The organism is Thalassospira marina, assembly GCF_002844375.1.
GTDB classification, from domain to species: domain Bacteria; phylum Pseudomonadota; class Alphaproteobacteria; order Rhodospirillales; family Thalassospiraceae; genus Thalassospira; species Thalassospira marina.
Window position 1 is genome coordinate 4271109 of sequence record NZ_CP024199.1, and the last position, 57671, is coordinate 4328779.

The window sequence follows — 57671 nt, forward strand, 5'->3', positions numbered from 1 at the left end:
GCTAGGCGCAATCTGGTATTTTAACGAATACCTGAGTTGCATGGTCGGACTTGATCTTTTTAAAAAATTGGCCCATTTAGAGACCAAAGAGAAAGACATGAGGGCTGCCGCGCATACGTCATGGCTGCGGCGCCACAATAAAAGGACTTGGTGAAGATGTTCATACAAACCGAACCGACCCCGAATCCCGCCACCCTTAAATTTCTTCCGGGTGAAGAAGTCATGGGGCGTCAGGGGACTGCCAATTTCACCAGCAACGATGAACATGTGAAATCGCCGCTGGCCCGCAAGCTGTTTGAAGTTGAAGGTATTACCGGTGTATTTCTTGGCGGTGATTTCATCACCATCACCAAGGAAGACAGCCGCGAATGGCAGACCCTGAAACCGCAAATTCTGGGCGGGATCATGGAGCATTACACCTCTGGTCAACCTATCCTCGATCAGGGCAGCGATGCCACCAAAGCAACCAGCTCAGCCTCGGAAGGGGATGACGAGCTGGTCAGCCAGATCAAGGAACTGCTTGATACCCGCGTGCGTCCGGCTGTTGCCCAGGACGGCGGCGACATCGTTTTCCACAAATTTGAAGACGGCGTTGTCTATCTGGAAATGCACGGCGCATGTTCAGGCTGCCCCAGCAGCACCGCGACCCTGAAAATGGGCATCGAAAACATGCTGCGTTACTATGTTCCCGAAGTTCAGGCTGTCGAGCCTGTCATGGCGGAATACTGAGACCAGAAAGCTTATCGCTTCACGGTCTGATCAAGATTTTTTCATAATCGCGCCGGAATCATCGGCTATCGGTTTGTCCAACGGATAAACTTGCTGGCAGGATGTCGGCGCGATTATTGCGGCCCTGCCGGCTTGCACCCGTCTCACATGATGTGATGCTGCACACAGAGACGACATACCATATGGAGTATGACAGACCTTGAAATAAGAGGTCTTCCGGCAGATATCCGGGTAAGGAAATTTGGGATTCCGACCCGGCAAAAACGGGGTGGAGACAACCACCATTAACCGATTCGTAACTTTTTTGGTCCCGCTTGCGATCTTTTTTGATCGCCAGGCGTTGCTGTTTTGATGTGCAACGCCAGCATTGGCGGGGGGTTTTTACCGTGTGTATTTTTTCGGATTGCGCCGCATTACCGGGCCGGTCATAGATATTTACGCGCGGAAAACGAACAGGTTCAATGATCCTGGAGAGAGATGTATGAGTAGCGCAAACCAGACGACATTTACAAAGGTCGCACTTGCGTCGTTAGTCGGCGCGGTGGGCCTGCAATATGCGCTGATGTTTGGCGACTTTGATATTGCCCCGAAACCCGCAGGCATGGTGATCGACGCCTCGGTCGTGGTACCGGTAAATCCGGAAAAACCGAAGGTCAAAAAGCTTTATCAGCGCGACCCGGAAGTGGTCGCGCTTGACCAGTATTTCAAAAGCATTGACTACAAGCTGGGCAATGCGGGTGACATCCCGCGCGTTTATATCAAACGCGTGCCCAAAGGCCTGCGCGATCTCAGCTCTGTTGCGGAACGCAAACAGATCTTCCTGCGCATCATTCTGCCGCTTGCCCTGCGGGTAAACGAGGAAATTGCCGCACGCCGCGATCGCCTGCTATCCATTCAAAGCAACGAATATGCCGGCGTCCCGGCCACCCCGACCCAGCAGAAATGGGTCGAGAAAATGATGAAACGTTACCGCGTAGATGGTGGGGGCATTGCCGCCCTTCTTGAACGGATTGACATCATCCCGCCCTCGCTGATCCTGGCACAATCGGCTGAAGAAAGCGGCTGGGGGACGTCGCGTTTTGTGCGCAAGGGAAATGCCCTGTTTGGCCAGTGGGCCTATAACGAGGAAGAAGGCATTGTTCCCGAAAACCGCGAAACGGGCAAAACCCACGTGATCAAGGCATTTGACACGCTGATGGATTCCGTTCGTGCCTATGCGGTCAATATCAATTCCCACCCGGCATACGAGGCCCTGCGCGAAGAACGTGCCCGCCTGCGCGCTGGCGGCGAAAGCATCACCGGCTGGGAACTGGCAAAAACGCTGCTGAAATATTCCGAACGTGGCGAAGAATATGTGCAGTCGCTTCATGCCATCATGAAAGCAAACGGGCTTGATAACCTTGATGGCCTGAAATTCGCGGTCGAGGATGTCCCCCCACCGCCGAACCTTCTGGCTTCCCTGCAGGGTTAAGCCGACCTGCCAAAACCTGATAAAAAAGGGGTGCCACCATCGGCACCCCTTTCATATTCATACCATCAAACAAGTCCGTCCTGACGGGCCTAGGGCCGGTAGATCCAGCCCTTTTCGGATTTCACCATGCGTATTTCATTGCTGATACCGCGCCTGTCGCCAACAGTGAATCCGCCTTCCTTAAGTGCCAGCATTTTCATTTTCAGAACATCCACCGCATCGCGTGCCGCGGCACCCGCCGCATCAAGGTTTTCGACCCCCCGGCTTTGCTCAACAACATCATCGGCAAAATCGGAAATGCTGCGATCAAACACCATGTCATAGCTGACCATTACGGTCACAACGCCCTCGCCTTCGGCGACACTATTGGTTTTCTGCACATTTTCCACATGGGCCACGCGGGCATAGGGATCGTTGCGAAAACGCTCGATCACGGCAGTCGTGATTTCATCGGTACTGGGCTCGGCGCTGACCTCGTCATTACAGGCTGATAAAACCGGCACTATCAGCAAAAAGGCAAAAATGGCGACAAGGCGCTGCATCAGGTTCGATCCTTCTTTCATCGGTCAGTTGGGCAATTTGCGGCACGCTACAAAAAAGATATGGCGGAAATCGGGTGTTCCGCTTCCGCCATATCCTATCAGATGAAGTTTTTACGGCCCAAATTGCAAAAATGGCAAAGTGAACCGCATCATAACCCGGCCAAGGCCGGATTAGCCGTGTTCGGCCTCGTGCGCGGCAAGGGCTGCCAGATTGACAAGGTCGTTCACGGTGGCACCCATTTGCGTAATCTGGGCCGGTTTGGCCAGGCCAATCATGACCGGACCAATCACCGTACCGCCGCCAAGTTTACCCAAAAGCTTCGATGCCGTGGTTGCAGCATGAAGGGCCGGCATCACCAGCACGTTGGCCGGGCCAGACAGACGGCAGAACGGGTAAAGCTTCAGAAGTTCGGTATCGAGCGCGACATCAACGCTCATATCGCCATCAAATTCGAAATCGATATCCGAATTTTCCAGGATCGAAACCGCTTCGCGGATACGGTCGGTATCTTCGGTCCAGGGGTTGCCAAAGGTCGAATGCGAAATCATGGCAACACGCGGTTCATGGCCAAGCTGACGGGCCTTTTTCGCCGCCTGAATGGCGATTTCGGCCAGTTGTTCGGCATCGGGCACGTCATGCACACGGGTATCGGCAATAAACACCGTACGCCCTTTGGCAATGGCAATGGACAGCCCCATCGGAATTTCGCCGTCCTTGGCATCAATCACGGTGCTGATATCGGTGAAGCTGCGGTTAAAGTTCCGCGTCAGGCCGGTAATCATGCCGTCTGCCTGCCCCATCGCAACCATGGCTGCGGCAAAGACATTGCGCTTCTGGTTCACCATGCGCTGGCAGTCACGCCACAGATAACCTTTGCGCTGCAGACGTTCATAAAGGAACTCGGCATATTTGCGGTTATCGGTGGTCAGGGCCGCATTGGTGATTTCAACGCCATCCAGGCTTTCGATCCCCAGCGATTTTGCGGTTTCCAGAATACGATCTTCACGACCCACCAGAATGGGCGTGCCATAACCGGAATTACGGAAGGCCGCTGCCGCGCGAATAACGGTTTCCTCTTCGCCTTCGGCAAAGGCGATACGCTTGGGATGGGCGCGCACATAATCGGAAATCAGCTGCAGGTGGGCTGCTGTCGGGTCAAGACGGCTGCGCAACTGGTTTTCATATTCGCCCATATCAAAAATCGGCTTGCGGGCAACGCCGCTATCCATTGCCGCCTGGGCAACGGCCTTGGGCACGGCAATGATCAGGCGCGGGTCAAACGGGGCCGGAATGATATATTCCGGGCCATATTGCAACCGGCGACCGGAATAGGCAGCAGCCACTTCATCAGGCACGTCTTCGCGAGCCAGAGCCGCCACCGCGTGGGCCGCAGCAATTTTCATTTCCTCGTTGATGGTTGATGCCTGAACATCAAGCGCACCACGGAAAATATACGGGAAACCCAAAACGTTATTGATCTGGTTCGGGTAATCCGAACGGCCGGTCGCGCAAATGGCATCGTCGCGAATTTCGGCGACTTCCTCGGGGGTAATTTCCGGGTCCGGGTTGGCCATGGCAAAAATAATCGGCTGTTTGGCCATGCTTTTGACCATCTTGGTCGTCACCGCACCTTTGACCGACAAACCAAAGAATGCATCCGCCCCAACCATTGCTTCTTCCAGGGTGCGGGCATCGGTATCGGCGGCATGGGCCGATTTCCACTGGTTCATGCCATCTTCGCGGCCCTTATAGATAACGCCACGTGAATCACACATGATGACATTATCAGGGGTTACACCCATGCTTTTGACCAGTTCGGCCACGGCAATGGCGGCTGCACCAGCACCGTTGACGACCAGTTTGATGTCTTCAAGCTTGCGACCAGTCAAATCGCAGGCATTGATCAGGCCCGATGCGGCAATAATCGCCGTGCCGTGCTGGTCATCATGGAAAACGGGAATATCCATGATCTCGCGCAGGCGGCTTTCAATGATAAAGCATTCCGGCGCCTTGATGTCTTCAAGGTTGATGCCGCCAAACGATGCGCCAAGGAAGCGAACGCAATTGACGAATTCGTCAACATCCTCGGTGGAAACTTCAAGATCAAGGCCATCAACATCGGCAAAGCGCTTGAACAGCACTGCCTTGCCTTCCATGACCGGTTTGGACGCCAGCGCGCCCAGATTGCCCAGACCCAGAACGGCAGTACCGTTGGAAATAACAGCCACCATGTTACCCTTGGAGGTGTAATCATAGGCGGTTGCCGGGTTTTTGGCGATTTCGAGACACGGCACAGCCACACCCGGCGAATAGGCCAGGGAAAGGTCGCGCTGGGTGGTCAGCGGCTTGGAGGCGGTAATTTCGATTTTTCCGGGGCGGCCGCTGGAATGGAACAGCAGCGCTTCGCGGTCACGAACCTTGATTTCTTTTTCTTCCATATGTCTTCACTGACGCTTGCATGGTGGGTGAGAAAAGCGGTTAACCCAAAGACAGATTGTGGGACTGCCAAAGGGAACCTCGTAATAAATCAGGGTTCCGCACGCCGGTCAAAGGACCAGTTGATGAAAATTGCGATTTTTCCTGCATTTTCCGTATGTTGCATCGCAACATCACAGCATGGGCACACAGAATTCGAAAACCACTCATTAAAAAAGGCACCCGGCATATTGCGGGGTGCCTTTTTGGCAATCAGTCCAAATACCTTAAATCAGGCACCGGCTGCCGGCTCGACAGGTTCATGAATATGAACATTATGCGCGTTATTCAGCGCGAAAATCTCACGGGCTTTGGCTTCTTTGGCCGGGTCTTTCGGGTCAAGGCGGACCCACAAAGCAGCCGAACCTTCCTTGATCGCCTTGGCGAATTCTTCGGTATGCGGGGTGGATGTTACCTTGTCGATAAAATCGGTCAGGGCCATCGTGCCAACCCCCGCGCCAATCGCCAGGGCAAGGGCCGCCGTTGCAGCACCGCCAAACAGGGCAATGGCACCCGATGCCACCAGCGGAACTTCGTATTTCACTTCGCCAAACATCGCGGTCAGCACGTCGGTCCATGACTGGCCTTCCTTGCCAGCAACATCGATGGATTCATGGGTACTAAGCGCGGAAAGGTCGCTATGGGCGAAACCGGCATCCGACAGGGCCTTTATCGCGGCATCAAACGATTCTTTGGTATCAAACAGGCCGACCAGTTCCGGAACCTGGGCAGTGGTGTGTTCTTCAGACATTGTTTTTTTCTCCTGGGTCACTGGTCCGATAGATTTCTATACAAGTATTTTATCATATATTGCAAAACTTTAGGGCAAAATAACGGCCCCCCTCGCCAAGTCCGGCCGGGTTTGCTATCAAGGCTGCCATGAACAAAATGCCCGGATCCCCCGAAAAAACCATGACCGCACCCGATTTTAACCGCGACGGCGCCACCCCGATGATGGTCCAGTTCCTGGAACTTAAGGAACAGTACCAGGACTGCCTGCTGTTTTACCGGATGGGCGATTTTTACGAGCTGTTCTTTGACGATGCCGTCAAAGCCGCCGAAGCCCTTGATATTGCCCTGACAAAACGTGGCAAACATCAGGGAAACGATATTCCCATGGCCGGGGTTCCGGTTCACAGCCATGAAACCTATTTGCAGCGGCTGATCCGCAAGGGGTTTCGTGTTGCCGTTTGCGAACAGATGGAAGACCCGGCAGAAGCCAAAAAACGCGGTGCCAAATCCGTCGTCAAACGCGATGTGGTGCGCCTGATTACGCCAGGCACCCTGACCGAAGACAGCCTTCTGGATGCACGCCGCCATAACTATCTGGCAGCCATTGCCGATGTGCGCGGCAAAATGGGGGTGGCCTGGCTGGATATTTCGACGGGTGATTTTTATGTGCAGCCCTGTGCCAGTGCAGGTTTAAGTGCTGCCATTGCCCGGCTTGATCCCGGCGAAATCCTGATTTCGGACCGGTTGCTGAACCGGTCCGAAATGTTTGATTTATATAACGAATATAAAAACATCATTACGCCGCAGCCTGCCGCGCGCTTTGACCCGGCCAATGCCGAACTGCGCCTGAAAAAGCTGTATGATGTTGCGGCCCTTGATGCCTTTGGCGGGTTTGAAACCGCCGAACTTTCGGCCGCTGGCGCGCTGATTGATTATGTCGAACTGACCCAGAAGGGCCAGATGCCGCGCCTGTCACCCCCCACGCGCATGGCGCAGGGGGCGGCAATGGAAATTGATGCCGCCACGCGGCGCAGCCTGGAATTGACGCAAACCCAAAGCGGAGAGCGCAAAGGGTCGCTGTTATCAGTGATTGACCGCACCCGCACCGGGGCCGGAGCACGTTTGCTGGCCGCCCGCCTTTCTGCCCCGCTGACTGATGCCGGATCGATCAACCGGCGGCTTGATCTGGTCAGCTATTTTCATGACCACAATGATTTGCGCGTTGATTTGCGCAATGCCCTGTCGGAATGCCCCGATATTGAACGGGCGTTATCGCGCCTGTCGATTGGCCGTGGCGGCCCGCGTGATCTGGCAGCCCTTCGCGATGGCCTTGCCTGCGCCTTTGCCATTCGCACCCTTCTGGACCACCCAGCCGATAACAGCCTGGATAGCCTGCCCGGTGCCCTGAGCGACCATTTAACCGAAATGGGCCATCATGGTGACCTGGTGGACCTGCTGCGCCGCGCCCTTTCCGAAAGCCTGCCTTTGATGGCGCGTGATGGCGGTTTTATTGCCACGGGGTATCACCCGCCGCTTGATGAATTGCGCATGCTTTCAAGTGAAAGCAAAAAGCTGATTGCCAATTTGCAGGCGCGCTATACCGAACAGACGGCGATTTCCAGCCTGAAGGTCAAACATAACAACGTTCTGGGCTATTTCATCGAGGTTCCGGCCAAACAGGCCGACAAGATGATGGAGGTGGATGAATTCATTCATCGCCAGACCATGGCCAATGCCGTGCGTTTTACGACCGTGGCCCTTTCGGAACTGGAAAGCAAAGTCTCCAAGGCCGGTGACCAGGCCATGGCGCTGGAGCTGGAACTATTTGCCGATCTGGTCAATTCGGTGCTGGTCCATGCCGACCCGATTGCCCGCTGCGCACAGGCCCTTGCGGGGCTGGATGTGTCATCTTCGCTGGCCGAACTGGCACGCGAACAGGGCTGCATTCGCCCGATCATTGATAACAGCCTGTCCTTTGACATTCGCGGTGGCCGCCACCCGGTGGTCGAGGCTGCCCTGCAAAATGCCGGGGAATCGCCCTTTGTTGCCAATGACTGCCGCCTGGAAGACGAACAGAAACTCTGGCTGATTACCGGCCCCAACATGGCGGGTAAATCGACCTTCCTGCGCCAGAATGCCCTGATTGCCGTGCTGGCCCAGATCGGTGCATTTGTTCCGGCGCAATCAGCCCATATTGGCGCAATTGACCGGCTGTTTTCCCGTGTTGGTGCGGCCGATGATCTGGCGCGTGGCCGGTCGACCTTTATGGTCGAAATGGTCGAAACCGCAGCGATCATTAATCAGGCAACCGACCGGTCGCTGGTTATTCTCGATGAAATCGGGCGCGGCACGGCAACATTTGATGGCCTGTCGATTGCCTGGGCCGTGGTGGAAAACCTGCATGAAATCAATAAATGCCGTGGGCTTTTTGCCACCCATTACCACGAACTGACGGCCCTTGCCGCCAAGCTGGCGCATCTTTCCTGCCATACCATGCTGATCAAGGAATGGCAGGGCGAAGTGGTGTTCCTGCACGAGGTTGGCCCGGGCAGTGCAGACCGGTCCTATGGTATCCATGTTGCCCAGCTTGCCGGTTTGCCCAAGGCGGTCATCAAACGGGCCGAACAGGTGCTTAAAACCCTGGAAAAGGGCCAGCAGGGCGGTGCCGTTTCCAAACTGGCCGATGATTTGCCGCTTTTTGCTGCGGCCATGGCCCAGGTGGAAAAGGAAGAACAGGCCGCTGCCCCAGCATTAAGCACAGAACAGCAATCCCTGTTAGATGCGGTTGCGGCCCTGGAACCTGATGACATGTCCCCGCGCGAGGCACTTGATGCGCTGTATCGTTTGCGCGATTTGAAACGCCAGGCCGGGGCTTGAAACGACCCGGTGCAAAACCGTTAAGGACCGGGGTTAAATTGCCCGGTCGCACTGGAAAAAACGGTTTTGCACCAGATATATAAAACGGCCCGCTGGCAAATATTTTACTGGTAATCAGAGGGGCGGCACGCAAAAATCGCCCCCTGCCAGACCCGGTTTGCTGGTGGTTGGCTGCTGGTGCAGAAAACTACAATTTGACCGTTCCATCAAATGCCGGAACCCGTATCCCGGAATCAAAGTCCCGACAACAAGGACACCGCATTTCGCCATGCTTAAAGTCAAGAATCAGCGTGATATCATCGACCGCCGCAAAGTTTTCGCCGAACTTGGTAAAATTGGCAAAGATGGTGATTTAAAACCCCTTAAACAGCGTGCCGCGGTTTTGCGCTGCCTGAAGGATACGCTGTTGCATGGGCGTTCCGAAATACGCGAACGGTTTGAAGCCAGCAATTCCGGCCATGATGCGGTTTTTTCCTATAGCTTCCTGATCGATCAGATCGTGCGGCTTATCCATGATTACGCCATCGAATTTGTCTATCCCCTGCATAACCCGACCAAGGAACAGCGCATGTCGGTGGTGGCTGTGGGCGGTTATGGCCGGGGTGACATGGCACCGCATTCGGATGTCGATATCCTGTTTCTGTTTCCCTACAAACAGACAGCGCATGGCGAACAGGTTGTTGAATATATCCTGTATATGCTGTGGGATCTGGGCCTGAAGGTGGGGCATGCCACCCGATCGCTGGAAGACTGCCTGCGCATGGCACGCCAGGATATCACCATTCGCACCAACCTGCTTGAAAGCCGGTTTGTATGGGGCGATGAAGCCATTTATGACCAGTTCCGCACCCGGTTCATGGATGAACTGGTCAAAGGCAGCGGCCTTGAATTTATTGAAGCCAAGCTTAACGAGCGCGATGAACGCCATATCCGTATGGGGGATTCACGCTATGTCGTTGAACCCAACGTCAAGGATGGCAAAGGCGGCCTGCGCGATTTGCACACCCTGTTCTGGATTGGCAAATATCTCTATCGCGTCAATACCCCGCTGGAGCTGGTGGATCAGCGCGTTCTGACCAAAAAGGAAGCCCAGGGCTTTTTGAAAGCACAGAACTTTCTGTGGTCGGTTCGCTGCTGGCTGCATTACCTGTCGGACCGGCCCGAAGACCGCCTGACATTTGACATGCAGCGCGAAATTGCCACCCGCCTTGGCTATACCGACCATGCCGGTGCCAGTGGCGTTGAACGCTTCATGAAGCACTATTACCTGATGGTCAAACATGTGGGTAACCTGACCCGCATTTTCTGTGCCGCCCTTGAGGAACGCCATCAGCGCCGCCCGCTGATCCGTTTTCCGGCCCGGTTTTTTGGCAATAAGGAAATTGACGGCTTTCAGCTTCGCAATGACCGCCTGGCTGTTGAAAGCCGCGATGTATTTCGCGAAGACCCGATCCAGATGCTGCGCCTGTTTTTGGTAGCGCATCAAAACGGGGTTGGCATTCACCCCGAAAGCCTGCGCTGGGTAACGCAAAACCTGCAACTGATTGACCAGTCCCTGCAAAAGGACCCGGCGGCAAACGCCATTTTCCTGCAAATTCTGACCCACAAAATCACACCGGATATCCCCCTTCGCAAAATGAACGAAGCCGGGGTTTTGGGCCGGTTTGTGCCAGATTTCGGGCGTGTCGTGGCGCAAATGCAATATGACATGTACCACACCTACACCGTGGACGAGCACACCATCCGCGCCATTGGCATTTTAAACCAGATCGAATGTGGCGATTTGTCCGACGAGGCCCCGGTGGCAACATCGGTGATTCACAAGGTAATTTCGCGCCAGGTTTTATATGTGGCCGTGCTGATGCACGACATTGCCAAAGGCCGGGGGGGTGACCATTCCGAACTGGGTGCCGAAGTTGCCGAAAAACTGTGTCCACGCCTGGGCCTAAGCCCGGCCGATACCGAAACGGTGGCCTGGCTGGTCAAGGCGCATTTATGGATGAGTGCCACCGCCTTTAAACGCGACCTGAACGACCCCACCACCATTCGCGCCTTTGCCGACCTGGTACAGTCACAGGAACGCCTGCGTCTGCTTTTGTGCCTGACAGTGGCCGACATTCGCGCCGTTGGCCCCAATGTGTGGAATGGCTGGAAGGCATCGCTTCTGCGCGAACTTTATTACGCCACCGATGACCTGCTTTCGGGCGGGCTGAATGCAGACAGCCGCGATTCCCGCGTGGCCCGTGCCCAGCAAAAAGTACGCGAAGCCCTGACCGGCTGGAGCGAACAGGATATCGAAGATTTCATCGAACGCGGATATCCGTCCTACTGGCTGAGTTTTGATACCGAAACCCAGTTGCGCCATGCCGAGCTGACCCGCGAAGCAAAAAATTCGGGGGCGGATATTACCATCCATACCCGAATTGAAACCGATATGGATGCAACCGAAATTACGGTTCACACCACCGACCATCCCGGCCTGTTTTCACAAATTGCCGGGGCCATGGCGGTATGTGGTGCCAGCATTGTTGATGCCAAGATCCTGACACTCAGCGACGGCATGGCGCTTGATACCTTCTGGATTCAGGATGCCAATGGCGAAGCCTTCAACGACAAGGGCCGATTAAACAAGCTGCGCAAAACACTGGAAGAGGTTATTTCCGGGCAACTGCGCCCCAGCGGCGAAATCCGCAAACGCCAGGTTGTGGATAACAAGGCCCGGACAGCCGTATTCCGGGTGGAACCCAACGTTATTATCGATAACAAGGCCAGCCGCACCCATACCGTGATCGAAGTTACCGCGCGTGACCGCCAGGGCCTGCTTTATGACATCACCCGTGTTCTGCGCGATCTGTCACTGCAAATTGCATCAGCCCGTATTTCGACCTTTGGCGAACGCGCTGTTGACGTCTTTTATGTGAAGGATGTTTTCGGCCTGAAAATTGATAGCCGCACCAAGTTTGTCCAGATCAAGGAAAACCTGATCGAGGTACTGACAAATGATGATCGCGGATAAGGGAAAGCCGGTGCGCCAATCATGACGTGACGAGAGCAAGGGTATCTCCACCGACCCGATCCGTGCATTTTGCCGGATATGGCCTGCTCAGAGCCGTACAAGGTCGGGGGTCCCTGTTTTGTGCTCTCGTCCGTCGAATTCCAAGTGCTCGTATCCCAACAAAACCTGGAAACGTTAAAATGGACCGGTTCACCGGCCAAAGCCTGTGACAGCCATCACAAGCGATAAATATTTTGTGATGGGCGCCTTGCAGGGCCCCTAAAAATTACCGTTTCCTTCACCTTCCAATGGCAGTCTCGCGCGCAGGGGAAGTACGGCCAAAGGCCAAAGCCAGCCCCCTGACACCACCGGGAAATTTCGGATCAGAAAGACCATGTCACTTGTTCGTTCGATTGCCACTGTCAGTGGTTTTACCCTGCTTTCACGGTTATTGGGCTTTGCCCGCGACATTCTGATTGCGGCAATGCTGGGTGCAGGCGGCATGGCCGATGCCTTTTTCGTGGCATTCAAATTTCCCAACCTGTTTCGCCGCCTTTTTGGCGAAGGGGCCTTTTCAGTCGCGTTCATTCCGCTTCTGGCCGGTGATATTGAAAAACGCGGCCTGGAAGAAGCCCGCGATTTTGCCGCCAATGCCCTGTCGATCCTGATTGTGCTGACAGGGTTTCTTGTGGCGATTATCGAAATCATCATGCCCTGGGCCATGCTGGTTTTTGCACCGGGCTTTTCCGAAAACCCGGAAAAATTCACGCTGGCGGTCGAACTTTCGCGCATCACGTTTCCCTATCTGGCCTTTATTTCAGCCGTCGCGCTAATGTCAGGCATTTTAAATACCCTGCATCGTTATGCCGCAGCGGCCGCCGCCCCGGTGGTTTTGAACATTTTCATGATCGGCGCCCTTCTGGCCCTAACACCGATTACCCAAACACCGTCCCATGCCCTGGCATGGGGGGTTCTGTTTGCCGGGATCGGGCAGTTTGTGTGGCTGGTGATTGCGTGTAAACGGGCTGGTTTTGCCATTCGCTGGCAATTGCCCCGCATTGACGACAAGGTAAAATTGCTGGGCAAACGCATGGTGCCGGGCATGATTGGCGTTGGCGTTTACCAGCTTAACCTGCTGATCGATACGATGCTGGCATCGATGGTATCGGACGGCGCGGTTTCCTGGCTTTATTACGCGGATCGCGTGCATCAATTGCCATTGGGCGTCATTGGCATTGCCATTGGCACGGCCATGCTGCCCACCCTGTCGCGCCAGCTTCAGGGCAAGGACCCGTCTGTTGCGATGTATAGCCAGAATCGCGGCATTGAAATTGCCCTTTTGCTGACCATGCCTGCCGCCGTTGCCCTGGCTGTCATGGGCATTCCCATCATCAATGTTCTGTTTCAGCGCGGCGCCTTTAGCGCAACAGAGACCAGTGCCACGGGCATGGCGCTGACGATTTTTGCCTGTGGCCTGCCGGCATCGGTGCTGGTCAAGGTATTGGCACCGGGGTTCTTTGCCCGCGAAGATACCAAAACCCCCATTCGCATCGGCATTATCTGCATGATTTTGAATATCGGCATGATCGTTGTTCTGATGCCGTTATTTGGGCATCTTGGTATTGCGGCGGCAACAGCGGTTTCATCCTGGATCAACGCCATCTCGCTGGGCACCATTTTGCGCAAACGCAACCATCTGACATTTGATGACCGTTTAAAACGCCGTGTTCCACGCATTATTCTATCTTCAGCCATGATGGGCCTGGCCCTGTGGGCGGCGATTACATTTTTCTGGAATGCGGGATATGACGCCATTTTACGTGCTGCCATTATGGCCGGCATCGTGATCACCGGAATGGTTGTTTATGCGCTGATCGCCCAGCTTAGTGGTGCGACAAGTTTTAGCGAACTGAAATCAACCCTGAAGCGCGGCAACCCGGCATAATAACAGTGCCGGGAGCACGGGCATGGCGTGATCGCGGCTAATTTGCCCCATATACGACAAGCTGCTTGACCTGTTCGCCTTCGGGGGCTTAACTCCGCGCGTCTGTTCGTATGCTCGTCCGCCGGCGGGTGTCCACAACCTGGCGGAGCATGCGGATTTTTTATGAACATTCCTGAATTGGACGATACACACATGCAACGTGTTTTCTCGGGCGCCCAGCCCACCGGCAATCTTCATCTTGGCAACTATCTTGGCGCAATCCGCAACTGGGTTGCTTTGCAGAACGATTATGAATGCGTTTATTGCGTCGTTGATCTGCATGCCATCACCGTCTGGCAGGAACCAAACGAACTGCGCGCCAACATTCGCGAACTGGCCGCCAGCATGATTGCTTCGGGCGTTGATCCGGAAAAACACATTCTGTTTAACCAGAGCCAGGTTTCCGCCCATGCCGAACTGGCCTGGATTTTCAACTGCGTGGCCCGTATCGGCTGGCTCAACCGCATGACCCAGTTCAAGGAAAAGGCTGGCAAGCATCGCGAAAATGCTTCCCTTGGTCTTTATGCCTATCCCAGCCTGATGGCAGCCGACATTCTGGCCTATAAGGCCACCCATGTTCCGGTTGGCGAAGACCAGAAACAGCATCTTGAACTGACCCGCGACATTGCGGCGAAATTCAACAATGACTTCAGCGCGGAAGATTTCTTCCCCCTGCCCGAGCCGCTTATTCTTGGCCCGGCAACCCGTGTGATGTCATTGCGTGACGGGTCCAAGAAAATGTCAAAGTCCGATAGCTCGGACATGGCACGCATCAACATGACCGACGATGCCGATACCCTGGCTAAGAAAATCCGCAAGGCCAAAACCGATGCCGAACCGCTTCCCTCCGAAGCAGAAGGTCTGGAAGGCCGTCCGGAAGCCCGCAACCTTGTCACCATTTATGCAGCCCTGCTTGATAAGCCGGTAGCAGATGTTCTGGCGGAACATGGTGGCACCCAGTTTTCGGGTTTCAAACAGGCCCTGACGGACGTGGTTGTTGATAAGCTGGCACCGATCACCGGTGAAATGGCCCGTCTGAAAAACGATTCGGCCTATATCGATGCGGTTCTGGCCAAGGGGGCGGAACGCGCCGATGCCATTGCCCAGCCGATCCTGCGTGATGTTAAGGAAGTTGTCGGTTTCCTGAACCGCTAAAACCCATTTCATCAAAAAGGCCCGGTTTCCACACGGAACCGGGCCTTTTTGTATCTGCGCTATGCCGCCATTATCCCGGTGGCACAGCAAACTAAAGCCCTTTGCCAGGATCAGATCGAACCCTGGTTTTGCTGGCGTTTTTGCATGGCCTGGTATTTCTGCAGGCCATCCATCATGGTCTGGCTAAACCATGCACCCACCGGAGCCTGACCGGCATTATGCTGTTCTGCTTCACGCAAAAGCGGGTGTTCATCGCTAACATCAGCGTTTGCATTGTTGGCACCAGCACTGGTATTGGCCGCTAGCTGGTCATTACCTGCACCCAGCGATGAAGACCGGTTTACGCCGCTGGCAGATGCTCGGTTATTGGCGCCATTTGCCGGGCGGTCATTGTTGCTGCTGGCCGAATTACTGACCGGGCCAAGACCAAGGGCGGAATTAAACCGGGCTGCCATTTCAGCAGGCGATAAAACCGGCCCACTGGCCATATCATCACGCAGGGCGGCATCCGTCATCAGGGCGGGATTCATGCGCTCGGTTTCAGCCCTGCCCTGCTGGGCGCGCGCCTTGATCAATTCACCCTGCACATCCCCACCGAAGGACGGACCTGATACACGGCCGTTATTTTCTGCCCGCTGCCAAACCGTGGCACCTTTTTCATGATTTACATGCACATTGGCCGACAAACGCGAGGATGCACCGGTCGTTTCACGCTGGGCCACCATGCGTGATGCATAATCGCTATGTCCCGCGCGGGCCAGGGTAACGGCAAGTTCTGCCGGGTCTGCACTTTTGGCAGCACTTAACGCGCCCCGTTCAAACGGGTTTTCAGCCGCAGGTGCATCCTGCTGGGCGGGCTGCGCCGCTGAATTGGGGACAGACCGGTTAAATGATGCCGGTGTCGGTGCCAAGGCGGCGGCTGCATTTGTGCCCATTGGTGCGGATTGGGCAATATTTTCCGCGACCGTTTCACTGGCGGGATTTGCCTGGTCAAATGGCAGGGTTGCTGCAACGGCGTTTTGGGCCGCAGCCTGTTCCCCCGCCATTGCCGATGCCAGCGAGGTATCACCCGTGCTCCAGGGCAGGACAAGGCCATTACCGGGCGTGCTGGCCGTGGCTGATGCGTCAGGGTTGGAATTGGCATTGTCATTCTGGGCGATGGCGGTTGCCGGGTTACTGTTGCTGTCATCGCCTTCAAACAGGGCAAGGACATGGGCACCGGTATCTTCACCGGTAAAGCCTTCAACTGCGGCATCCACGGCGGCACCGGCCAGGCCAAAAATACCGCCAAACAGGCCACCACCTACCACACGGGCAGCATTGCCCATCTGGTCGCCAGTCAATTCACGATACAGCGCGCCGACAACAGGAATATGTTGCAGCGGATTAATCACATCAATGATGTCACCAAAATCAAAGCCATCGTCGCCAAACAGGAAGCTGGCAAATCCCCCGGATTCACCATTTTCTGCCGCCTGCTGTGCCGGGTTGCCAGCTTTGGCCGCGCTTTGCTGCGCGCCATTTGCCGTTTGCGCCCCCGCACCGGGCGAAATTTGCCGCCAATCTGCACCTATCGACATAGCAGTCCTCCTCTTGCCGATAGATATGCAATCATGATGCCAAAATTCATTCTGGCTATTTTGGGGCAAAAAATCGCTGAATTCCGGGTTCTTTTGCGCAAGGGACCGTTGCCAGCCCACCCATAACAAAACATCCCGGCAGAAGCTGCCGGGATGGAAATGGTGTTTTACAAAATATGCAGCCGGAATATCAGCAGGGGCTTAAAACAGGTGCCCTGCCCGGTCCTTTTTGGTTTTCAGGTAAAACGCATTATGGCCGTTAGACGGAAATTTGTGCGGTACCCGTTCGCTTACAGTAACACCCCAATTTTCCAGCCCGCGCAGCTTTTCGGGGTTATTGGTCAGGATACGGACAGTCGAAAAGCCAAGCTGGCGCAACATTTCTGCCGCCGGGCGATAAACACGTTCATCGGCGTCAAAACCAAGTTCTTCGTTGGCATCAAGGGTATCAAAGCCACGATCCTGCAAGGCATAGGCCCGCAATTTATTGACCAGGCCAATACCGCGCCCTTCCTGGCGCAAATAAAGAACGATGCCACCTTTGCCACCGGCCGAAATTTCGGCAATTGCGCCACGCAATTGCGGGCCGCAATCACAACGCAACGATCCGATCAAATCACCGGTAAAACATTCCGAATGCAAACGCACCAGTACCGGTTCATCCGCCACGGGTTCATCAATAATTATAGCAATATGTTCCTGCCCACCATCGGCCGGACGAAAGGCCACCACGCGGGTATTTTCTGCATTTTCCAGGGGGACGCGGGCATCGCTTACCTGGCGCAGGGACCCTGCGGCGGCATCCTCGTAACCATTAACGATGTTGGCATCGAGCAATAACAGGTTTTCAGCCCTGGCAAATTCTTCAACCCGGGCTGCATCAACAGAAACTGAAACGATGGCCGGCAACAAACGGGCAAGTTTTACCAGGCGAATGGCGGCATCCTCGCCGGCATCAGTCTGGCGCCAGCTTGCCGTTGGGGCCTCGACCATATCAAGCAGCGGATTGGCCCAAATGGAAAATGTCGTACCATCCACCTGCTGCGGATTTGCTGGCTGCAGGGCGCAAAACCCTCTGCTGGTATCGGCATGGCCAAGGGCACGTGCGCGCACCCGCGGCAATATCAGGGCAATATCATCGGCATTGACGGCGATCGCACGCAAACGTGCCAGGCCGTGATCGGATAATGGTTCGGTCGCGATGGCCGCGATGGCCGCATTTTCAGACCGGATCAATATCATTTCGCCACGGCGCAGGTCGGCAACGGCACGGGAAACCGAAATCAGCTCGGATGTTGAAATTTCGGAACCTGCCGAAATGCTGTTGGGCGTCGTCATCGTCATACTTAATTTTATTACCGATTTGGGGCCAGGGCGATCACAAGATCGCGATCAGGCCGGTATGAGGCTGGATCATTCGTTCGTCAATGTCTAAAGCCAAAACAGTTTGTTCTTGAAAAAGTGACGATTTGAGTGTGAGAGTTGGTTATATTGCACATAGGCAATGCTCTCCAATTGCCACGAAAAAAGAACAGGGCCTGAATATAGACGGAATTTAGGGACCAGCAAGGGATGGCAATGACGACAGGTAAACAGGTTTTAGTGGTTGAAGATGATGCGGCGCTGAGCCAGTCACTGACCGAGCAACTCCGCCTTCATGAAGAATTTGACTGCGTGGTTGCCAATAGCGGCCAGGAAGCGCTTGAAGCCGTTAAAGACAACTATTTCGATGTCATCCTGCTTGATGTTGGTTTGCCCGATATAGACGGGCGCGATGTGTGCAAATTGATGCGCCGTGCCGGTGTCAAATCCCCTGTGATCATGCTGACCGGTGCCAATAGCGATTCTGACACGATTCTGGGTCTTGAATCCGGCGCAAATGACTATGTCACCAAACCGTTTCGCCTCAATGTGCTGCTGGCCCGTATTCGCGCCCATATCCGCCAGCATGAACAAAGCGAAGATGCCGTTTTTGCCATCGGCCCGTATAGCTTCCAGCCCAGCGCCAAAATTCTGGTTGAAACGGCAACCGACAAAAAGATCCGTCTGACGGAAAAGGAAACATCAATCCTGAAATTCCTGTTCCGTGCCGGGGATAAACCGGTTTCACGTGAAACCCTGCTTGATGAAGTTTGGGGATATAACGCTGGTGTGACAACGCATACACTTGAAACGCATGTGTATCGCCTGCGCCAGAAAATCGAAAAAGACCCCTCCAGCGCGACGATCCTGGTTACCGAACCCGGTGGCTACAAACTCGTCCCCTGAACCGGGTTTAATCCGGTTTTCCGATAAGATGCGCGATATTGAGCCTGCTTTGCAGGCTCAATTGCTTTGAGGTGGGTTTAATAACTTTCACAAGCCGCCATCAAGCCGGATCACAATCCCTATCACGCAGCTTTCCCGATCCGCTCCGATCACGATTTTTGGTTTTCCCAAAAATCTGTGTCACAGATTACCAACTTTGACGTCTCATCTGGTTGGGGAAAAATCGATCTGTTCGAAAGGCAGTTTTGCCAACTGCGTGCTTAAACGCGGAAAACCCAACCAAAAGACCTGATAACAGCAAATATTCAGGCAAAAAGGACGAAATTAATTTGAATTTCGTCCTTTTTCAGCATCAAGGGGCAAGATTATAGGCGCGATGCCCAAAAATTGCGGTTCCAACCCGAATATGCGTAGCGCCAAGGCGAATAGCACACTCGTAATCACCGCTCATGCCCATGCTGCGCACCTTTAAACCATGCCGGTCGGCAATTTTTCCCAAGAGGCCAAAATGGGGTGAAGGTTCTTCGTCAACCGGGGGAATGCACATCAACCCGGTTACCGGCAATGCCAGATCATGGATGCATTCACGAATGAAATCATCGGCATCGGCGGGGTCAATTCCCGCTTTTTGCGGTTCGCGACCAATATTGATCTGAATATATAATTCCGGGCACTGGCCGGTTTCATCGCGAAGGCGGGCAAAGGTTCGGGCCAGTTTGGGGCGGTCCAGTGTCTCGATGACATCAAACAGGCTCATGGCCTCGCGGGCCTTGTTGCTTTGCAACGGGCCGATCAGGTGTAGTTCCACATCAGGGAATTCCTGCTTTAATCCCGGCCATTTTTCAGACGCTTCCTGAACCCGGTTCTCGCCAAATATCCGCCGCCCAGCAACCAGCGCACCCCTTACATGGGGGGCATCGTGGGTTTTGCTGACACATACCAGTGTCACGTCATCGCTTTTCCGGCCAACGGCACTGGCAGCTTCGTCAATATTTTGCTGAATAGTGGCAAGGTTGGCAGCGATATCGACATCGCCTGATGAATCGTTATGATCGCTCATGTTATGCGAGATTCCGGTTCAGTGCCCAAAAGGACGTTACAACATAATGGAGCCCAAACTAGCAAAGCTGGCGCAGCAACTCAATTTACGTAACGCACCGGATCGCAGCCTTTCGCCCGTTATATTAATGAGCGACGATAAAAGGCTGCCTGATCCGCACCTGGCACTCAACAAACTGCCCAAAGGCAGTACCCTTGTTTTCCGGCATTATGATGCCGCTGACCGGACACAACAGGCACTGATCTTACGTAAAATCTGTCGCAAGTTGGGGCACCGCTTTTTTATTGCTGCTGACATTCTGTTGGCCATCCGGCTGCAAGCAGACGGGCTTCACATGCCAGGCTACATCCAGAAAACCCCCATTGATCTGCTTAATACCGCAAAAAAACATGGTTTGATGGTCAGTGCTGCCATTCATGACATGCCCCAGCTAAGGCATCTGCTGGCATTTGGGCGCAATATTGATGCCGCCATCATCTCCCCGTTATTTGCAACCCAAAGCCACCCGGGAGCACCCTGTTTGGGTTATGCGAAATTTGAGCGGATGGCGCACCTGGCGACCCGTCATGGGATAGGTGTCTATGCGATGGGGGGCGTTGATATTTCCAGAGGGCATATGCTTGGAAAATTGCCGATTTGCGGTATTGCCGGGATCGGATTCGCCACTTAATGTCGGCGTGATCGGCCCCCGTTTATTTCCAAGGATTCCCGCTTTGGCTTCCAGCAACGTGCATCTGTCTCGCGCCCGTTTCACCCGCTTTAAAACCAGACAGCCCTTTGAATTTGGTCTGCCCAATGTTGCTGCCGGGATCAGCCAGAAATCCGATGGCAGTGCCAGCTATCTGACACGGGTGTCGTCGCTTTTGCGCCAGCAGGTTTTACCACGCGCTGCATCCGTCAAGATTGTATCAGATGAAATCCATCTGGATGTTCTACCCAAACCGCAATGGACCCGGTCATTTGATCGCAAACGTGTTCTGTTTCTAATTCCGGCCGATGCCCTGGGCGATTGTGTGGGCATGACAATGTTTTTACGCGCCTTTCTGGCCGCCTATCCCCATTGCAAAATCGGCCTTTTAAATACCGGAAGCGCCAGCGACATTTTCACCAGTCTGAAAAACACCGAAATTTTTCAGCTGTTTATTTCGGCTCATGCACTCAAACGGTTTGATTTCATCATCGATCTGTCCGAGATGGATGGCTGGAAAGATATTGCAACGGCACCCGTTGATTGCGAAGGCGTGCTATGTCGCGAATTTGATATTCCACCTGTTCCATTACCCCACAAGGACGTGGCAAAGGGCAATATGCTGCAAATCGGTATTTTGCCGATGGCATCCTCGCCACTGCGCACCCTGCCACCCGAATTTGTGGCAAAAAGCATCCATGCCCTACGAGATAGCGCTGGGCCGACTGCTAAAATTACAGTCATTCTTAATGCCTATCAGGGGGTCAAGGAAGCCTATAAGGCCGCCCTTGGTGAGGACATAGCGCAGGATGATCATCTCGAGCTTGTAGACGGATTTAAAACGATTGCCGAGCTGGTGAGCTTTATTGGCAATTGCGATTATGTCCTGGTGGCTGATAGTGGCCCTGCCCATATCACCAAACTTGCCGGTATTCCCGGTATTGGCGTTTATAGTTCGGCCTCATCAGAAGTTCTGCATGGCCGTTTTTGCAATATCAAAGCCTGGCAAAGTGATTTTCGCGGTGAGTATTGTGCTGCCCCGTGCGGATTGGCAAAAATGCATGCCACCGAAGACGGAAAGATAGGCTGTATGGGAAGCCTGGCAGTTACCAAAGACAAGCTCGTTGCCCTGCCGAATCGGCGCGATCCGGCACTTGTTCAACGCACCTCGACAACTGATCCTGTTCCCTGCGTGAAACATCTGCTTACCGAATTCGACCGGTTCGAAGCGTTTTTACACGCCGATTTCAAAAAACAAATCACCAAAGCCTGACTCACCGTTCGTTTCGAAACCGACCATCAAACAAAAAAAGAGAGGGCGCCGAAGCACCCTCTCTCTTGCGATTGCTGATCTTTACAGGATCAGAAGTCGAGACGCAGACCGGTAACAGCACCGTAACCGTCATTGTCGAATGCAGCTGCATCGTTGTCATCATCGAACCAGAAGATCGACGATTTCCATGCAACGCCAGCGCCGAGCTGGTAAGCAAGACCAAGGTCAACCGTGCTGATTTCGCCGGTGGATGCTGCACCGCCAGAGGTCGAACGGTTACCGTAATCAGAGTAAGCATAAGACAGGGAAACAGAAGCTGCATCCATTGCGTATGCTACGCCGACGTCAAAGGTGTCGGTTTCGTTGCCAGCGGTCTGACGATCGTTAACACCGTAATCGTCTTCGATGTGGCCCCAGGACCCACCAACGGTGAAGTTGCCAAAGCCGACATTTGCACCGAGGCCGTACCAGTTACCCTGACCTTTGTGTTCGCCAACAGCGGACAGGCCCAGAGCAACATCACCAAAGTCGTGGTCATAGGTCAGACCAGCGGACACAACCGGAAGACCGGAAGTGGTGGTCTGGCCGAGGTTACCACCGGTACCGCCAGCATTTTTGGAAACGTCGCTGTCGGTGTAGGAAACACCGGCGCGGAAGCCACCCATAACCGGGGTGAAGTAGGTGATTTTGGGATCATCGCCATCGCTCGGAACGGTATCCGGGAGGTAAGAAGAAACCCAATTGGTCAGGTCGCCGTCGTTCACGCCAACCGGGCCGACTGCCGGTGCAGTGATGCCCATATCGTCAGCAGCGCCGTCGTCTTCACCCAGTTTAATCTGACCGAAAGAACCGTTCACATAGAGGTACTGTTCGTCGATCTGGTCGCCCGAGCTTTCGCCTTCGAGTTCAACAACTGCACCAACTTCGATGCCGTTATCCAGAGTGGTCGAACCTTTGAAGTGAATTTCGGTGTCAGACTGGAAAGCGTTGACGTTGTCAAAACCGTCAGACTGGCTGGTGATACCAGCCCACTGTTCCATGTAACCGCCGACCGAAAGTTTAATCTTTTCGGATGCGCTTGCGGAAACTGCGAAACCGGAAACGGCGACGAGTGCCGTGGTCGCAACAAGAATCTTTTTCATCTTTTCCCTCATTGAAAACGAACGCTGTTGGCGTTGGTTAGCAGAACATCTTTCTGTTTGCTGAAAGCCAATTAATCGGATAACTGACCTTGGGTCAATTAAAACAGATACCAAACGTGATGTTTTTGTCAGTGCCGTGATAAAAAAATCACACTCAGGTTCTCAATTACCGATAATCGGCCAAATATTGCGATTTCCAGTTTGCCATGAAGAGTGCTTTGATCGCGAAAAATGGCAAATGCGTTTTATAAATGACCAATAGTCACTTTATTGACACATTTCTGGCCCACCCGCATATCAACCTTAGTACTTCAACCCGTGAACGATTCCTGCGCGGTTGATGTATCGGGCGAAGCTTTAAAATGAGGAAAGAACTTCGTCAGGTAAAACTACCGTACTTACCTGACGAAGAAAGGGCAGACCTAAAATATCCAACGATATAAGACCTTGGGCAATCAGCCTCTGATCGAACATACCCAAAAAAAAGAAGGGAGCGCAAAGCGCCCCCTTCCCAAAACGGTTCTACTAATCTGAAGATTAGAAGGACAATTTGATACCGGTAACTGCACCGTAGCCGTCGTTGTCAGCACCGCCATTTTTGCCGTCGCTGTCGAACCAGAAGAGCGAGGTCTTCCAATCAACGCCCGCGCCAAGAGCATATGCCAGGCCGAGGTCAACGGTGTCGATGTCAGAACCAGCGCCAGCAGCGTTGGTTACGATGTCGCCGTTAGCATAGGACAGGGAGACCGAAGCTGCGTCCATTTTGTATGCTACGCCGATATCAAAACCGGTGGTGTCATCAGCACGTTTTGCATCGGTTTCGGTCAGGCCGTAATCGTCAGCTTTAACACCGTAAGAAGCGCCAACGGTGAAGTTACCGAAGCCAACATTGGTACCAACGCTGAACCATTCACCGCTACCCTTGTGTTCACCAACAGCGGAAAGGCCGAGGCTGAAGCCATCAAAGTCGCCGTTGTATTCAACGCCAAGAGAAACTACCGGCATACCAGTAGTGGTGTTCTGACCAGCAGTTGCCGGGCTTGCAGACACACCAGCCGAACCGTTATTTTTCGCGGTGCTGCTATCGGTGTAAGAAACGCCAACGCGGAAGCCACCCAGAACCGGAGTATAGTAGGTCACTTTCGGTGCATCGCCATCGTCCCAAACGGTATCCGGCATTGCAGCAACGCTAACCCAGTTAGAAAGGTCACCGTCGTTAACGCCAACGGGGCCAACTGCCGGAGCAGTGATGCCCATAGCAGCAGCAGCGCCGTCACCTTCACCAATACGGAACTGACCGAAGGAGCCGTTAACGTACAGATACTGTTCGTCGATCTGGTCGGTAGAGGTTTCGCCTTCGAGCTGGATCATGGCACCGATTTCGATACCGTTATCCAGGGTGGTCGAACCCGAGAAATAAACTTCGGTGTCGGACTGGAAAGCGTTGATGTTGTCATACGCATCATCCTGGGAGGCGATGCCTGCCCACTGTTCCATGTAACCGCCAACCGACAGTTTAATCTTCTCAGAGGCCTGTGCCTGGCCTGCAACTGCAACAGCGACGAGTGCGCTGGTAGCAATAAGAATCTTTTTCATCTTTTCCCTCAACGTCTTCTTCAACCCGCTTGAGCGGTTATTTGAAGTGTGAACGACAGTTATCTGGCGCTCGGTTCGACGCTATGGAGCCAGCATTTTGCCACCCCGTCAACCAAACTGTGGCGACTATGTAACATTTTTGCGCAGCTGTGGCGAAAAGGACACACTTGTTTTCTTTGCCCTGCCTGCAATTGCTGCTTATAGTGCGCTCAGCATTGCCATTGACTGATCAGAAGGCCGTACAACGTGTCTGTTTCAAAATTGAAATTAATCGCCGCCTGCACCCTGATCTCCGCACTCGCAGCCTGCAGCGGAGCTTCCCAGGATGACTATGATAGCTATCCTGGCTCCGCGCCTGGTAACGAGAGAATTCTCGGTCGCTCAGCAACCCGCGCAGATATGAAAAAGCAGGGCAGCGTTTTTGGCGATGGCGGTCTGGGCATTTTTGGCGGTGATGAGAAAAAACAGGAAAGTGGCTCAGGCATTGGCGTGAACAGCTTCCTGTGGCGTGCAACGCTCGATACATTATCCTTCATGCCGCTTAACTCTGCAGACCCGTTTGGTGGTGTTATTATCACCGACTGGTACAGCCCGGCTGAAACCCCCAACGAACGCTTCAAAATGACAGGTTACATCCTTGGTACAGCTCTGCGCTCTGATGCCATCAAGGTTGCGATTTTCCGCCAGGTTCGTGCAGGTGGCAACGAATGGGCTGATGCCGTGGTAGATCCGAAAACCGTAACGGCCATGGAAGACTCCATTCTGACCCGTGCTCGCCAGCTGCGTATCGATAGCGCCAACAACCAGTAAAATCTGCAATGGCTGCTAAGGCGTTAAGTCGCGATCCATATGCCTCACTGGCGTACAATCCCCATTCGCTCTCACGCCGATGGGGATTGTTTTTTTCTACACATCTGATCGCAGGTCTGCCTGCGTCGCTGCCCGTCAATCACCAGACCCAGGCATTGCGGCACAGGATGGTTCAAAACATCCATGCTGATTTAAAAGAATCAGATATTCTTCAGATACTGGTTAGAACAACCTGGCACGGCGGCTTACCCGCATTTACCCCGCCAGAATGCGCGCCGATTATCCTGAAAGACGGCATTTCAAAGATTGATGACCTCGCAGCCGAAACGGGCATTGATGTTCTGACACTCTCCATCCTGTCAGACGTCCCATTGCACCGCCCGAGAAACCTCGAACTTGAAGACCTGGTTGCCCAGTGGCGCTGGTTGCGGCTTGTCTGGTCACATTTCTCCGCCCCCACAGGGATACTGCCAATTAACGGATATCATCTACCGGCTGATCCGGAGGCAATCCATGCCCACGAACGCGACATGCTTACCCATATCATCGGGCAGATCGGACAATTCCGCCATAACATCGCGCTAGCCGAATTGCGCAAACTGTTCCAGATACTTAAAAAATCACCAGCGAATCGGCAAAATCCGCTGCAATTGTGCTTTCTTGAGCTTTTACGGTTATTTTGTCCTTACATCGGACATGAATTATTGTATCGCTATGGAGCTATCAAATCGCCGGATCAAACGGAGTCCTGACCTGATGTTTTTGCGCCCGATCATGACATTGTTTTTGTGCCTTGCCATTCCGGCATTGGGTGCATGTGGTTTTCAACCGCTTTACGCAAAAAACCAGGTCGGTGAAACGGGTGCAGACCCACTTTCGGCCGTAAAGATCGATATGATCGAAAACCGGGTTGGCCAGCTAACCCGCAATGTGTTGCTCGAAAACCTGACGCCGAAGGGCGAGATATCGTCGCCGCTGTATGAACTCAAGGTTGACTTATCCGAGTCGAAGTATGAACTGGGCTTCACCAAGGAAAATGAAGCAACCGTTGCAGACTATCTGCTGACTGGCGCTTATCAGCTGATACGGATCTCCGATACCAAAATTCTGCGCAGCGGTTCCGTGCGTGCGCGTACCAGTTACAATATCGTTCAATCAGATTACGCAACGCTGGAAGCCGAGTCGTCAGCGCGTGAAGACGCGGCACGGAACCTTGCCCGCCAGATTTCCAATCAGGTTGCCATCGGCATCCGCAGCGCTAACTAGGCTTTCACCGGGATTTCATGAAACTCAAAGCTGCACAGGTTGACTCTTTCCTGCGTTCTCCAGACGCAAAGGCACAGCTTGTGCTGATTTACGGTGAAGATGAAGGCCTGGTGCGCGAACGGGGTGCACAACTGGCAAAAACCGTTGTCGAAGATCTAAAAGATCCGTTTCGCGTGGTTGAGCTCGGAGCAGCACATCTGAAAGAAGATGGCGGGCGCCTTCGTGATGAAGCAGCAGCAATCAGCTTTGGCGGCGGACGCCGTGTCGTGCGACTCCGTGATATTGGTGATGCACAGGCTCCTGTTATCGCAGACTTCCTTCAACACCCCGCAGGAGACGCGCTGATCGTTTGCGAGGCAGGAAGCCTGCCTGCACGTTCAAAGCTGCGTCAGGCTGTGGAAAAAGCCGGCAATGGCATGGCCCTGCCCTGCTATGCCGATTCGGGCCGCGACCTTGAAGGACTAATCCGTTCTGTAATGGACGAACACGGCCTGGCCATCGATGGCGATGCCACCCGCTACCTCGTGACCAATCTTGGCAGCGATCGCATGATTTCGCGTAACGAGCTGCAGAAACTTGCCCTATATGCCTTAAACCAGCAGCGCGTTTCCCTAAGCGATGCCATGGCATGCATTGGTGATAGCTCCGCTCGGCATTATGACGATGTCCTGCAGGCGGTGTCGGCCGGCAATGTCGCCAATCTGGACCTCGCCCTGACCCGGCTGGTCGAAGAAGGGCTTAATCCCGTCGGCGCCCTTCGCATGATGATTGGTTATTTCCAGAAACTTCACCTGGTCAAAGGACAGGTCGCACAGGGTGCCGCCGTTGATCAGGCAATGAAGACGCTGCGCCCCCCACTATTTTTCAAGGCGGCCGACCAGTTCAAGGCCAATTTGTCCTATTGGCCACTGGCCCATATCCAGCGTGCATTACAGATTTTCCTGGAAGCCGAGAAAGACTGCAAAAGCGGCCTTGCCATCCCGGAAACGCTTGCCCATCGCGCCATGATCAAAGTAACTGTCGCCCGGCAAAAACAGGGTCGCAGGTAAAGCTCTGACTACTCCGCTGAAATTAAGGTTCCGTCATTTTTTAAGCTATCACCGCGAGTCGCAACGTCGCTAAACAACAAAAGTCGATCCTGTTGGGACCGGCTTTTGTTGCGTTGCAGCAAAATGCTGTTTGGGCAATCAATCAGGATGGCTTTTTGTCATCATCCGCAAAGACGTCGGCAAATACAGCTTCGTCGATTTCATCACGCGCAACCGGTTCGTCTGCTTCTGGTGCCTGATCATCCTCGCCTTCATCATCCTGAGTCAGATCGAGCATGATACCGGATGTATCGGCAATGGATTCAAGCTCCTTGGTAATGTCCTCGGCCCCGTCATCAGCCTCAGCCAACTCACCTTCGTCGCCGTCGTCCATAAACATCGAGTCGAATTCGTTGTCATCTTCGGCAAGATCAACGGCAGAACCGCCATCTCCATCCGCGGCAACACTCTCAGCGCGGCCGTGGGTCAGGCGCTGCAAAATATCGTCAAGCTGCTCAAGCGTGTCATAACGCACCGTCAGGCGCCCGCCAGCCCCGTCAAAATCGATGCTCACAGCAAGGCCAAGCATATTGCTCAGATCACGTTCCAACGAGACTGTGTCAGGGTCTTTCTCTGCGCTTGCGCTGCCCTTTTCCTTTTTCGGACGCGACAGCTTGCCACCATCGGTTTTGACCAGCTTTTCAGTCTGGCGAACATTCAGGCCTTTCTTGACGATCTGTGTTGCCAACTCAACCGCATTATCCGCACCCAGCAAAGCACGCGCATGACCAGCACTTAAGACCTTGTCGGTCAACATCTGCTTAATCGGCGACGGCAACGATAACAGGCGCAAGCTATTGGCAATATGGCTACGGCTTTTGCCCAATGCCTGCCCCAATGCTTCCTGGGTATGGGAAAATTCGGCCATCAAGCGATTATAGCCTTCTGCTTCTTCCAGTGCCGAAAGGTCCTGGCGTTGCAGGTTTTCGATCAGCGCAATTTCAGCAGTTTCGCGATCATCAAATTCGCGAACCAATACCGGCACTTCATGAAGCTGTGCCCGCTGCGCCGCGCGCCAACGCCGTTCACCAGCGATGATTTCAAAAACCGTCTCGCCCGTCGAAGATGCTCGCACCAGAATAGGCTGAATAATGCCTTTCTGACGAATCGAAGCTGCCAGATCGTCAATCGCTTCATCGTCAAAATTGCTGCGCGGCTGAAATGGCGAAGGTGCAAGATCACTGATCGCGACAAGCTGGGTTGTCCCGCCGGGACCAGGATGCGCAGCCTCCCCGCTAACGCTATTACCGCCGCTTACGGCTGCCCCAACTTCATCATCTTCTTCGCCCAATAACGCCGACAGGCCCCGTCCCAAACCGCGTTTTTTAGTCTCACTCATGCCTTCACTCCTTCGCGTTTCAGGACTTCACTTGCCAAATTCAGATATGCCCGCGAGCCCGGGCATTTGATATCATATACCAGCACCGGCGCCCCATGGCTGGGGGCTTCGGAGACACGTACATTGCGCGGAATCACCGTGCGGTAAACAACATCACCGAAATAATCGCGCACATCATTCGCAACCTGGGCCGACAAATTATTGCGCTTGTCATACATCGTCAACACAATGCCCTGAATTTCCAGATTGGGATTAAACGCCTTCTTCACGCGCTTAATCGTACGGACCAGATGACTGACCCCTTCCAGGGCAAAAAATTCACACTGCAACGGCACCAAAACCGCGTCAGACGCCACCAGCGCATTCAGGGTCAACAGCCCCAAAGATGGTGGGCAATCGATCAGAACATAATCGACATCTTGCGGCAGCCGCGAGAGCGATTCCTTAAGCTGCATTTCGCGGCGTTCGAAATCGACCAGTTCAATCTCAGCACCCGACAAATCCATGCCCGAAGGCACTATATTCAGCCGCGGAATTGCCGTTGGTCGACGTGCTTCCATCAGGCTGGCACCGTTAATCAGCACGTCATAGGAGCTGATGTCACGCTCTGCCGGGCGCAAACCAAGCCCGGTGCTGGCATTGCCCTGCGGGTCCAGATCAACGATCAGAACACGCTGATCAACAGCCGCAAGCGCCGTTGCCAGGTTAATAGTCGTGGTTGTTTTACCAACCCCGCCTTTCTGATTGGCAATGGCGATAATACGCGGACGCTTTCCGCCGCTATTTACGGGCAAGTCAATCACATCAGTCATCGCTCTACTCCCTCAAGAATCATCACCACGCCATCCGGGTCAACGATCCCGGGAACGGTCGTAACGGAGAATTTCCAGCCAGCATCACGTGCATCTGCCAGTTCAGCTTCAAATGCCCTGCCCTTCAGCAGCACATATTTGCCACCCGCCTTCAAATGGCGCTGGCCCATTTCCAGAAGTTTGGGCAAAGGTGCAAAGGCACGGGCCGTAATAATATCGGCATTTTCAGGCTTCGCGGCTTCAATGCGTTCGCGCGCAACCCGCGTTTTGGCCAAACAGCCACATACCCGGCAGGCTTCCATCAGAAAGACTGTCTTTTTGGTGACGCTTTCCATCATGGTAACGTGGTTTGCCCCCAGGATGGACAAAACAATCCCCGGGAAACCAGCACCAGAGCCAAAATCAACAATTTTACTATCTTCTTTTTGGGCAATTTCGCCAAGATGCGGCCAAAGCTGAGCCGAATCCTGTAAATGACGTGCCCAAACGTCTTCGGTGGTGCTGGCGCCAACAATATTAATTCGGGGCTGCCACTTCACGACCAGATCGGCATAAAGCTCGAGGCGAGACATTGTTTCACGTGAAACATCAAGTTCTGTCTCAAACCAGTTTTTAACGGCGTTTGTATTTGTGTGCATGAATTTCTTATAAATCTGGAATGCATCATTCGCCAGCGTTGTTTTAATAGCGGCGTGGGTTTTTGCAAAAATTGATGATATTTTTCATCAAAAAAGCCGCCAATGTTTCACGTGAAACATTGGCGGCTTTTTTTTTTATTCCTGAAACGACAATTTAAGGCGAAGGAGTATGATATCGGGGTACATCTATTACCTCAGAAGGCCCCTGCCCCAAACTTGCCAATCACGCTGTTTTGCGATTAATCGCCTGATGACGGTGGGAACGAATATGTCCCAGCAACGCGGTAATCGCAGCGGGTGTTACGCCCGGAATACGTGATGCCGCACCAATGGTTTCCGGCATGATTTGCTGAAGCTTCAGGCGGATCTCCGTCGACAAGCCACCGACTTGATCATAATCAAGATTTCGCGGCAGACGCAGTTCTTCATCACGGCGGAACGCCGCAACATCAGCTGCCTGCCGGTCAAGATAACCTTTATATTGCGCATCAATGGCAAGCTGTTCGCGAATAGCCGGCGACACATCTGCAAGCTCTGGCCACACGGCAACAAGCTGATCAAAGGACACATCCGGATAAGCCAGCAGGTCAAAGGCACTGCGGCGGACCCCATCCTGGTTGACGCGTATACCATGCTTGATCAACTGATTTGGCGTTTCGGCCAGATCACCAATGCGCGTTTTGGCAGCTAGTAACGCATCACGCTTGGCGCCCCAAACATCACGGCGTATGGATGCAACACAGCCAATTGTCAGGCCCAATTCCGTCAAACGCTGATCGGCATTATCGGCCCGCAGCATTAAACGGTATTCAGCACGCGAGGTAAACATGCGGTAAGGTTCACGTGTACCCTGTGTTACCAGATCATCAATCATAACACCGATATAGGCATCGGCACGATCAAGAACAAACTGGCGTTCACCGCCATCTGCCACCAACGCCGCATTCACCCCGGCAATAAGGCCCTGCCCGGCGGCTTCCTCGTAACCTGTGGTCCCATTGATCTGCCCGGCAAAGAACAGGCCAGCCACCTTTTTGGTTTCCAGCGTATGGCGCAGTTCACGCGGATCAACAAAATCATATTCAACGGCATAACCAGGACGGAAGATTTCAACGCGTTCCAAGCCGGGAATGGACGCCAGCAATGCCAACTGAACATCCTTGGGCAATGAAGTTGAAATACCATTCGGATAGACGGTATGGTCATCCAGGCCTTCCGGCTCCAGGAAAATCTGGTGTTCGGATTTATCGGCAAAGCGGACGACTTTATCCTCGATCGAAGGGCAATAACGCGGGCCGCTGCTGCTGATCTGGCCGCTATACATTGGCGCACGATGCAAATTATCACGAATGATCTTATGCGTTTCTTCGGTCGTATGCGTCATATAGCACGAAATCTGTGGCACCGTGATCGTGTCCGTCAGGAACGAAAACGGGTCTGGTGGGTTATCACCTGGCTGTTCGACAAGGCGGTGCCATTCAATAGTACGACCATCCAGACGTGCGGGTGTTCCGGTTTTTAACCGGCCCAATGCGAAATCATATTTGCCCAGTGTCTCCGACAGGCCCATTGACGGTGCATCGCCCATGCGGCCCGCGGCCATGGTTTCTTCGCCGATATGGATCACACCCCGCAGAAATGTGCCTGTCGTCAGTACCACAGCACCGGCGGTATAACGAACACCCTCGCCCGTGATGATCCCGCCGATACGGCTATTTTCATCAATGATCAGGTCTTCAACCGCGGCTTCGATAATCGTCAGGTTTTCCTGTCCGGCCAGAATATCCTGAACCGCCTGACGGTAAAGCTTGCGATCGGCCTGCGCGCGCGGGCCACGTACGGCTGGCCCTTTGGACCTGTTAAGCATGCGAAACTGGATGCCAGCCCGGTCAATGGCACGCCCCATAACACCGTCAAGGGCATCCACCTCGCGCACCATATGCCCCTTGCCAAGCCCGCCAATTGCGGGATTGCAGGACATTTCGCCGATACGGTCGGCACGGTGGGTAATCAGGGCGGTCTGCGCACCCATGCGCGCGGCGGCGGCGGCGGCTTCACTGCCAGCATGGCCACCACCAACAACAATCACATCAAAACCGTTCTGTGACATCAGTTCCTCATGCCCGAAGCGGGCGTTCCAAATAGCAGATCCCTGGAAATATCATCCAAAGACCGCATAAATGTTTAGTTTAGTCGGATATAATTCTGTGTCCGGAATGCGATATGTTTCACGTGAAACACATTTGATTGAGCCTATTTTCCGATACAGAAATCACCAAAAATGATGTCGAGCAAATCTTCAACATCAACGCGACCGGTAATCTTTCCGATTTCCCGTACCGCCAATCTAATATCCTCGGCAGCCAGCTCTGCAATGTCTGTCGCCAGTCCCCGCTGCAAATGCCCCAGGGCATCTTCTAGCGCACGGCGATGGCGCATCCTTGTTAACGGAACCGGCCCGGCAAAATCGAGCCCTTCTTTTACGCGAGTTTCGAGCAGTTGCAAGAGGCTTTCCATCCCCGAACCTGTCATAGCCGATATGGCCAAAACCGGTAGCTCAACCGCATTTCCCTGCCCGTCAGTGCCAGACCAGGTCGCCATTTCCCCTACTACCGACAAATCATCGTCACCGCCAAGGTCGGCTTTATTTACCAGGATCAAGGTATTTTGGTCGATCAGGCGTTGTGCCTCGCCCTCGATCCGGGGCCAATCAGAACGGTCAATTACCACCAGCTTGAGATCGGCATTTTCGGCCCGCTGGGCCGCGCGACGCACGCCTTCGGTTTCAATCGCATCACCCGATTCCCGAAGCCCGGCCGTATCAACCATGGTTACCGGAAACCCGCCAAGATCAAGATGGATTTCAATCGTATCACGCGTGGTGCCGGCAATATCGGAAACAATGGCCGCATCACGCCGTGCCAGCCGGTTCAGCAGGCTGGATTTACCGGCATTTGGCGCACCAAGAATAACAATCTGAAAGCCTTCACGCAGGCGTTCACCGCGCCGGTTATCGGCCAGATGCCCGCCAATTTCATTGCCGATACGCGCCAGATCATCGCGCAACACGGCAACGATACCATCGGGCAAATCCTCGTCAGGGAAATCAATATCCGCTTCGATATGCGCCAGCGAGCGCATCAGGCGCAGGCGCCAATCCTCATATAACCGTCCCAGTTCCCCTGCCATCTGGCGCACGGCCTGGCGTCGCTGGGCGGTGGTTTCGGCATCAATCAGATCGGCAATGCCTTCGGCTTCTGTCAGGTCCATTTTGCCATTCTGAAAGGCGCGACGGCTATATTCACCAGGTTCCGCCAACCGCAAGCCAGGCTGGCGGCCAAGACATTCCAGCACCCCTTCAATAACCGCCCTGCCCCCATGGACATGCAGTTCAACCACATCTTCGCCCGTGAAACTTGCCGGTGCCTGAAAATAAAGGGCGATGGCATCATCCAGCCGTTCGCCATTTTGCGGATCGGCAATCGGGGCATAAACTGCAACACGGGGTTTGGGCGGGTTTTGCCGCCCCAGAAGCGCACAAAGAACCGGCAGCGAACGCGGGCCCGACAGGCGAATAACCGCAACGCCAGCACGACCGGCGCCACTGGACAGGGCAAAAATGGTATCAGAGTGGCCGTACAAAACCTTAAATCCGTTTTCCTGGCTGTGTAAAAATGGCCGCCTGTTGGCGGCCGGTCATTTTACTGATCAGGCTGCAATTGCAGCCGTTCAACGATATTCCCTTCTATCAGGTGAGTCTGAAGAATTTCTTCAATATCACCCTCATTCTCGTACCGGTACCAGGTGCCTTGCGGGTAAATCACCATAACCGGACCCAATTCACAGCGATCAAGACAGCCTGCCGTGTTCACACGCGTTGCCGGAAGGCCCAGTTCCTTGACCCGAACCTTCATATAATTGCGCAACCGCGTGGCACCAGCAGCCTGGCAGCACCCCCTCGGATGCCCGTCTGGCCGTTCATTCTGGCAGACAAATACATGCGACTGATAAAAATGCTCTGACATCGTCACCCGCGATCAATCCTTTTTCATCGTGCCGCCATTATTGAACTGGTTCCAGAATGCCTTTTGCATCTGTTCCCAGTTCTGCATGCCCTGCGGCAACCAGGTTTTCAACATTGTTTCCGGGTCCATGGCCTGCAGGTTGGCCTTCATGCGGTCTTCAATATCCTTCATCAGGGCCTGCTGCATCGACTGGACATCCGGCAGACCGAAAAATGTGCGCAATTCTTCCGGCGTGCAATCGACATCGACTGAAATTTTCATAGCCTGACCTCCTCACTGATCATTTTTATTTTATGGCACGGGCGATGTATAAATTCTGAAAGCCGCACCAATTCGGCGCTGGCGCCGCTTTCGCCTTGCCATCATCTTCGTCCCATTTGCTTCATATGGCAATTGTGCAAAGCATTTCCCTTTCTTTTCAAATGCTTTCGCCCTATTTTGGGAAGATAAGAATTTGCGAATTTAAACCTTTCGTTCCAGCATTGCCATATCAATGCCACAGGCGGAAGGAACGCTAAACGCAATCAGAACAGCTTGGGACAGCACGCGCTTATGGATCTTGGACGCAACAATCTGGGGCAGGAAACCAGCCCCTATCTTTTGCAACACCAGACAAATCCCGTCCACTGGCAGCCCTGGTCCCCGGATGTTCTTGCCGCGGCCGCAGCGGCGAACAAACCCATTTTGCTGTCGGTCGGCTATGCCGCCTGCCACTGGTGCCATGTCATGGCCCATGAAAGTTTCGAGGATGAGGGCATCGCCGCGCTGATGAACGACCTGTTCGTCAATATCAAGCTCGACCGCGAAGAGCGCCCCGACCTTGATGCGCTTTATCAGAATGCGCTGGCCCTGCTGGGCCAACAGGGCGGCTGGCCCCTGACCATGTTTTTAACCCCGAAGGGCGAGCCTTTCTGGGGCGGCACCTATTTCCCCAAACATGCCAAATATGGCCGGCCGGGTTTTGATGATGTTCTTAAATCGATTGCCAATATCTATAACAGCGAACCCGAAAACGTCGCCCATAACGTAAAGCAGATCAATAGTGCCCTTCTGCGCCTGAATACCACGCGAAGCGGCGATGTGCCCCTGCCCGAAACCATCGATGAATTTGGCAAAAGCTGCCTGCAAATGATGGATTTAAGCAATGGTGGCACCAAGGGCGCTCCAAAATTCCCCCAGCCAGCCCTGCTGTCCTTTCTATGGCGAAGCGCCATCCGCACCCAGGATGAAACCCTGAAAAACACGGTTTTGCTCAGCCTGGATCGCATGGCACAGGGGGGCATTTACGACCATTTGGGCGGCGGTTTTGCGCGCTATAGCGTCGATGACCAGTGGCTGGTGCCGCATTTTGAAAAGATGCTTTATGACAATGCCCAACTGATCGACCTTCTGACTGATGCCTGGCGGATCACGAAAAACCCGCTTTATGTCGAACGGATCGAAGAATCAATCGGCTGGATTTTGCGGGAAATGCGGGTCTCGGGCGGTGCCTTTGCCGCCAGCCTAGACGCCGATAGCGAAGGCGAAGAAGGCCGGTTCTATGTCTGGGATCAGGCAGAAATCCGCAAGGTACTTTCAGAAACGGATGCCAACCTGTTTGAGCGTTATTACGACGTTTCGCCGGATGGCAACTGGGAAGGCCACAATATCCTTAATAGAACGCAATCTGGCCTGTCACTGGGTGATGATCAAACCGAAAATGCCCTTGCCAATATGCGCCAGGCCCTGCTTGCCAAACGGGACGAACGGGTGCGCCCCGGCTGGGATGATAAAGTTCTGACCGATTGGAACGCCATGACCATCGCAGCCCTTTGCGATGCCGCCATGGTTTTTCGTCGTTCCGAATGGCTTGATTACGCCAGACTGGCCTATAACTTCGTCAAACGAAACCTTGGCGAAGATGACACATTGCTGCACAGCTATCGTGCTGGCCGTTCCCAGCATGCAGGCATGCTCGAGGATTATGCCCATATGATCCGCGCGGCATTGCGGCTGTTTGAAATTTCAGGCTCGGCCGCTTATCTGCGTGATGCCGAAAACTGGGCCGAACAGGTTGAAGCCCAATTTGTCGATCCGCGTCTGGGCGGCTATTTCCAATCCTCGATCGACAGCAGCGACCTTGTTGTACGCAGTAAACCGGTAACTGACGGGGCCGTTCCCTCGGGCAATGGCATTATGGTGCAAAACCTGGCAAAGCTTTATGCCCTGACCGGAAAGCAAACCTATCAAACCCGGGCTGAAACCACGATTGCCTGTTTTGGTGGCCGCCTGCGCGACCAGTTCCCGAATATGACGGGGCTGTTGCTGGGCGCTGAAATGCTTCAAAACAGCGTTCAAATCGTCATCCTCGCACCTTTTGGCAGCGAAGAAATGTATGGCTTCCGCCGCGCGGTTTTTGACCAGTATCTGCCGCAGCGCGCAATTACGATCATCGGCAATGACCAGGACCTGCCCGCCGAACATCCGGCCTTTGGCAAACAGAAAATCGATGGCAAAGCCACCGTCTATATCTGCCAGAACATGACCTGCTCTGCCCCGATCACCGATCTTGATGCCCTGAAATCACAGCTTCAGGATATTGGTGCAAATCAGGTGACGAACTGAAAAGCTAAAATTTCAAAGCCAATCGCCCGGGAAACCAGCACTATTTATAAAAGGCGCCCCTCGCAATTCGGGCGCCTCTTATCTTTGAAAACTGGCTGTAAGCCGATGTTTAAGAGCGTCTTACAGTGCTTTCTCATACAGGCCTCTCACCCCAGCAGAAGAAAATGGCCCAACAAAACAAGCACAAGGGCCTCAAATTTGCGGCAAAATTACACGCTGCAACCCACAAACCATCGGCAAAGCCTGCCGCACCTTGCCTGCCAACCCTGCTTATAACTGACAAAATCACGCCTGCTTGCGTGGTAAACTGCTTGCAGCAACAACTTCAAGGCAGGCATATAGATGCATCAGCCAGGTCGTTTAACAGCTTTGAACGCCACAATGGCCTGATAGATACCACCTCTGCCCCATCTTCCAGACAGGAGCCCGCCAATGCCGCAAATTTCGATCAACAGCCCTGTTGGCGCCCTGACAATTTTCGAATTTGATGATGAAATCGTCTCGCTGGATTGGGGTTTCGTGGAAGATATGGAAACCAGCCCGGTGCTGGAAGAAGCCAAATCGCAGATCAATGCCTATTTCGCCCGCAAGCTCACGCGTTTTGACCTGCCCCTATCCCCTGGCGGAACACCCTTTCAGGCGGCCGTTTGGGCGGCAATGTGCGAAATTCCGCTGGGCCAAACAGCCACCTATCAGGACCTGGCCCGTGCGGCAGGATCACCCAAGGGATTTCGCGCCGTTGGCATGGCCTGCGGCAAAAACCCGATTCCCATCCTGATCCCCTGCCATCGTGTTTTGGCAAGCGGCGGTAAACCGGGCGGATATTCCGGTGATGGTGGCTTGGAAACCAAGGAAATGCTGCTCAAGCTTGAAGGGGTTGATCTTTACAAACCAAAAGCTGATCAGCGGCAGGATGCCTTTGACCTTTGATAACGCCACAACGCCAATCGCCAAAACCAGGATTGTCGTGGGAACTAATGGGCCATTTTTCGCTGTAATTACGCGAAAATATTTTGATCTTTGATCAATCAGAAATATCTATCTGAAAATTGATATTTGCCTGGCAAAGCTATAACGGCATTTTTTCGCACCCAAAGGATGCCCCGAGCCAGAACGATTTTATGCAAAAATCGGAAAAAACCCCGAAAGAAGGCTGAAAATCAGCCTTCAGCCGCCTGCATTTCGGCCTCGTGCCACGCCCTGACATCGCGTGAAATGGCATCAAAACGCTCGCTCAGCCCGGTGCTGACGATACGGCACGGGGCAACCACGGCTTCAGCCCAATCAACGTAACGTAAAATCTGGGCACGGTCCCAGCCAATTGGCGTATCGGTCAGCATCGCACCGACATTGGCAATTTTGTCGGCCAGCCGAACCAGCTTTGCGCTATTGCTTAGATGCGGGGCCATTTCGATCTGTTTGGCCTTACGGTCATCACGCGGTAATGCCTTGTCATCACTGACTTCCAGGACGATATCGGCAATGTTTTCGTTAAAACAGGCAGCTATTTCGTCGCGGCTGGCACCACAATCCTCAATCACATCATGCAAAATTGCGGCACATAACACGTCTTCGGGGGTGTCAGGCTCGCATTCAACAATCAGGCGGGCAACCTCAATCGGATGGTTGATATAGGGTTCCTGTGCCGGGCCTTTACGGCGCTGATCGCGATGGGCACGGGCGGCAAAGTCGACGGATTTTAAAAGAAGCTGCATCTTCCTGTCGGTCATAGTGAATACTGAAGCCAGCGTCCCACGACTTTAAAATCGCTGCAAGCATTGATCGTCTATCGACATCGAATTTCCCCATCCCCACATATGATCCAGACAGATCAAAAATATCTGGAGGGCCCATGCCGCGCAGCATGTCTTTGGTGCTTACGCTTGAAAACAGAAATGCCAGCACATCCCTGCATCTTACCAGCCTGGCACCCCAAACCGGTTGGCAAAGCCTACCACCCCGCCATCTGGAACCGGGCACACGACAAACCTGCTGCATTGAAACGACCGATGAAATCACGGTAACCATGCATTATGGGAACTGCCATATTGGCCTGCATATGGGCAATGGCATTGTCGATATTGAACCGGGCTTGGCCGAAATCAAACATCAAGCAATGTCGGGAAACCGGGCTGAAATCACCCTTAAACTGGCCTGATCATGCCAGACGGGAAGCCAGTCCACACCGCCCCCGTACAGTGCAAAGACGATGATATTTATGACTGGATTGTGCGAAGGCCGCCACATAACCGTCAAAACTTACCTGCCGGGCATGACCAACCGAGCCAAAATGTTTCCCGTGAAACATTTTCACGATACGGATCGCACAGTGTGATGTTTCACCACCCTGCCCTGCTTTCGCATTCGGCCTGAAAAACAGCACAAAAACAAAAACGGGACCCATCAGGGGCCCCGCTTTGTTACCTACCATTCCGGCTGTCAGGTGCTTGTGGCGCCAATGACATCATCCATTCATGGAATCGAAAAAGTCGTCGTTGTTTTTGGTGGTCTTGAGCTTGCCAAGCAGGAATTCCATCGCGTCCTGCGGGCCCATCGGGTTGAGGATACGGCGCAGTACCCACATTTTCGACAGCTCGTTTTTGCCAACCAGCAACTCTTCCTTACGGGTACCCGATTTAAGAATATCGATCGCCGGGAAGATACGTTTGTCAGCCAGCTTACGATCCAGGATAAGTTCGGAGTTACCCGTACCCTTGAATTCTTCAAAGATGACTTCGTCCATACGCGAGCCGGTATCGATCAGCGCGGTCGCAATAATGGTAAGCGAGCCACCTTCTTCGATGTTACGCGCAGCACCAAAGAAACGTTTCGGACGTTGCAGGGCGTTTGCATCGACACCACCGGTCAAAACCTTGCCCGAGCTTGGGACCACGGTGTTGTATGCACGCGCCAGACGGGTGATCGAGTCGAGCAGGATGACAACATCATGCTTGTGTTCGACCAGACGTTTGGCCTTTTCCAGAACCATTTCCGTAACCTGGACGTGACGCTGTGCCGGTTCGTCAAAGGTCGAGCTGATAACCTCGCCCTTCACCGAACGGTCCATGTCGGTCACTTCTTCCGGGCGTTCGTCAATCAGCAGAACGATCAGATAGGCTTCCGGGTGGTTTTCCTCGATCGCATGCGCGATATTCTGCAGCATCACGGTTTTACCGGTGCGCGGCGGCGCGACGATCAGGGCACGCTGACCTTTACCCAGCGGCGATACAAGTTCGATCACCCGGTTGGTGATGTCCTTGTTGCCTTCCTGGTCCAGATGACGTTCCATTTTCAGGGATTCATCCGGATAAAGCGGCGTCAGGTTGTCAAAGTTGATGCGATGACGGACTTTTTCCGGCGCATCAAAGTTGACCTTGTCGACCTTGAGCAGCGCGAAATAACGTTCCCCTTCCTTGGGTGAACGGATTTGCCCTTCAACAGTGTCACCGGTACGCAGACCAAACCGGCGAACCTGGCTTGGCGAGACATAAATATCATCCGGACCAGCCAGATAGTTGGCTTCCGGGCTGCGCAAAAAGCCGAAACCGTCCGGCAGCACTTCCAGAACACCCTCGCCGTAAATGGCATGATCGTTTTCTGCAAGCTGCTTGAGAATGGCAAACATCAGCTCCTGCTTGCGCAAGGTGCTGGCATTTTCAATTTCGAGCTCTTCCGAAAGGGCCAGAAGCTCGGTCGGAGATTTAAGTTTCAGTTCCTGGAGATGCATATGTGCGTATGATGATCTGTGATTGCCGGAAAGGGCGAATAGGTAAGGATGGAAGGGCGATATTTGAGTACAGTTTTCCGTGTCGCATTTGGAGATACGACATACGAATACCGACAATAAACCGCTGATTGCTTAAGGTAGGGACGTTTCGTGCAGAACGTGACGAAACATGAGAAACAGATAACGCCGATCTGGTGATTAGTCAAACCGCTTTGGGCCAAAGACCCGCAATCAATGTGATTGAGGTCACACTGACGGGTAATTTCAACCGCGCTCCTGCACAATCCGCAGCATACGCGTCAATTGATCCTGATTTAATCCCGCAATGCGTTCGGCCAAAAGATTGGCAAGTTCGGTCGCTGCGGGTTCCAGACCGGCGGTATCAACCGTCACCTTGGGATGGGACAATTGCGCCAGTCGTTTTATCTCATCGACTTCGTCCCAAATCAAATTAAAATATCCGCAAATCTGCTGGACCAGGCCCGGGCTCGGCCGACCACGATGCCCGTGCTCCAACGCCGAAAGATAGGCCGGCGAAAGCTGCAGCGCGGTTGCCATTTCCGTCAGGGTTACATTCTGGCGCGTTCGCAATTCGCGAATGCGATTGCCAAAAGGTGTCACACACGTCTCCGTTTCAACAAAACATAAAAGGCCCCGGCGCCACCATGGCCGATTTGCGCCTGGGTAACAGCCAGTATATGCGGGCGCAGCCGTGGCGCACTCAGCCATTGTGGCAATCGCTGGCGCAAAAGGCCGGTGCGGCCATATTCATCGGCACGGCTACCCTTGCCCGTAATGACCAATACACAGCGTTTATCATTGCGCCAGGCCTTTTCGATAAAGGCATTCAGGGCATGATGGGCCACTTCCTGGGTCATGCCATGCAAATCGATCCGCCCTTCAATGGGCATACGGCCCTTTTTAAACCGGTCCGCCGTTGACCGATCAATACCGGCAGTATTCCCGGTTTTAATATCCTGCAAACCGGGGTTTTTCGGCGCTGGCGTGCGGTTGGCATCCCTGGCCGAGGGAAGATTACGTGCCAGCCTGTTTGCTTCTGAACGCGCAATTTCATCGCCCAGCGACGCGGTTGGCGGAATGGCGGTATCACTGCTGTTCTGGCTGGCAACCATCGCCAGTTCTTCTTCCAGCGCATTATCAAACTCATCGCGCAAACCTTTGCGACGCGCGCGCAAAGGCATGACATCACGGGTGAAAGCATCCCACAGGGCTTTCTCCGATTCTGTCACATTGCGGCGACGGCGATGGTTCTTACGATCTGTCATTGGCTAACATATAGCCGGAATGTTTAAAAAATGCATCGCACAGAAACGCCCGAAACCAGCGAAATTTTCCAAAATCACAAAGTTTTCGGCAAATAATGCGTTTCTCTTTTGCAATAGCCCGTTCCTCTGCTTTTCGATCAGCAATCAGCTACTGTATTTTGACCAAGGCGCACAAGTATATCGGTAACAAACTAAAACACCGCCATAAACAGCCCTCATGGGCAATACACAGCCGAAATATGCTTCCAATAACCGCCAAATCACTGCTTTTGACCTGCATTACCCAAATTCGGACCACGAAACCGGCAATACCAGCCCACAATCAGCAAAAAAGCCGGCAGGAATTCCCACCGGCTTTTGTTTTTGTGCAATCTGTCAGTCAGCCTGGGAGGCGATATTCAATATCACGCCGGGTCTGCGCACAGAAAAAGCGCCTTACGCGTCGTCATTGACCAGAATAATATGCAAACGCCGTGGCCCATGGGCACCCAATTGCAGGGTCTGTTCGATATCGCCAGTCCGTGACGGGCCGGTAACCCACAAAAATGTCCGTGGCATGGTGCCGCGCCCCTGATTTTGCCGCTGCAAACCCCACACTTCCTCGTAGGTTCCCACAACCTGGCTGGTTTTCAGAACAACGATATGGGTATCTGGCAGCATATTAAGGGTATAGGGCTGATCAGGGCCGGAACGCAGCATCAGGCTGCCGGTTTCAGCCACCGCCGCAAAGGCGGGTGTCACGCTGACCATATCCTGCGGGCCAGCAACACCACTTGATGTTTCAAGCGTGGTCTTAGCCCAATCCATGCCGGTAATTGCCGCATCCGGTGCCAGGCGGACCACCGCAGGCTGGTTATGCTCCGCCAGATAACGCGAAACTTCACCCGGTACGGCGTCAATCGTGTCAATCCGGCTGACAGAAGCGGCTACTTCCTCGGCCATTTTAACAAACAGATCAAGCTGGGCTTTATGATCAATCTGTGCACGGGCCGGCATGATATTGCGCGGCGGGTTGGCAAGCCTGGCCACGACCTCGGCCGGGGCATCCTGCGGGCCGGTATCACGGCCCAGATTTTTGCGGATACGGCCCAAAATGGCATTGCGCGAAGATGATGATGACTGGTTCATAAAATCTGCTCCGGCGTCAGGCTTTTTTTGCGGCTTGCTGTTCCGCCCAAAGCTGTTTGAAGGTTTTGCCCTCGGGGGCTGGCATATCGCGAATGTCGGTCCAGCCGCCTGCAAGCGGCAATTTACCAATCTTCTGGCTGCGCCCGGCCATGGATTTCAACACCCGTACGGCCAAACCTGTTGCCTTGCCATACAGTGCCGGTCGGCTGGCAAACCAGGCCCATAAACGGATGCCAAACCGCATGGATTGCGGCCCCAGATGTTTTTCAAATTCGCGTTCGCGCCAGTGACGCATCATTTTTGGCAGGGGAATACGCATCGGGCAGACTTCCTCGCATTTCCCGCAAAAAGTTGATGCATTGGGCAAATGCCCGGCTTCATCCACACCAATCAGCGATGGCGTCAAAACTGACCCCATCGGCCCCGGATAAACCCAGCCATAGGCATGGCCGCCCACCGCCCCGTAAACCGGGCAATGGTTCATACAGGCCGCACAGCGAATACAGCGCAACATTTCCTGAAATTCGGTGCCCAACATATTGGACCGGCCATTATCAAGCAAAATGACATGATATTCTTCCGGCCCATCCAGGTCGCCATCGCGCTTTGGCCCGGTGGAAAAAGTCGTATAGGACGACATTTCCTGCCCGGTTGCCGACCGCGCCAGAACCCGCAGAATGGTTGATGCATCCTCAAGGGTGGGCACCACCTTTTCCAGGCTGGCAATGGCAATATGCACCTTCGAGAGGGTCTGGGTCAGGTCGCCATTGCCTTCATTGGTGACAATCACCGACGTTCCCGTTTCCGCAATCAGAAAATTGGCGCCGGTAATGCCGATATCGGCAGCAAAGAAATGCTCACGCATCACTTCGCGGGCTTCATCCAGCAAATCGCGCGGTTCATCAAGCGGGCGGTTAATATCGCGCCCCTTATGGGTTTCACGGAAACTGTCTGCCACCTGTTCCTTATGAACATGGATGGCCGGAGCAATGATGTGGCTGGGCGGTTCATTGCGCAACTGGATGATATATTCACCAAGGTCGGTTTCAACGACCTTCAGATCCTGTTTTTCCAAAAAGGCATTCAGGCCGATTTCTTCCGAAATCATCGATTTGCCCTTCAGCACCGATTTGGCCTTTTTATCCTGGCAAATCTTCAAAACCGTTTGCCGGGCTTCCTCGGCATCCGCGCACCAGTGCACATGCCCGCCATTGGCAATGACATTGGCTTCAAACGCGCTCAGATAATGGTCAAGATTGGCCAGGGTATGGTTTTTGATGTCGCGCGCGGTATCACGAAGCTGCTCAAATTCCGGCATATTGGCGATGGCAGCGGTGCGTTTATCCTTGAAACCGGTTTTAAGACGGCCAAGGGCACGCTGCAGGCTGGCATCATGCAGGGCGTGATGGGCATTCTGTTTGAATTTCGGCGATGTTGACTGTTCCATGACCTAGCCCTTTTCCGTACCGGCAATGCCCGGGGCAGCCATTGTCATGTCCGCCAGAACCTCAGCAACATGGCGAACTTCGATATCCGATCCTTCACGGCGCAGCTTGCCTGCCATATTCAAAAGGCAGCCCATATCGCCCGCCACCAGCATGTCAGCACCGCTGTTTTTAATATCCGTGGTCTTGTCACCCACCATCTTGCCGGAAATTTCCGGGTATTTGACACAGAATGTCCCGCCAAACCCACAGCAGGTTTCGGGTTCCTGCAATTCCTTGATCTCAAGGCCCTTAACAGTGCGCAGCAATTTGCGCGGCTGTTCCTTGACCTTCAGTTCCCGCAGGCCCGAACAGCTATCATGATAGGTAATGCTGCCATCAAAGGCGGCGGCAACGCCATCAAGCTTCATCACATCGGTTAAAAACGAAACCAGTTCCCAGGTTTTGCCTGCCAATGCCTTTACCGGCTCAGCCAGTTCCGGGTCATTGGCAAACAGTTCGGGAAAATGCTTGATCATCATGCCCGCACAGGAACCGCTGGGGGCGACCACGTAATCATGGTTTTCAAACATCGCAATCAGGGGCTTTGCCACCTTGCGCGCCGATTCCAGATCACCGGAATTGAAGGCCGGCTGGCCGCAGCATACCTGCTCCATCGGCACATCAACAATACAGCCTGCTTCTTCAAGCAGTTTCACCGCCGAAAACCCCACAGTGGGGCGAAACATGTCGACCAAACAGGTCACAAACAGGCCCACCCGTGGCTTGGATGATGGCGACGATGGCGCAGAAGACATTCTGGTTCCCTCTCTGATAGGCGCATTGGCAAACATGATGTGCGGGATCTGCTTGCTCTTTTGCCGAAAACATCTAACTGGTATTACCAATTTTGCATTCTACGGTCCAGCACTTGATAAAAGCCAGATGGATAAGGCGGGAAATTAACCCGCCAAATACCAATGCCTAAAAGTTCCAACGGGTTCCAAAACAGCTTCAATACCTATAGAAATGGCCAAAAATTACGAAACAAGATTTATCGAAATTATCTATTCTATATCAACGCAACCAATATCACGGTTTTTGGGATCAGCCAGCGCCTGGATAAATTCACTATCGGGGTCAGCACTCAGGTCAAAATCGCGGCGCATGGCAAGAAACCGCCCATCCTGGTAAAAAGCCTCAAGACTGTTTTGCAGCTTTGCCACATCGCCATTGGCGCTGTCTTTACTAAGCGCGAAATAAAGGTAACACACCCGATAACTGGCCAGCCGGCCCAGCTCGATCCCCTGGTTTTCCGGGTCGTTGCTGAAAAAATCAACCGATGCTGCCCCCATGGCGACAACATCAATACGTTCCGCCTGCAGCATGGCAAACAGCTGATCATCACGCGGAACCGAGACTATATTTTTCGCCCCGCGTTTGCGCAAATAATCCTCGCGGGCTGATCCCATGGCGACACCGATGCGCGCCGATGCAAATATGTCCGCCAGCTTCTGATCAGTCCAGCCAGCATCCTTGCGACCATATAAATTCCAGAAGGTCCGGCTGATCGGCCCGGCCCATTTCAAATCATTTTCGCGGTCGGTGGTCCGGGTGGTCGGGTAAATCACATGGCGCGGCCCATACAGGGTTTCCTGATAGGCACGCTTCCAGGGCTGCTGGTCCTGTTCACTAAAGCTAAGCCCTGCATCTTTAAAAAGCGCGCGGGCCAACTCATCAAAAAACAGTTGTTCCGGCCTTCCTTCCCCGGCATTGCGCGGAAAGCTTTGATGCAGAACATAAGGCATCATCTGCGGTGATGATTTTACCGCTTTTGCTGCCGGGTTCTCTGTTTGTGCCAGCCCCTGTCCCGTCAGGGAAACCAGCAATAAAAGGACTGTGCCTGTCCATCCTGTCAGGCAGAAAAAACCCCGCTTTTTCTGACCCATAAATACCCCTCACCCCCAAATGGTATGTGCTATTTCAACCAGACAGCATCTTTTATTTTTTCTGAAATATAGGCCTGGTGACGTGTGACTTCTTCGGGCTTTGCCATATGCGGCCGTGGCTCGCGATAGGGCTTTGCCGATCTGCTGACCTGCCGGGAAACGTCACCACCGGCAGCATCCGATGCATTGGCATCCAGTCCCAAACCATGCTGACGCCCGCCCAAAAGCTCCAGATAGACCAGTGCCAGAAGGTCGGAATCCAAAAGCGCGCCGTGCAGCGTACGGTTCGAGTTATCAATTTTAAAACGGCGGCACAGGGCATCAAGACTTACCGGTGATCCGGGAAATTTTTTGCGCGCTATCTGCACCGTATCAATCGCACGGTCATTGGCGATCAATGGTTTGTTAAGCCAGCCCAGTTCCGCGTTCAAAAATTTCATATCGAACGCGGCATTGTGAATCACCAGCTTGGAATCAGTTCCAATAAAAGCCAGGAAATCATCGACCACTTCGGCAAAGACCGGCTGTTTTGCCAGAAATTCATCACCCAGGCCGTGCACGTCAAAGGCCTCTTTGGGCATCGACCGCTGCGGATTGATATATTGATGATACTGCTTGCCGGTCGGCATGTGATTGACCAGTTCGATACAGCCGATTTCAACCAGCCGATGGTCGGCATAGGGGTCAAGGCCAGTGGTTTCCGTATCGAGAACGATTTCACGCATGGCAGGTCCGTTAATTCCGATGTGTCAGTTCGCTGATAATGGACTGAATGACTCTAAATGTCACCGCACGTCCAAGCCCGGTTGGAATAATAAAATCGGCTTTCCGCCGTTTTTCCCGATCAGGCATCTGTTTTTTAAGGATTTCGGCAAATTTCTGCGGGCTCATGCCCGGGCGTCTCATCACCCGCTGCTTTTGAATAAAGGCCGGGGCCGATACCACCGCAACATTATCACACTGCTTTTGCCCGTCGGTTTCAAACAGCAATGGAATATCAAGAACCACCAGGGCAAAGCCTGCCCGTTGGCAATTGCGGATAAAATCGTTTCGTGCCGCCCGGATCAGGGGGTGCAAAATGCCTTCCAACGCCTTTAGTGCTGCCGGATCACCAAAAACCCGCGCGCCCAGTAATTGGCGGTCAATTTTGCCATCCACAATCACATCAGGGAAAAGTGTAGCAATATCGGCAAAGGCCGCCCCGTCAGGCTTCGTCAGGCGATGGGCATTTGCATCAGCATCATAAACCGGCACACCAAGATGGCGAAACATGCCCGCCGCCGTTGATTTACCCATGCCAATAGACCCGGTAAGACCCAGAATTTCCATTTACGAAAATCCCATCATTCCTACGATGTGCCCAAAACGAAATCGCGCAATTCGGGTGTTACCACCGGGTCAATGCCAAACCAGCAATGAAATCCCGGTCGTGCCTGATGCAAAAGCATACCCAAACCATCAACAACAGGATTTCCGCGGCCTTCGGCCTGGGCCAAAAGCCCGGTCTTAAGCGGTGCATAAACGATATCGGTAACAATCGCCTGCTTGGCCAAACCGGCAAGGTCAATTTCCAATGGCGGCTGCCCCACCATACCAAGACTGGTGGTATTGACCAACAATGCTGCATCTTCCAGGCAATGATCAATCCGATCCCACTCAACAACAGTAATTCGGGGATCGTTAATTTCATCGGCCAGGGCATCGGCACGGGCCTTTGTGCGGTTTAACAGGCGAATTTCCGGGCAGTTTTCATCCAGTAGCGACACGATAATCGCCCGACAAGCCCCACCCGCACCCAAAACAATGGCTGGCCCGCGGGCAAAATCAATATCCGGTGCGTTCTGGCGCAAATTTTCGATAAACCCAAACCCGTCGGTATTATCGCCCAGGATTTTGCCATCATCGGCAAATGTCACGGTATTGACCGCACCAATGCGCTGCGCACGATCACTCAATTCATCACAAACATCAAAAACGGCCTGTTTATGCGGGATCGTCACATTCACACCGGCAAAGCCCAGATCGCGCAAGGATTTAACGGCAGATGCAAAATTTTCAGGGGCAACTGGCAAAGGCATATAGGTGCCATCAATCCCATATTTCGCCAGCCAGTACCCCTGCAGACGCGGCGATTTGGAATGGGCAACCGGCCAGCCCATCACCCCGGCCAGGCGCGATGTCCCCGATAATGTCTGAAGGCGATCTGAATTGCTGAAATCCATCTGAAATCCGTATGTCGCAGGCAATATCAATATAAGGTATGGAATCCACGGCCCAAATCAGGCCTGCAGAACACCATGATCACGTAAAAAACCAATCAGGGGTAAAAGCGGCATGCCCAAAACCGTGAAATAATCGCCTTTTACTTCGGTAAAAAGCTGCGCGCCCAAACCTTCCAGCTGATAGCCACCTACGCAGTGAAAAATTTCCTCGCCTGCCTGGTCCAAATACCATTCCAGCCATTCATCGCTGAAATTGCGCATGGTCAAATGGGCGGTATCGATTTTACCCCAAATACGCGACCCTTCCTTGTAAACCACCGCTGCCGACACAAGCTGGTGGCGTTTTCCCCGCAATGCCTGAAGCTGCGCGCGGGTCTGGTCGCGGTCCTGGGGTTTATCAAACCAGATACCATTGCATTCCAGCATCTGGTCAGCCGCAATCACAATGGCATCGGGCCGCTGGCGATACATACGCAGGGCTTTCATTTCTGCCAGGGTTTCGGCCGCTTCCATTGCCGATGCCCCTTCAGCCTTCATGGCCTGTTTGTAACCGTCCTCATCAATCATCGAAGCCACGGCTTCACAATCAACACCGGCATTTTGCAGCATCATCAAACGGGCCTTGCTGCCAGATGCCAAAACAAGACGGTTCATTCATTTTCCTCCCGACGGTCATGCAGGGTCGCCATAATCATGGCTGCGGTTTCTTCAATCGATCTACGGGTGACATTGATAATTTTCCAGTTGCGCTGCGTAAAGTAGCGTCTTGCCTGAAAAACCTCTGCCCGGACGGCAACCGGATCAACATAGTCTCCCCCCTCACCGCGCTCGATCTGGCGTAACCGGTTTTTACGAATGGAAACAAGCTGATCCACATCCTTGATCAGGCCAATGATCAGCGGCTTTTTTAATTGGTCAAGCTCCGGCGGCAACGGGCATCCCGGAACAAAGGGAATATTGGCGGTTTTGATCCCGCGATTGGCGAGATAAACCGATGTTGGTGTTTTTGACGTACGTGAAACACCAACAATCACCACATCAGCATCTTCCAGGTCCCAGGTCGCCTGCCCGTCATCATGGCTAAGGGCATAATCAATCGCTTCGATCCGATTGAAATAATCCTCGTCCATTTTGTGAAGTGCACCAATCCGCCCGTGCGACTGCTGGCCCAGATAACCAGCCATCATGGTGATGGTCGTATCCAGCACATGGCTGTGCGGCACCTGCATGCGCCGGCACCCTTCTTCAAGCTTGCGACGGATCTCGCTGTTAAACACCGTATAAAGAACAATCCCCGGATGACGTTCAATATCGGCCAGAACACGGGCAAGCTGGGCATCGGTGCGGATCAGCGGCCATACATGTTCATGGGCCTGAACATCGGGAAACTGGGCAACACAGGCGCGCGCAACGCCGTCCACTGTTTCACCGGTTGAATCCGAAACAAGGTGCAGATGAAAAATGCTGGTCTTGTCGTTCATATCTGCTCCATCACGAATGCCTGTTTTTTACGCAGTTTTTTAAGCACGTTTGCCTGAGTCGGAGTCGGGCCTGTGGATAAATGTGCATAACGGGTGCGACTCCGGCAAAATTCATCAGACGAATTTTATCCCAAGCCCTTTACAAAATTCCTCAAATCAATTGTCCCGCTATGGATAACCGGAAAATTTGTCCCGTGATAGCAGGGATAACGGGCACAAAACCAGTTTATTCCCCATTATCCACATTATTCAAAATCGTCTTTTCCCAAGGCAGAGTCTCAGAGTCGTTCGGAGTCGTCCCCAGTTTTCCCCAAGATCGATTGCGACGGATCAAATTATCCGAGTCGGAATGTGGATAAGATGTGAACCAAATTTAATCCCGGTTATCCACAGGATACCACTAACAAACAACATCCTTTTTTCTTTAAAAGTGTTTTGTTAGGAGAACGGTGGAAAAACGGCCTGGATAGGTCACAGCCCATCTCGGGCACCGTGGACCGGGGATCAAAAAACAGGAACTGGACAAATATATGCCTAACCAAAAGAAGCTGTTTCTGCGTGCGTTAGCCGGTGAAACCCTGCCAACCCCGCCCATCTGGCTTATGCGCCAGGCAGGTCGCTATCTTCCGGAATATCGTGCCACACGGGCTGAGGCCGGTTCGTTCCTTGATCTTTGTTATAACCCCGATCTGGCTTGCGAAGTAACACTGCAGCCACTGCGCCGGTATGATTTTGATGCCGCAATTCTATTTTCCGACATTCTCGTCATTCCGCAGGCGCTAGGGCAGCATTTGGCATTCAAGCAGGGTGAAGGCCCCCAGCTTGATCCCATACGCGATGAAGCAGGCCTTTCACGGCTTAATATCGATAAAATTCACGATGTGCTGGCACCGGTTTATGAAACCGTCAGCAAACTTTCTTCTGCCATTCCTGACCATACAGCCCTGATTGGCTTTGCCGGTGCCCCCTGGACGGTGGCGACTTATATGGTTGAAGGCAAAGGCAGCAAGGATTTTGCCAATATCCGCCGTTTTGCCTATGGCGATCCGGCCGGTTTTTCAAAACTGATCGATATTCTGGTTGAAGCCACAACCCAGTATCTGCTTGCCCAGATCAAGGCAGGTGCAGAAACCATTCAGCTTTTTGAAACCTGGGGCGGTGTTTTGTCCGAAAACGGGTTCCATCGCTGGGTTATCGAACCAACCCGTAAGATTGTTGCCAATATCAAGGCTGTGCACCCGGATATGCCGATCATTGGCTTTCCAAGGGGTGCGGGTTTGCACCTGATGGATTTCAAAAATCTGACGGGTGTAGATGCAGTTGGTTTGGATAGTGGCGTTCCCCTGAAATGGGTTGCCGAAAATCTGCAAAAGCTTGGTCCGGTCCAGGGTAATCTTGATCCGATGTATCTGATCACCGGTGGTGATGAAATGCTGGCCGAAGCCCGGCGCATTCTTGATATGCTTGGCAAGGGGCCGTTCATTTTCAATCTTGGTCACGGGATTACGCCGGAAACCTCCCCTGAAAATGTCGGGAAATTGGTGGAATTCATTCGTCGCGGCGAATGAATTCTTCAATCAATGAAATCCATCGGAAAAATCAATTCGTAATGAAACGCAACTTCATTGCTTAATTGAGAGTTCCTGTCATCCTGTGCGCAGGAACAAAGCGGATTTTTTGATTTACGGCCAATCGTGCATTTCGTTTCGGCGAAGTGTCAGAAGGATAGTGTCTATGCCTGATCAAGTTCGAAAAAAACGTGCCATCATCCTGTTTAACCTTGGTGGTCCGGACGGCCCTGAAGCCGTAAAACCGTTTTTGTTCAATCTGTTTAATGATCCGGCCATTATCAGCCTGCCCAATCCGTTCCGGTTTTTGCTGGCAAAGCTGATTTCATCGCGGCGTGAACCGGTCGCCCAGGAGATTTATGCCCATCTTGGCGGGAAATCCCCGCTTCTGGAACTGACCCAGGATCAGGCCAATGCCCTGGAAACCAGCCTGAACGATCTTGATGATGGTTTTGACAATCGCTGTTTCATTGCCATGCGCTACTGGAAGCCTTTTGCCGATGAAACAGCCCGTGCGGTAAAGGCCTGGGGCGCAGATGAAATGATTCTGCTGCCGCTTTATCCGCAATTTTCAACTACAACAAGCGGATCATCGGTCAAGGACTGGAAACGGGCCTGTCGCGATGCGGGTTTGACGGTTCCGATGAAAACGGCCTGTTGTTATCCGACCAATGCCGGCTTTGTTAATGCCACGGCCGATATGGTTCGCGAAGGGTATGAAAAGGCGCAGGCTGAAAACAAGGGTGCCCCGCGCCTGCTATTTTCGGCCCACGGTGTGCCCAAGGCCGTGATTACCAAACGTAATGATCCTTACCAGTCGCAAATTGAAAAATCCGCCCAGGCGGTGGTTGATCAATTGGCAATTCCAGGTCTGGACTGGCTTGTCAGCTATCAAAGCCGGGTTGGTCCGATGGAATGGATCGGACCATCAACCGAAGATGAAATCAAACGTGCCGGTCAGGATGGCGTTCCTTTGGTTATTGTGCCCATCGCATTTGTAACCGAACATTCCGAAACTCTGGTCGAGCTGGATATCGAATATCGCGAAATTGCCGATCATTTGAATATCCCGGTTTACGAACGCGTCAGAACCGTATGTTCGCATCCCAAATTTATTGCCGGTCTCGTGAATGTGATACATGACACACAAACAGCACTCGACGCGCATGGTGTGGACAGCGATAGTGCCCAGACCCGTGGCTGGTGGTGCCCGGATGATCATGTATGCGCAACAGCCAAACAGCCAGGTGCCGCGCAGTGATCTGCCTGCTTTAAAAAATCAAAACCGAGAGATCGATGGATTTATATAGCATTATCAAATCACTGCACGTGATCAGCGTTATCGCCTGGATGGCAGGTATGCTTTATCTGCCGCGTTTATATGTTTATCATTGTGACGTTGCACCGGGCTCGGAAGCCGATGAAAAATTCAAGGTGATGGAACGTCGCCTGCTGCGCGCGATTATGAATCCGGCCATGATCGCCACCTGGATTTTCGGCGGATATTTGATCAGCGCGACCGGTGCCATGACACAGGGCTGGTTTCACGTGAAACTTCTGTGTGTGGTGCTGATGACGATTGCCCATATGATGCTGTCAAAATATCGCCGGGCGTTCGAGGCAGGTGCCAATACCAAATCGGCAAAATTCTATCGTATCCTGAATGAAGTGCCGACAATCCTGATGATTATCATCGTCTTCATGGTCATCAGCAAACCATTCTGATTTTGAATTTTGCGCCTTGTTGAATGTTAAAATGCAAAAAACCCCGCTTTTGAAGCGGGGTTTTTACGTATCAGGGTATTTTCCTGTTATCTAAATCAGGAAAATCAGGCGTTCCCGGCCGGGGTGCTTTCGGCTGCCTGCGCATATTTCTTGCGAAACAGATCGGCAAAATCGATCGGGTGCATCATCAGCGGCGGGAAGCCGCCATCTGCGGTCAGATCGCCAATGATCTTGCGAGCATAGGGGAACAGCAGGCGCGGGACTTCGATCAGAAGAACCGGCAGGCGGTGTTCATCGGGAACATTCAGGGTAACAACGGCGCCATATTGCAGTTCGGCAATGAAGGCGACCTTTTCGGCAACTTCTGCCTGAACGTCAATTTTCAGAACCACTTCATGCAGGCGCTGGTCTTCGGTCGTGCGGGCCTGTACATCAACGTCGATGTTGATTTTCGGCTGCTGTTGCAGGGCAACGCTTTCCGGCGCATTCGGATTTTCGAACGACAAATCCTTGATATACTGGGCATGAATGGTGATCGGATTGCCAGCCTGCTGTTGTGCTGCTTCCGCGCCTTCTGCACCGGTGGTATTTTCAGCCATTAAAAGATAACTCCCTAAGATCTTGGAATTCGGTCAGGAAAAAGCCGTTCATTTCTGATCATACGAGATACGAGATACCGGCATTTCGGACTTCCCTCCCAGATATCTCGGAACCCGTCGCGAAACCGGCTTATTTCTGACACCAAAAGGTGCGGCCCCCGACTGGGCACCGCGAAAAATAACGCCTGATGGCCTAGCATGTCTGGAACAGACGGGCAAGATCAAGGCGTGGGCAAAGAAGTTTTTGCACCTTTTCTGCCATTTATCACCAACAGATTTGCATCCGTTTTCCAGTACGAATCAGCGATGATTAATGGTTTTGAAGCTGGTTTTTTTCGGGCTTTGGCAGGTTGCGGATTTTAAAAAGCAAAAGGCCGGGCATATGACCCGGCCTTAGAAATCGTTTTGTTCGGTTTTCTGCGTTTGGTCCGCTGGGATTATCCCTAATCCCTTGGCGGTAGATTGCGGTTTTGATCATCCTGGTCAGGTGGGGTTCCACCGGCATTGCCATTTCGCTGATCAAGGTCTTCATAATCGCCATCAATGATCGGGCCGCTGCTGCCACGGCGCTGCCCGCCCGATGATGTGCTGCCAGTACCAAACGGGTTTCCGCCCGGGCGATAGCTGCTTTGGCGGGAATTGGCGCCAAAGGACATGCGCATTTTGCCCGATTTCATCAATTTTAGGATCACACCTGCGCCAATCACCCGGCGCAGCGGTGGGATCAGCAGTAAAAAGCCCATCGTGTCGGTTACAAAACCCGGTGTCAGCAGCAGGATACCGGCAATCAGGATACAGACACCGTCAAAGAGCGGACCTAGCGGCATTTCGCCGCGATCAAGTTCCTGCTGGGCACGGGCAAGGGTTTGCAGGCCTTGGACCCGCATGATCGATGTGCCAAGAATTGCCGTTAAAATGACAATCGCAATGGTTGGCCACAAACCAATCAGTTCTCCAGCCTGAATAAAAACCGCGATTTCAACGATTGGCATGACGACAAAAATGCCAAAAAGAATAAAGCCCATAATTGCTCCGTCTGGCGCTGGCTATTTGTAAATAAACAGAAGGCGTAATAGCAGGCCGTTCTGTATCAAATGCTCTCAAGCTGCTGCGATACCGACATAACTGGACAAAAATGCGGCATCGCGCCAGCAATCTGATGTTGTTTTAGCACGTTTGTCGATGTTCTGGTGAAGTTGATCACATTTTTCCTGGTTCGATAGTTGCCCTTGCATTCAGATAAGGTCATACCATTTCACGAACACAGGCTGTATGATGGCGGTTGCCGTCCGTCGACACCCCAAAAGCAAGAGTCCGGAATTGCAATATTTTGATATCATTCTATTTGCTCTGATCGCCATTTTCCTGGTTTTGCGCCTGCGCAGCGTGCTGGGCCGCAAAACCGGCAACGAAAAGCAGGGCCCAACCGATGTTTACGGGCGTCGTACCCAGAATGACGCAAATGGCACCTCGCCGCGCGATAGCACTGCCCAGCATGGCAGTGACAATGTCTATCGCCTGCCTGATTCAAACCGTAAAAGCACCGCTGAAAATACGGTTTCCAGCCCGGCCCTGACCCAGATCCAGCTTGCTGACGGGTCTTTCAGCCAGCAGGAATTCCTCAATGGCGCACACATGGCTTTTGAAATGATCGTTGAAAGCTTTGCCAAGGGCGACAAGGATACGCTGAGCTCGCTGCTGTCGCCGGAAGTTTATAAAAACTTCTCCAGTGCGATTGATGACCGTGCGACCAGCGATGAACACGAAGAAACAACCCTGGTTGGTATCAAATCGGCGGTGATTCACGATGCTAGCGTCGAAGGGCGCACGGCCTATATCACGGTGAAATTCATTTCCGAGGAAGTCTCGATCATGCGCAACAAGGCGGGTGATGTGATTTCCGGTGATCCTAATAACGTGATCGAAGCCGAAGATCTTTGGACGTTTGCCCGCAATCTTGAAAGCTCCGATCCGAACTGGCAGCTGGTTGCCACTGAAACGCCGGATGATGAAGGCTGATTTCAGCGATTTGGCGTTTGGGGCCTGATGCGGTCCGGATGCGGAACAAGTGTCTTCGGGCTGAAATGTTCTGACGGGCTTTATCCGAATTAAAAAGGTGGAACTGTGTTGTGCAGTTTCACCTTTTTTTGTGCCAAATCACCCGGTTTTTAAGTGGATTTGCCAGGGTTGCTTCTGGTTTTTTAACCGTTTCCCGCGACACTGTGCCAGTGGTGGTTTTCGTTCGTTTCAGGTAAATGGCGGCTTTTTTGAATAACAAACGTTCTTCCCTGTTAATCAGCATTTTTGCCGGTTTTATTGCAATTCTGGTTGCTGGCGGTGCGGCATGGTTTTATTGGCCGCAGATTGCCAAATATATTACGCCCCCTGAAAAGCCGGACCATCTTACCCTGACCCCTGCCCGTTTTACCGACCTTGATGGCTGGCAAAGCGATAATATGCAGCCTGCCCTGGTTGCTTTTCAGCGATCCTGCGAACGGATGTTAAAGCGTGCCAATGACAAGGATATCGGCCCGGACCCGCGCATGGGGACCGTAGCCCAATGGCGCCCGGCCTGTGAAACTGCCCTTGCGATTGATACCCAAACCATCCGCAATGAAGACCTGCGCACCTATTTCCAGACATTTTTTAACCCTTACCGTGCGGGCAACAACAATGATCCGGTAGGGCTTTTTACCGGTTATTACGAACCGGAACTTCGCGGCAGCCTGACCCGGCATGATGCCTATCAAACTCCGCTTTATCTTAAGCCCGATGACATGATCGATATTGATCTGGGTGCTTTTCGTGACGAGCTGAAGGGCCAAAAGGCGGTTGGCCGTTTAACCGGCAGCAAACTGGTCCCCTATTTTAATCGCAGCGAGATCGAGGCAGGTGCCCTTTCCAACCGTGAACTTGAACTTGTCTGGGTTGATGATGCCGTCGATGCCTTTTTCCTGCAAATTCAGGGCTCGGGCCGGGTTGTGCTGGATGATGGCAGCATTTTAAAGGTCGGCTATGCCGGTACCAACGGCCAGGCCTATTTCGCCATTGGCCGGGAGCTGATCAAACGGGGTGCTCTAACCCCTAAAACCGTATCACTGCAAACCATTCGCCAATGGCTGCATGACAATCCCGATCAGGCCGAGGATGTCATGAATATGAACGCATCCTATGTCTTTTTCCGGCAATTGCCCGGTGACCCGGATGCCGGCCCGCTGGGCGCGCAGGGAGTGCCGATTGAAACCGAACGGTCCCTTGCGGTTGATCGGCGTTTCCATGCCATGGGCGTGCCGATCTGGCTTGAAACCCGCGATGCGATGAATGTGGATCGCAATTTTCATCAATTAATGATTGCCCAGGATACGGGCGGGGCCATTCGCGGGCCGGTTCGCGGTGATATCTTTTTTGGGCC

At 53.3% G+C, this 57671-nt stretch carries 53 protein-coding genes (2 of these 53 cut by a window edge); 23 read left to right on the plus strand and 30 right to left on the minus strand.

What is annotated here, in order from left to right; all coding sequences use genetic code 11:
- The 3 genes from CSC3H3_RS19425 to CSC3H3_RS19435 all read left to right on the plus strand — a co-directional run.
- On the plus strand, positions 1–5 hold the final stretch of the coding sequence (locus CSC3H3_RS19425; RefSeq protein ID WP_101285904.1) for a DUF2333 family protein. The gene continues 970 nt to the left of window position 1, outside the view; 5 of the gene's 975 nt are visible here — the last part of the coding sequence; its start codon lies off the left edge, out of view; the stop codon is at positions 3–5.
- A gap of 151 nt (positions 6–156) precedes the next feature.
- Positions 157–729 (plus strand): NifU family protein, encoded by a 573-nt coding sequence (locus CSC3H3_RS19430; RefSeq protein WP_101265256.1) that lies wholly within the window; start codon positions 157–159, stop codon positions 727–729.
- 481 nt (positions 730–1210) lie between these two features.
- Positions 1211–2200: a glucosaminidase domain-containing protein gene (locus CSC3H3_RS19435; RefSeq protein ID WP_101285905.1), complete on the plus strand. Its 990-nt coding sequence runs from the start codon at positions 1211–1213 to the stop codon at positions 2198–2200.
- A gap of 89 nt (positions 2201–2289) precedes the next feature.
- Here CSC3H3_RS19435 and CSC3H3_RS19440 read toward each other — a convergent pair whose 3' ends face one another.
- The 3 genes from CSC3H3_RS19440 to CSC3H3_RS19450 all read right to left on the minus strand — a co-directional run bounded on the left by CSC3H3_RS19440 (position 2290) and on the right by CSC3H3_RS19450 (position 5969).
- Positions 2290–2742 carry a hypothetical protein gene (locus tag CSC3H3_RS19440; RefSeq protein ID WP_101265610.1) on the minus strand — a complete coding sequence of 151 codons (453 nt, stop codon included), beginning with the start codon at positions 2740–2742 and terminating at the stop codon, positions 2290–2292.
- Between the two features lie 171 nt (positions 2743–2913).
- Positions 2914–5181: an NADP-dependent malic enzyme gene (locus CSC3H3_RS19445; protein ID WP_101265259.1), complete on the minus strand. Its 2268-nt coding sequence runs from the start codon at positions 5179–5181 to the stop codon at positions 2914–2916.
- A gap of 269 nt (positions 5182–5450) precedes the next feature.
- Entirely contained in the window at positions 5451–5969 is a 519-nt protein-coding gene (locus CSC3H3_RS19450; protein ID WP_101285906.1) for a hypothetical protein, read from the minus strand.
- 161 nt (positions 5970–6130) lie between these two features.
- Here CSC3H3_RS19450 and mutS point away from each other — a divergent pair, with 161 nt between their 5' ends.
- The 4 genes from mutS (at position 6131) to trpS (ending at position 14961) form a co-directional block, all read left to right on the plus strand.
- A complete protein-coding gene (gene mutS / locus CSC3H3_RS19455) occupies positions 6131–8827 on the plus strand; it encodes a DNA mismatch repair protein MutS (protein WP_245881190.1) in 2697 nt (898 codons plus the stop codon).
- A gap of 268 nt (positions 8828–9095) precedes the next feature.
- Positions 9096–11843 (plus strand): [protein-PII] uridylyltransferase, encoded by a 2748-nt coding sequence (locus CSC3H3_RS19460; protein WP_101265266.1) that lies wholly within the window; start codon positions 9096–9098, stop codon positions 11841–11843.
- A 373-nt stretch (positions 11844–12216) separates the two neighbouring features.
- On the plus strand, positions 12217–13767 hold the full coding sequence (murJ, locus tag CSC3H3_RS19465; RefSeq protein ID WP_101285908.1) for a murein biosynthesis integral membrane protein MurJ: 1551 nt from the start codon (positions 12217–12219) through the stop codon (positions 13765–13767).
- Positions 13768–13959: 192 nt separating this feature from the next.
- Entirely contained in the window at positions 13960–14961 is a 1002-nt protein-coding gene (gene trpS / locus CSC3H3_RS19470; protein WP_101265611.1) for a tryptophan--tRNA ligase, read from the plus strand.
- Between the two features lie 110 nt (positions 14962–15071).
- Here trpS and CSC3H3_RS19475 read toward each other — a convergent pair whose 3' ends face one another.
- Complete coding sequence (locus CSC3H3_RS19475) at positions 15072–16541, minus strand: hypothetical protein (protein WP_101285909.1); 1470 nt, start codon at positions 16539–16541, stop codon at positions 15072–15074.
- 201 nt (positions 16542–16742) lie between these two features.
- Complete coding sequence (ribA, locus tag CSC3H3_RS19480; protein WP_101286336.1) at positions 16743–17879, minus strand: GTP cyclohydrolase II; 1137 nt, start codon at positions 17877–17879, stop codon at positions 16743–16745.
- 240 nt (positions 17880–18119) lie between these two features.
- Between ribA and CSC3H3_RS19485 the strand changes: the two genes are divergently transcribed.
- Positions 18120–18809: a response regulator transcription factor gene (locus CSC3H3_RS19485; RefSeq protein WP_101265272.1), complete on the plus strand. Its 690-nt coding sequence runs from the start codon at positions 18120–18122 to the stop codon at positions 18807–18809.
- 352 nt (positions 18810–19161) lie between these two features.
- On the opposite strand, the gene CSC3H3_RS19490 is transcribed toward CSC3H3_RS19485, so the two are convergent.
- Positions 19162–19869 carry a YggS family pyridoxal phosphate-dependent enzyme gene (locus tag CSC3H3_RS19490; protein ID WP_101285910.1) on the minus strand — a complete coding sequence of 236 codons (708 nt, stop codon included), beginning with the start codon at positions 19867–19869 and terminating at the stop codon, positions 19162–19164.
- 46 nt (positions 19870–19915) lie between these two features.
- Between CSC3H3_RS19490 and CSC3H3_RS19495 the strand changes: the two genes are divergently transcribed.
- Entirely contained in the window at positions 19916–20539 is a 624-nt protein-coding gene (locus CSC3H3_RS19495) for a thiamine phosphate synthase (RefSeq protein ID WP_101285911.1), read from the plus strand.
- Positions 20540–20582: 43 nt separating this feature from the next.
- Positions 20583–21830 carry a glycosyltransferase family protein gene (locus CSC3H3_RS19500; protein WP_101285912.1) on the plus strand — a complete coding sequence of 416 codons (1248 nt, stop codon included), beginning with the start codon at positions 20583–20585 and terminating at the stop codon, positions 21828–21830.
- An 89-nt stretch (positions 21831–21919) separates the two neighbouring features.
- On the opposite strand, the gene CSC3H3_RS19505 is transcribed toward CSC3H3_RS19500, so the two are convergent.
- A complete protein-coding gene (locus CSC3H3_RS19505; protein ID WP_101265280.1) occupies positions 21920–22972 on the minus strand; it encodes a porin in 1053 nt (350 codons plus the stop codon).
- A gap of 537 nt (positions 22973–23509) precedes the next feature.
- Complete coding sequence (locus CSC3H3_RS19510) at positions 23510–24568, minus strand: porin (protein WP_101285913.1); 1059 nt, start codon at positions 24566–24568, stop codon at positions 23510–23512.
- A 399-nt stretch (positions 24569–24967) separates the two neighbouring features.
- Between CSC3H3_RS19510 and CSC3H3_RS19515 the strand changes: the two genes are divergently transcribed.
- From CSC3H3_RS19515 to holA, 4 genes are read left to right on the plus strand one after another with little or no spacing between them, the layout of a single operon-like run.
- Positions 24968–25378 (plus strand): DUF3576 domain-containing protein, encoded by a 411-nt coding sequence (locus CSC3H3_RS19515; RefSeq protein WP_101285914.1) that lies wholly within the window; start codon positions 24968–24970, stop codon positions 25376–25378.
- An 8-nt stretch (positions 25379–25386) separates the two neighbouring features.
- Positions 25387–26130: a hypothetical protein gene (locus tag CSC3H3_RS19520; protein ID WP_157831963.1), complete on the plus strand. Its 744-nt coding sequence runs from the start codon at positions 25387–25389 to the stop codon at positions 26128–26130.
- A 4-nt stretch (positions 26131–26134) separates the two neighbouring features.
- Positions 26135–26644: a hypothetical protein gene (locus CSC3H3_RS19525; RefSeq protein ID WP_101265288.1), complete on the plus strand. Its 510-nt coding sequence runs from the start codon at positions 26135–26137 to the stop codon at positions 26642–26644.
- Between the two features lie 17 nt (positions 26645–26661).
- The gene (holA, locus tag CSC3H3_RS19530; protein WP_101285916.1) at positions 26662–27693 is read left to right on the plus strand and encodes a DNA polymerase III subunit delta; all 1032 of its coding nucleotides are present in this window, start codon (positions 26662–26664) and stop codon (positions 27691–27693) included.
- Positions 27694–27835: 142 nt separating this feature from the next.
- Here the strand turns inward: holA and CSC3H3_RS19535 are convergent, their stop codons facing one another.
- From CSC3H3_RS19535 to CSC3H3_RS19565, 7 genes are all read right to left on the minus strand, one after another.
- Entirely contained in the window at positions 27836–29071 is a 1236-nt protein-coding gene (locus CSC3H3_RS19535) for a ParB/RepB/Spo0J family partition protein (RefSeq protein ID WP_101285917.1), read from the minus strand.
- Positions 29068–29883: a ParA family protein gene (locus CSC3H3_RS19540; protein WP_101265293.1), complete on the minus strand. Its 816-nt coding sequence runs from the start codon at positions 29881–29883 to the stop codon at positions 29068–29070. The genes CSC3H3_RS19535 and CSC3H3_RS19540 overlap by 4 nt, the downstream gene beginning before the upstream one ends.
- Positions 29880–30521 (minus strand): 16S rRNA (guanine(527)-N(7))-methyltransferase RsmG, encoded by a 642-nt coding sequence (gene rsmG / locus CSC3H3_RS19545; RefSeq protein ID WP_101285918.1) that lies wholly within the window; start codon positions 30519–30521, stop codon positions 29880–29882. The genes CSC3H3_RS19540 and rsmG overlap by 4 nt, the downstream gene beginning before the upstream one ends.
- Positions 30522–30744: 223 nt before the next feature.
- Positions 30745–32631, minus strand: a complete 1887-nt coding sequence (mnmG, locus tag CSC3H3_RS19550; RefSeq protein ID WP_101285919.1) for a tRNA uridine-5-carboxymethylaminomethyl(34) synthesis enzyme MnmG — start codon at positions 32629–32631, stop codon at positions 30745–30747.
- A 143-nt stretch (positions 32632–32774) separates the two neighbouring features.
- Complete coding sequence (gene mnmE, locus CSC3H3_RS19555; RefSeq protein ID WP_101285920.1) at positions 32775–34163, minus strand: tRNA uridine-5-carboxymethylaminomethyl(34) synthesis GTPase MnmE; 1389 nt, start codon at positions 34161–34163, stop codon at positions 32775–32777.
- 59 nt (positions 34164–34222) lie between these two features.
- On the minus strand, positions 34223–34546 hold the full coding sequence (locus tag CSC3H3_RS19560) for a (2Fe-2S) ferredoxin domain-containing protein (RefSeq protein WP_101265301.1): 324 nt from the start codon (positions 34544–34546) through the stop codon (positions 34223–34225).
- 12 nt (positions 34547–34558) lie between these two features.
- Positions 34559–34807, minus strand: coding sequence for a DUF6489 family protein (locus tag CSC3H3_RS19565; RefSeq protein WP_101285921.1), 249 nt, complete (start codon positions 34805–34807; stop codon positions 34559–34561).
- A gap of 291 nt (positions 34808–35098) precedes the next feature.
- On the opposite strand from CSC3H3_RS19565, the gene CSC3H3_RS19570 reads away from it, so the two are divergent.
- Both CSC3H3_RS19570 and CSC3H3_RS19575 read left to right on the plus strand, forming a co-directional pair.
- Positions 35099–37150 carry a thioredoxin domain-containing protein gene (locus CSC3H3_RS19570; RefSeq protein ID WP_101285922.1) on the plus strand — a complete coding sequence of 684 codons (2052 nt, stop codon included), beginning with the start codon at positions 35099–35101 and terminating at the stop codon, positions 37148–37150.
- Positions 37151–37582: 432 nt separating this feature from the next.
- On the plus strand, positions 37583–38080 hold the full coding sequence (locus CSC3H3_RS19575; protein ID WP_101285923.1) for a methylated-DNA--[protein]-cysteine S-methyltransferase: 498 nt from the start codon (positions 37583–37585) through the stop codon (positions 38078–38080).
- A gap of 230 nt (positions 38081–38310) precedes the next feature.
- Here CSC3H3_RS19575 and CSC3H3_RS19580 read toward each other — a convergent pair whose 3' ends face one another.
- Positions 38311–38865, minus strand: coding sequence for an HD domain-containing protein (locus CSC3H3_RS19580; protein ID WP_101285924.1), 555 nt, complete (start codon positions 38863–38865; stop codon positions 38311–38313).
- A 137-nt stretch (positions 38866–39002) separates the two neighbouring features.
- Here CSC3H3_RS19580 and CSC3H3_RS19585 point away from each other — a divergent pair, with 137 nt between their 5' ends.
- Entirely contained in the window at positions 39003–39308 is a 306-nt protein-coding gene (locus CSC3H3_RS19585) for a hypothetical protein (protein ID WP_101285925.1), read from the plus strand.
- 306 nt (positions 39309–39614) lie between these two features.
- On the opposite strand, the gene rho is transcribed toward CSC3H3_RS19585, so the two are convergent.
- The 12 genes from rho to CSC3H3_RS19650 form a co-directional block, all read right to left on the minus strand.
- Complete coding sequence (gene rho, locus CSC3H3_RS19595; RefSeq protein ID WP_101265315.1) at positions 39615–40877, minus strand: transcription termination factor Rho; 1263 nt, start codon at positions 40875–40877, stop codon at positions 39615–39617.
- Between the two features lie 264 nt (positions 40878–41141).
- Positions 41142–41498, minus strand: a complete 357-nt coding sequence (locus tag CSC3H3_RS19600) for a helix-turn-helix domain-containing protein (protein WP_101265317.1) — start codon at positions 41496–41498, stop codon at positions 41142–41144.
- Positions 41495–42163, minus strand: a complete 669-nt coding sequence (locus CSC3H3_RS19605; RefSeq protein WP_101265319.1) for a Smr/MutS family protein — start codon at positions 42161–42163, stop codon at positions 41495–41497. The genes CSC3H3_RS19600 and CSC3H3_RS19605 overlap by 4 nt, the downstream gene beginning before the upstream one ends.
- 435 nt (positions 42164–42598) lie before the next feature.
- Entirely contained in the window at positions 42599–43291 is a 693-nt protein-coding gene (locus CSC3H3_RS19610) for a LutC/YkgG family protein (protein ID WP_101285927.1), read from the minus strand.
- 16 nt (positions 43292–43307) lie between these two features.
- On the minus strand, positions 43308–44738 hold the full coding sequence (locus tag CSC3H3_RS19615; RefSeq protein ID WP_101285928.1) for a LutB/LldF family L-lactate oxidation iron-sulfur protein: 1431 nt from the start codon (positions 44736–44738) through the stop codon (positions 43308–43310).
- Between the two features lie 3 nt (positions 44739–44741).
- Positions 44742–45533: a (Fe-S)-binding protein gene (locus CSC3H3_RS19620; RefSeq protein ID WP_101265325.1), complete on the minus strand. Its 792-nt coding sequence runs from the start codon at positions 45531–45533 to the stop codon at positions 44742–44744.
- Between the two features lie 249 nt (positions 45534–45782).
- Positions 45783–46664: a substrate-binding periplasmic protein gene (locus tag CSC3H3_RS19625; protein WP_101285929.1), complete on the minus strand. Its 882-nt coding sequence runs from the start codon at positions 46662–46664 to the stop codon at positions 45783–45785.
- Between the two features lie 29 nt (positions 46665–46693).
- Entirely contained in the window at positions 46694–47389 is a 696-nt protein-coding gene (gene dnaQ, locus CSC3H3_RS19630) for a DNA polymerase III subunit epsilon (RefSeq protein WP_101265329.1), read from the minus strand.
- Positions 47390–47399: 10 nt separating this feature from the next.
- Positions 47400–47993, minus strand: coding sequence for a dephospho-CoA kinase (gene coaE / locus CSC3H3_RS19635; RefSeq protein WP_101285930.1), 594 nt, complete (start codon positions 47991–47993; stop codon positions 47400–47402).
- Positions 47994–48013: 20 nt separating this feature from the next.
- Complete coding sequence (locus CSC3H3_RS19640; RefSeq protein ID WP_101285931.1) at positions 48014–48886, minus strand: shikimate dehydrogenase; 873 nt, start codon at positions 48884–48886, stop codon at positions 48014–48016.
- 57 nt (positions 48887–48943) lie between these two features.
- Complete coding sequence (locus CSC3H3_RS19645; RefSeq protein ID WP_101265335.1) at positions 48944–49540, minus strand: Maf family protein; 597 nt, start codon at positions 49538–49540, stop codon at positions 48944–48946.
- Complete coding sequence (locus CSC3H3_RS19650) at positions 49537–50367, minus strand: pyruvate, water dikinase regulatory protein (RefSeq protein ID WP_101265337.1); 831 nt, start codon at positions 50365–50367, stop codon at positions 49537–49539. The genes CSC3H3_RS19645 and CSC3H3_RS19650 overlap by 4 nt, the downstream gene beginning before the upstream one ends.
- A gap of 530 nt (positions 50368–50897) precedes the next feature.
- Here CSC3H3_RS19650 and hemE point away from each other — a divergent pair.
- The 3 genes from hemE to hemJ all read left to right on the plus strand — a co-directional run bounded on the left by hemE (position 50898) and on the right by hemJ (position 53660).
- On the plus strand, positions 50898–51935 hold the full coding sequence (gene hemE / locus CSC3H3_RS19655; protein WP_101285932.1) for a uroporphyrinogen decarboxylase: 1038 nt from the start codon (positions 50898–50900) through the stop codon (positions 51933–51935).
- A gap of 166 nt (positions 51936–52101) precedes the next feature.
- Positions 52102–53196, plus strand: a complete 1095-nt coding sequence (gene hemH / locus CSC3H3_RS19660) for a ferrochelatase (protein WP_101285933.1) — start codon at positions 52102–52104, stop codon at positions 53194–53196.
- Positions 53197–53231: 35 nt separating this feature from the next.
- Positions 53232–53660: a protoporphyrinogen oxidase HemJ gene (gene hemJ, locus CSC3H3_RS19665; RefSeq protein WP_101285934.1), complete on the plus strand. Its 429-nt coding sequence runs from the start codon at positions 53232–53234 to the stop codon at positions 53658–53660.
- A 104-nt stretch (positions 53661–53764) separates the two neighbouring features.
- Here hemJ and secB read toward each other — a convergent pair whose 3' ends face one another.
- On the minus strand, positions 53765–54259 hold the full coding sequence (secB, locus tag CSC3H3_RS19670) for a protein-export chaperone SecB (protein WP_101265344.1): 495 nt from the start codon (positions 54257–54259) through the stop codon (positions 53765–53767).
- A gap of 198 nt (positions 54260–54457) precedes the next feature.
- Here secB and CSC3H3_RS24730 point away from each other — a divergent pair, with 198 nt between their 5' ends.
- Positions 54458–54622 (plus strand): hypothetical protein, encoded by a 165-nt coding sequence (locus CSC3H3_RS24730; protein ID WP_157831964.1) that lies wholly within the window; start codon positions 54458–54460, stop codon positions 54620–54622.
- Between the two features lie 80 nt (positions 54623–54702).
- Here CSC3H3_RS24730 and CSC3H3_RS19675 read toward each other — a convergent pair whose 3' ends face one another.
- Positions 54703–55284, minus strand: coding sequence for an FxsA family protein (locus CSC3H3_RS19675; RefSeq protein WP_101265346.1), 582 nt, complete (start codon positions 55282–55284; stop codon positions 54703–54705).
- Between the two features lie 295 nt (positions 55285–55579).
- Between CSC3H3_RS19675 and CSC3H3_RS19680 the strand changes: the two genes are divergently transcribed.
- Together CSC3H3_RS19680 and mltA are read left to right on the plus strand one after the other, a co-directional pair.
- Positions 55580–56278, plus strand: a complete 699-nt coding sequence (locus CSC3H3_RS19680; protein WP_157831965.1) for a Tim44/TimA family putative adaptor protein — start codon at positions 55580–55582, stop codon at positions 56276–56278.
- A gap of 248 nt (positions 56279–56526) precedes the next feature.
- Positions 56527–57671, plus strand: partial view of a murein transglycosylase A gene (mltA, locus tag CSC3H3_RS19685; protein WP_245881191.1) — the 5' portion only. The gene runs 118 nt beyond the window's last position; the window shows 1145 of its 1263 coding nt (coding positions 1–1145); its start codon is at positions 56527–56529; its stop codon lies beyond the right edge, outside the window.

Excerpts from the sequence above, each read along its gene's own strand:
- CSC3H3_RS19430 (WP_101265256.1), top strand. The coding sequence starts at position 157 with ATGTTCATACAAACCGAACCGACCCCGAATCCCGCCACCCTTAAATTT.
- CSC3H3_RS19435 (WP_101285905.1), top strand. The coding sequence starts at position 1,211 with ATGAGTAGCGCAAACCAGACGACATTTACAAAGGTCGCACTTGCGTCG.
- CSC3H3_RS19440 (WP_101265610.1), bottom strand. The coding sequence starts at position 2,742 with ATGCAGCGCCTTGTCGCCATTTTTGCCTTTTTGCTGATAGTGCCGGTT.
- CSC3H3_RS19445 (WP_101265259.1), bottom strand. The coding sequence starts at position 5,181 with ATGGAAGAAAAAGAAATCAAGGTTCGTGACCGCGAAGCGCTGCTGTTC.
- CSC3H3_RS19450 (WP_101285906.1), bottom strand. The coding sequence starts at position 5,969 with ATGTCTGAAGAACACACCACTGCCCAGGTTCCGGAACTGGTCGGCCTG.
- mutS (WP_245881190.1), top strand. The coding sequence starts at position 6,131 with ATGACCGCACCCGATTTTAACCGCGACGGCGCCACCCCGATGATGGTC.
- CSC3H3_RS19460 (WP_101265266.1), top strand. The coding sequence starts at position 9,096 with ATGCTTAAAGTCAAGAATCAGCGTGATATCATCGACCGCCGCAAAGTT.
- murJ (WP_101285908.1), top strand. The coding sequence starts at position 12,217 with ATGTCACTTGTTCGTTCGATTGCCACTGTCAGTGGTTTTACCCTGCTT.
- trpS (WP_101265611.1), top strand. The coding sequence starts at position 13,960 with ATGCAACGTGTTTTCTCGGGCGCCCAGCCCACCGGCAATCTTCATCTT.
- CSC3H3_RS19475 (WP_101285909.1), bottom strand. The coding sequence starts at position 16,541 with ATGTCGATAGGTGCAGATTGGCGGCAAATTTCGCCCGGTGCGGGGGCG.
- ribA (WP_101286336.1), bottom strand. The coding sequence starts at position 17,879 with ATGACGACGCCCAACAGCATTTCGGCAGGTTCCGAAATTTCAACATCC.
- CSC3H3_RS19485 (WP_101265272.1), top strand. The coding sequence starts at position 18,120 with ATGACGACAGGTAAACAGGTTTTAGTGGTTGAAGATGATGCGGCGCTG.
- CSC3H3_RS19490 (WP_101285910.1), bottom strand. The coding sequence starts at position 19,869 with ATGAGCGATCATAACGATTCATCAGGCGATGTCGATATCGCTGCCAAC.
- CSC3H3_RS19495 (WP_101285911.1), top strand. The coding sequence starts at position 19,916 with ATGGAGCCCAAACTAGCAAAGCTGGCGCAGCAACTCAATTTACGTAAC.
- CSC3H3_RS19505 (WP_101265280.1), bottom strand. The coding sequence starts at position 22,972 with ATGAAAAAGATTCTTGTTGCGACCACGGCACTCGTCGCCGTTTCCGGT.
- CSC3H3_RS19510 (WP_101285913.1), bottom strand. The coding sequence starts at position 24,568 with ATGAAAAAGATTCTTATTGCTACCAGCGCACTCGTCGCTGTTGCAGTT.
- CSC3H3_RS19515 (WP_101285914.1), top strand. The coding sequence starts at position 24,968 with ATGAAAAAGCAGGGCAGCGTTTTTGGCGATGGCGGTCTGGGCATTTTT.
- CSC3H3_RS19520 (WP_157831963.1), top strand. The coding sequence starts at position 25,387 with ATGGCTGCTAAGGCGTTAAGTCGCGATCCATATGCCTCACTGGCGTAC.
- CSC3H3_RS19525 (WP_101265288.1), top strand. The coding sequence starts at position 26,135 with ATGTTTTTGCGCCCGATCATGACATTGTTTTTGTGCCTTGCCATTCCG.
- holA (WP_101285916.1), top strand. The coding sequence starts at position 26,662 with ATGAAACTCAAAGCTGCACAGGTTGACTCTTTCCTGCGTTCTCCAGAC.
- CSC3H3_RS19535 (WP_101285917.1), bottom strand. The coding sequence starts at position 29,071 with ATGAGTGAGACTAAAAAACGCGGTTTGGGACGGGGCCTGTCGGCGTTA.
- CSC3H3_RS19540 (WP_101265293.1), bottom strand. The coding sequence starts at position 29,883 with ATGACTGATGTGATTGACTTGCCCGTAAATAGCGGCGGAAAGCGTCCG.
- rsmG (WP_101285918.1), bottom strand. The coding sequence starts at position 30,521 with ATGCACACAAATACAAACGCCGTTAAAAACTGGTTTGAGACAGAACTT.
- mnmG (WP_101285919.1), bottom strand. The coding sequence starts at position 32,631 with ATGTCACAGAACGGTTTTGATGTGATTGTTGTTGGTGGTGGCCATGCT.
- CSC3H3_RS19560 (WP_101265301.1), bottom strand. The coding sequence starts at position 34,546 with ATGTCAGAGCATTTTTATCAGTCGCATGTATTTGTCTGCCAGAATGAA.
- CSC3H3_RS19565 (WP_101285921.1), bottom strand. The coding sequence starts at position 34,807 with ATGAAAATTTCAGTCGATGTCGATTGCACGCCGGAAGAATTGCGCACA.
- CSC3H3_RS19570 (WP_101285922.1), top strand. The coding sequence starts at position 35,099 with ATGGATCTTGGACGCAACAATCTGGGGCAGGAAACCAGCCCCTATCTT.
- CSC3H3_RS19575 (WP_101285923.1), top strand. The coding sequence starts at position 37,583 with ATGCCGCAAATTTCGATCAACAGCCCTGTTGGCGCCCTGACAATTTTC.
- CSC3H3_RS19580 (WP_101285924.1), bottom strand. The coding sequence starts at position 38,865 with ATGCAGCTTCTTTTAAAATCCGTCGACTTTGCCGCCCGTGCCCATCGC.
- CSC3H3_RS19585 (WP_101285925.1), top strand. The coding sequence starts at position 39,003 with ATGCCGCGCAGCATGTCTTTGGTGCTTACGCTTGAAAACAGAAATGCC.
- rho (WP_101265315.1), bottom strand. The coding sequence starts at position 40,877 with ATGCATCTCCAGGAACTGAAACTTAAATCTCCGACCGAGCTTCTGGCC.
- CSC3H3_RS19605 (WP_101265319.1), bottom strand. The coding sequence starts at position 42,163 with ATGACAGATCGTAAGAACCATCGCCGTCGCCGCAATGTGACAGAATCG.
- CSC3H3_RS19610 (WP_101285927.1), bottom strand. The coding sequence starts at position 43,291 with ATGAACCAGTCATCATCATCTTCGCGCAATGCCATTTTGGGCCGTATC.
- CSC3H3_RS19615 (WP_101285928.1), bottom strand. The coding sequence starts at position 44,738 with ATGGAACAGTCAACATCGCCGAAATTCAAACAGAATGCCCATCACGCC.
- CSC3H3_RS19620 (WP_101265325.1), bottom strand. The coding sequence starts at position 45,533 with ATGTCTTCTGCGCCATCGTCGCCATCATCCAAGCCACGGGTGGGCCTG.
- CSC3H3_RS19625 (WP_101285929.1), bottom strand. The coding sequence starts at position 46,664 with ATGGGTCAGAAAAAGCGGGGTTTTTTCTGCCTGACAGGATGGACAGGC.
- dnaQ (WP_101265329.1), bottom strand. The coding sequence starts at position 47,389 with ATGCGTGAAATCGTTCTCGATACGGAAACCACTGGCCTTGACCCCTAT.
- coaE (WP_101285930.1), bottom strand. The coding sequence starts at position 47,993 with ATGGAAATTCTGGGTCTTACCGGGTCTATTGGCATGGGTAAATCAACG.
- CSC3H3_RS19640 (WP_101285931.1), bottom strand. The coding sequence starts at position 48,886 with ATGGATTTCAGCAATTCAGATCGCCTTCAGACATTATCGGGGACATCG.
- CSC3H3_RS19645 (WP_101265335.1), bottom strand. The coding sequence starts at position 49,540 with ATGAACCGTCTTGTTTTGGCATCTGGCAGCAAGGCCCGTTTGATGATG.
- CSC3H3_RS19650 (WP_101265337.1), bottom strand. The coding sequence starts at position 50,367 with ATGAACGACAAGACCAGCATTTTTCATCTGCACCTTGTTTCGGATTCA.
- hemE (WP_101285932.1), top strand. The coding sequence starts at position 50,898 with ATGCCTAACCAAAAGAAGCTGTTTCTGCGTGCGTTAGCCGGTGAAACC.
- hemH (WP_101285933.1), top strand. The coding sequence starts at position 52,102 with ATGCCTGATCAAGTTCGAAAAAAACGTGCCATCATCCTGTTTAACCTT.
- hemJ (WP_101285934.1), top strand. The coding sequence starts at position 53,232 with ATGGATTTATATAGCATTATCAAATCACTGCACGTGATCAGCGTTATC.
- secB (WP_101265344.1), bottom strand. The coding sequence starts at position 54,259 with ATGGCTGAAAATACCACCGGTGCAGAAGGCGCGGAAGCAGCACAACAG.
- CSC3H3_RS24730 (WP_157831964.1), top strand. The coding sequence starts at position 54,458 with ATGTCTGGAACAGACGGGCAAGATCAAGGCGTGGGCAAAGAAGTTTTT.
- CSC3H3_RS19675 (WP_101265346.1), bottom strand. The coding sequence starts at position 55,284 with ATGGGCTTTATTCTTTTTGGCATTTTTGTCGTCATGCCAATCGTTGAA.